The organism is Flagellimonas halotolerans, from assembly GCF_035818535.1.
In the GTDB taxonomy this organism is placed as follows: domain Bacteria; phylum Bacteroidota; class Bacteroidia; order Flavobacteriales; family Flavobacteriaceae; genus Flagellimonas; species Flagellimonas halotolerans.
On the sequence record NZ_JAYKYV010000011.1, the window covers coordinates 1 to 56433 of the forward strand.

At 41.7% G+C, this 56433-nt stretch carries 68 protein-coding genes (1 of these 68 only partly in view); 20 read left to right on the top strand and 48 right to left on the bottom strand.

What is annotated here, in order from left to right:
- Positions 1-99: 99 nt before the first annotated feature.
- The 34 genes from eno to rpsL form a co-directional block, all read right to left on the bottom strand.
- A complete protein-coding gene (gene eno / locus VM932_RS12320) occupies positions 100-1392 on the bottom strand; it encodes a phosphopyruvate hydratase (RefSeq protein WP_326279090.1) in 1293 nt (430 codons plus the stop codon).
- 268 nt (positions 1393-1660) lie between these two features.
- The gene (carA, locus tag VM932_RS12325; RefSeq protein WP_326279091.1) at positions 1661-2773 is read right to left on the bottom strand and encodes a glutamine-hydrolyzing carbamoyl-phosphate synthase small subunit; all 1113 of its coding nucleotides are present in this window, start codon (positions 2771-2773) and stop codon (positions 1661-1663) included.
- 97 nt (positions 2774-2870) lie between these two features.
- The gene (gene rplQ / locus VM932_RS12330; RefSeq protein ID WP_326279092.1) at positions 2871-3377 is read right to left on the bottom strand and encodes a 50S ribosomal protein L17; all 507 of its coding nucleotides are present in this window, start codon (positions 3375-3377) and stop codon (positions 2871-2873) included.
- Positions 3378-3437: 60 nt separating this feature from the next.
- Positions 3438-4430, bottom strand: a complete 993-nt coding sequence (locus VM932_RS12335; RefSeq protein ID WP_293168741.1) for a DNA-directed RNA polymerase subunit alpha — start codon at positions 4428-4430, stop codon at positions 3438-3440.
- Between the two features lie 21 nt (positions 4431-4451).
- Positions 4452-5057, bottom strand: a complete 606-nt coding sequence (gene rpsD, locus VM932_RS12340; RefSeq protein ID WP_163626133.1) for a 30S ribosomal protein S4 — start codon at positions 5055-5057, stop codon at positions 4452-4454.
- A 108-nt stretch (positions 5058-5165) separates the two neighbouring features.
- On the bottom strand, positions 5166-5558 hold the full coding sequence (rpsK, locus tag VM932_RS12345) for a 30S ribosomal protein S11 (protein WP_014031989.1): 393 nt from the start codon (positions 5556-5558) through the stop codon (positions 5166-5168).
- Positions 5559-5570: 12 nt separating this feature from the next.
- A complete protein-coding gene (gene rpsM, locus VM932_RS12350; RefSeq protein ID WP_014031990.1) occupies positions 5571-5945 on the bottom strand; it encodes a 30S ribosomal protein S13 in 375 nt (124 codons plus the stop codon).
- 2 nt (positions 5946-5947) lie between these two features.
- Positions 5948-6064 carry a type B 50S ribosomal protein L36 gene (gene ykgO, locus VM932_RS12355; RefSeq protein WP_010519235.1) on the bottom strand — a complete coding sequence of 39 codons (117 nt, stop codon included), beginning with the start codon at positions 6062-6064 and terminating at the stop codon, positions 5948-5950.
- Positions 6065-6068: 4 nt separating this feature from the next.
- Positions 6069-6284: a translation initiation factor IF-1 gene (gene infA, locus VM932_RS12360; protein WP_014031991.1), complete on the bottom strand. Its 216-nt coding sequence runs from the start codon at positions 6282-6284 to the stop codon at positions 6069-6071.
- A 3-nt stretch (positions 6285-6287) separates the two neighbouring features.
- Positions 6288-7631 (bottom strand): preprotein translocase subunit SecY, encoded by a 1344-nt coding sequence (gene secY, locus VM932_RS12365; RefSeq protein ID WP_326279093.1) that lies wholly within the window; start codon positions 7629-7631, stop codon positions 6288-6290.
- 10 nt (positions 7632-7641) lie between these two features.
- Entirely contained in the window at positions 7642-8094 is a 453-nt protein-coding gene (rplO, locus tag VM932_RS12370; protein WP_293168748.1) for a 50S ribosomal protein L15, read from the bottom strand.
- A gap of 13 nt (positions 8095-8107) precedes the next feature.
- Complete coding sequence (rpmD, locus tag VM932_RS12375; RefSeq protein WP_163626136.1) at positions 8108-8287, bottom strand: 50S ribosomal protein L30; 180 nt, start codon at positions 8285-8287, stop codon at positions 8108-8110.
- 12 nt (positions 8288-8299) lie between these two features.
- The gene (gene rpsE, locus VM932_RS12380) at positions 8300-8824 is read right to left on the bottom strand and encodes a 30S ribosomal protein S5 (RefSeq protein ID WP_163626137.1); all 525 of its coding nucleotides are present in this window, start codon (positions 8822-8824) and stop codon (positions 8300-8302) included.
- A gap of 6 nt (positions 8825-8830) precedes the next feature.
- The gene (gene rplR, locus VM932_RS12385) at positions 8831-9184 is read right to left on the bottom strand and encodes a 50S ribosomal protein L18 (RefSeq protein ID WP_119606788.1); all 354 of its coding nucleotides are present in this window, start codon (positions 9182-9184) and stop codon (positions 8831-8833) included.
- An 11-nt stretch (positions 9185-9195) separates the two neighbouring features.
- Entirely contained in the window at positions 9196-9738 is a 543-nt protein-coding gene (gene rplF / locus VM932_RS12390; RefSeq protein WP_163626139.1) for a 50S ribosomal protein L6, read from the bottom strand.
- A 19-nt stretch (positions 9739-9757) separates the two neighbouring features.
- Positions 9758-10156: a 30S ribosomal protein S8 gene (gene rpsH, locus VM932_RS12395; protein ID WP_163626140.1), complete on the bottom strand. Its 399-nt coding sequence runs from the start codon at positions 10154-10156 to the stop codon at positions 9758-9760.
- Between the two features lie 18 nt (positions 10157-10174).
- On the bottom strand, positions 10175-10444 hold the full coding sequence (gene rpsN, locus VM932_RS12400; protein ID WP_207096771.1) for a 30S ribosomal protein S14: 270 nt from the start codon (positions 10442-10444) through the stop codon (positions 10175-10177).
- A gap of 1 nt (position 10445) precedes the next feature.
- Complete coding sequence (gene rplE / locus VM932_RS12405; protein WP_108246819.1) at positions 10446-10997, bottom strand: 50S ribosomal protein L5; 552 nt, start codon at positions 10995-10997, stop codon at positions 10446-10448.
- 2 nt (positions 10998-10999) lie between these two features.
- Positions 11000-11311 (bottom strand): 50S ribosomal protein L24, encoded by a 312-nt coding sequence (gene rplX / locus VM932_RS12410; protein WP_326279094.1) that lies wholly within the window; start codon positions 11309-11311, stop codon positions 11000-11002.
- A gap of 16 nt (positions 11312-11327) precedes the next feature.
- On the bottom strand, positions 11328-11696 hold the full coding sequence (gene rplN, locus VM932_RS12415) for a 50S ribosomal protein L14 (protein WP_014032002.1): 369 nt from the start codon (positions 11694-11696) through the stop codon (positions 11328-11330).
- Positions 11697-11698: 2 nt separating this feature from the next.
- Entirely contained in the window at positions 11699-11956 is a 258-nt protein-coding gene (rpsQ, locus tag VM932_RS12420; protein ID WP_014032003.1) for a 30S ribosomal protein S17, read from the bottom strand.
- 13 nt (positions 11957-11969) lie between these two features.
- Positions 11970-12161: a 50S ribosomal protein L29 gene (gene rpmC / locus VM932_RS12425; RefSeq protein ID WP_014032004.1), complete on the bottom strand. Its 192-nt coding sequence runs from the start codon at positions 12159-12161 to the stop codon at positions 11970-11972.
- A gap of 19 nt (positions 12162-12180) precedes the next feature.
- Positions 12181-12600, bottom strand: a complete 420-nt coding sequence (rplP, locus tag VM932_RS12430; RefSeq protein WP_014032005.1) for a 50S ribosomal protein L16 — start codon at positions 12598-12600, stop codon at positions 12181-12183.
- Positions 12601-12619: 19 nt separating this feature from the next.
- Positions 12620-13330, bottom strand: a complete 711-nt coding sequence (gene rpsC, locus VM932_RS12435) for a 30S ribosomal protein S3 (protein WP_293168760.1) — start codon at positions 13328-13330, stop codon at positions 12620-12622.
- 9 nt (positions 13331-13339) lie between these two features.
- On the bottom strand, positions 13340-13747 hold the full coding sequence (gene rplV / locus VM932_RS12440; protein WP_293168762.1) for a 50S ribosomal protein L22: 408 nt from the start codon (positions 13745-13747) through the stop codon (positions 13340-13342).
- Between the two features lie 7 nt (positions 13748-13754).
- Positions 13755-14033 (bottom strand): 30S ribosomal protein S19, encoded by a 279-nt coding sequence (gene rpsS, locus VM932_RS12445; protein WP_014032008.1) that lies wholly within the window; start codon positions 14031-14033, stop codon positions 13755-13757.
- 11 nt (positions 14034-14044) lie between these two features.
- Positions 14045-14869 (bottom strand): 50S ribosomal protein L2, encoded by an 825-nt coding sequence (rplB, locus tag VM932_RS12450; protein ID WP_326279095.1) that lies wholly within the window; start codon positions 14867-14869, stop codon positions 14045-14047.
- A gap of 9 nt (positions 14870-14878) precedes the next feature.
- Positions 14879-15169: a 50S ribosomal protein L23 gene (gene rplW / locus VM932_RS12455; RefSeq protein WP_293168768.1), complete on the bottom strand. Its 291-nt coding sequence runs from the start codon at positions 15167-15169 to the stop codon at positions 14879-14881.
- Between the two features lie 7 nt (positions 15170-15176).
- Entirely contained in the window at positions 15177-15806 is a 630-nt protein-coding gene (gene rplD, locus VM932_RS12460) for a 50S ribosomal protein L4 (RefSeq protein ID WP_326279165.1), read from the bottom strand.
- A complete protein-coding gene (rplC, locus tag VM932_RS12465) occupies positions 15806-16429 on the bottom strand; it encodes a 50S ribosomal protein L3 (RefSeq protein WP_293168769.1) in 624 nt (207 codons plus the stop codon). The genes rplD and rplC overlap by 1 nt, the downstream gene beginning before the upstream one ends.
- Positions 16430-16593: 164 nt before the next feature.
- A complete protein-coding gene (gene rpsJ, locus VM932_RS12470) occupies positions 16594-16899 on the bottom strand; it encodes a 30S ribosomal protein S10 (protein WP_014032013.1) in 306 nt (101 codons plus the stop codon).
- Positions 16900-16911: 12 nt separating this feature from the next.
- Positions 16912-19038, bottom strand: coding sequence for an elongation factor G (gene fusA / locus VM932_RS12475; RefSeq protein ID WP_293168770.1), 2127 nt, complete (start codon positions 19036-19038; stop codon positions 16912-16914).
- A gap of 8 nt (positions 19039-19046) precedes the next feature.
- Positions 19047-19523 carry a 30S ribosomal protein S7 gene (gene rpsG, locus VM932_RS12480; RefSeq protein WP_014032015.1) on the bottom strand — a complete coding sequence of 159 codons (477 nt, stop codon included), beginning with the start codon at positions 19521-19523 and terminating at the stop codon, positions 19047-19049.
- A 19-nt stretch (positions 19524-19542) separates the two neighbouring features.
- The gene (gene rpsL, locus VM932_RS12485) at positions 19543-19917 is read right to left on the bottom strand and encodes a 30S ribosomal protein S12 (protein WP_014032016.1); all 375 of its coding nucleotides are present in this window, start codon (positions 19915-19917) and stop codon (positions 19543-19545) included.
- A 698-nt stretch (positions 19918-20615) separates the two neighbouring features.
- Between rpsL and VM932_RS12490 the strand changes: the two genes are divergently transcribed.
- From VM932_RS12490 to rlmB, 6 genes are all read left to right on the top strand, one after another.
- Positions 20616-23840: a SusC/RagA family TonB-linked outer membrane protein gene (locus tag VM932_RS12490; protein ID WP_326279096.1), complete on the top strand. Its 3225-nt coding sequence runs from the start codon at positions 20616-20618 to the stop codon at positions 23838-23840.
- Between the two features lie 21 nt (positions 23841-23861).
- Positions 23862-25541 carry a SusD/RagB family nutrient-binding outer membrane lipoprotein gene (locus tag VM932_RS12495; protein ID WP_326279097.1) on the top strand — a complete coding sequence of 560 codons (1680 nt, stop codon included), beginning with the start codon at positions 23862-23864 and terminating at the stop codon, positions 25539-25541.
- A gap of 20 nt (positions 25542-25561) precedes the next feature.
- Positions 25562-26446: a hypothetical protein gene (locus VM932_RS12500; RefSeq protein ID WP_326279098.1), complete on the top strand. Its 885-nt coding sequence runs from the start codon at positions 25562-25564 to the stop codon at positions 26444-26446.
- 134 nt (positions 26447-26580) lie between these two features.
- Complete coding sequence (locus VM932_RS12505) at positions 26581-27324, top strand: hypothetical protein (protein WP_326279099.1); 744 nt, start codon at positions 26581-26583, stop codon at positions 27322-27324.
- Positions 27325-27357: 33 nt separating this feature from the next.
- Complete coding sequence (locus VM932_RS12510; RefSeq protein WP_326279100.1) at positions 27358-28698, top strand: aryl-sulfate sulfotransferase; 1341 nt, start codon at positions 27358-27360, stop codon at positions 28696-28698.
- Between the two features lie 90 nt (positions 28699-28788).
- Complete coding sequence (gene rlmB / locus VM932_RS12515) at positions 28789-29520, top strand: 23S rRNA (guanosine(2251)-2'-O)-methyltransferase RlmB (protein ID WP_326279101.1); 732 nt, start codon at positions 28789-28791, stop codon at positions 29518-29520.
- 3 nt (positions 29521-29523) lie between these two features.
- Here rlmB and VM932_RS12520 read toward each other — a convergent pair whose 3' ends face one another.
- Positions 29524-30246 (bottom strand): rhomboid family intramembrane serine protease, encoded by a 723-nt coding sequence (locus tag VM932_RS12520; protein WP_326279102.1) that lies wholly within the window; start codon positions 30244-30246, stop codon positions 29524-29526.
- 120 nt (positions 30247-30366) lie between these two features.
- Between VM932_RS12520 and VM932_RS12525 the strand changes: the two genes are divergently transcribed.
- Complete coding sequence (locus tag VM932_RS12525) at positions 30367-31644, top strand: replication-associated recombination protein A (RefSeq protein ID WP_326279103.1); 1278 nt, start codon at positions 30367-30369, stop codon at positions 31642-31644.
- On the opposite strand, the gene VM932_RS12530 is transcribed toward VM932_RS12525, so the two are convergent.
- Genes VM932_RS12530 through radC form a run of 6 tightly spaced genes read right to left on the bottom strand, consistent with a single transcriptional unit; the run spans position 31641 to position 37245 of the window.
- Entirely contained in the window at positions 31641-32483 is an 843-nt protein-coding gene (locus VM932_RS12530) for a hypothetical protein (protein WP_326279104.1), read from the bottom strand. The genes VM932_RS12525 and VM932_RS12530 overlap by 4 nt on opposite strands.
- Positions 32484-32496: 13 nt before the next feature.
- Complete coding sequence (locus VM932_RS12535) at positions 32497-33957, bottom strand: DUF5723 family protein (RefSeq protein WP_326279105.1); 1461 nt, start codon at positions 33955-33957, stop codon at positions 32497-32499.
- Complete coding sequence (locus tag VM932_RS12540) at positions 33954-34499, bottom strand: hypothetical protein (protein ID WP_326279106.1); 546 nt, start codon at positions 34497-34499, stop codon at positions 33954-33956. Before VM932_RS12540 ends, VM932_RS12535 begins: the two co-directional genes overlap by 4 nt.
- Positions 34500-34556: 57 nt before the next feature.
- Positions 34557-35246, bottom strand: a complete 690-nt coding sequence (locus tag VM932_RS12545) for a YjjG family noncanonical pyrimidine nucleotidase (RefSeq protein ID WP_326279107.1) — start codon at positions 35244-35246, stop codon at positions 34557-34559.
- Positions 35239-36534 carry a polysaccharide deacetylase family protein gene (locus VM932_RS12550; RefSeq protein ID WP_326279108.1) on the bottom strand — a complete coding sequence of 432 codons (1296 nt, stop codon included), beginning with the start codon at positions 36532-36534 and terminating at the stop codon, positions 35239-35241. Before VM932_RS12550 ends, VM932_RS12545 begins: the two co-directional genes overlap by 8 nt.
- A 12-nt stretch (positions 36535-36546) precedes the next feature.
- Positions 36547-37245 (bottom strand): RadC family protein, encoded by a 699-nt coding sequence (gene radC / locus VM932_RS12555; RefSeq protein ID WP_326279109.1) that lies wholly within the window; start codon positions 37243-37245, stop codon positions 36547-36549.
- Positions 37246-37298: 53 nt separating this feature from the next.
- Between radC and VM932_RS12560 the strand changes: the two genes are divergently transcribed.
- Positions 37299-37751, top strand: a complete 453-nt coding sequence (locus VM932_RS12560; protein ID WP_326279110.1) for a DUF1569 domain-containing protein — start codon at positions 37299-37301, stop codon at positions 37749-37751.
- Positions 37752-37754: 3 nt separating this feature from the next.
- Here the strand turns inward: VM932_RS12560 and VM932_RS12565 are convergent, their stop codons facing one another.
- A complete protein-coding gene (locus VM932_RS12565) occupies positions 37755-38648 on the bottom strand; it encodes a Mur ligase domain-containing protein (RefSeq protein ID WP_326279111.1) in 894 nt (297 codons plus the stop codon).
- A gap of 97 nt (positions 38649-38745) precedes the next feature.
- On the opposite strand from VM932_RS12565, the gene VM932_RS12570 reads away from it, so the two are divergent.
- The 3 genes from VM932_RS12570 (at position 38746) to VM932_RS12580 (ending at position 40316) form a co-directional block, all read left to right on the top strand.
- Positions 38746-39057, top strand: coding sequence for a cupin domain-containing protein (locus tag VM932_RS12570; protein ID WP_326279112.1), 312 nt, complete (start codon positions 38746-38748; stop codon positions 39055-39057).
- A 2-nt stretch (positions 39058-39059) separates the two neighbouring features.
- A complete protein-coding gene (locus VM932_RS12575; protein ID WP_326279113.1) occupies positions 39060-39845 on the top strand; it encodes an SDR family oxidoreductase in 786 nt (261 codons plus the stop codon).
- A gap of 93 nt (positions 39846-39938) precedes the next feature.
- Positions 39939-40316 carry a DoxX family membrane protein gene (locus VM932_RS12580; protein WP_326279114.1) on the top strand — a complete coding sequence of 126 codons (378 nt, stop codon included), beginning with the start codon at positions 39939-39941 and terminating at the stop codon, positions 40314-40316.
- A 127-nt stretch (positions 40317-40443) separates the two neighbouring features.
- On the opposite strand, the gene VM932_RS12585 is transcribed toward VM932_RS12580, so the two are convergent.
- From VM932_RS12585 to VM932_RS12605, 5 genes are all read right to left on the bottom strand, one after another.
- A complete protein-coding gene (locus VM932_RS12585) occupies positions 40444-41169 on the bottom strand; it encodes a LytR/AlgR family response regulator transcription factor (RefSeq protein ID WP_326279115.1) in 726 nt (241 codons plus the stop codon).
- Complete coding sequence (locus VM932_RS12590; protein WP_326279116.1) at positions 41166-42224, bottom strand: sensor histidine kinase; 1059 nt, start codon at positions 42222-42224, stop codon at positions 41166-41168. Before VM932_RS12590 ends, VM932_RS12585 begins: the two co-directional genes overlap by 4 nt.
- 515 nt (positions 42225-42739) lie before the next feature.
- Positions 42740-43264 (bottom strand): DUF4136 domain-containing protein, encoded by a 525-nt coding sequence (locus VM932_RS12595; protein WP_326279117.1) that lies wholly within the window; start codon positions 43262-43264, stop codon positions 42740-42742.
- A gap of 65 nt (positions 43265-43329) precedes the next feature.
- Complete coding sequence (gene obgE / locus VM932_RS12600) at positions 43330-44331, bottom strand: GTPase ObgE (protein ID WP_293168818.1); 1002 nt, start codon at positions 44329-44331, stop codon at positions 43330-43332.
- A 34-nt stretch (positions 44332-44365) separates the two neighbouring features.
- Positions 44366-45472 (bottom strand): adenylate kinase, encoded by a 1107-nt coding sequence (locus VM932_RS12605; RefSeq protein WP_326279166.1) that lies wholly within the window; start codon positions 45470-45472, stop codon positions 44366-44368.
- A gap of 117 nt (positions 45473-45589) precedes the next feature.
- Between VM932_RS12605 and VM932_RS12610 the strand changes: the two genes are divergently transcribed.
- The 8 genes from VM932_RS12610 to VM932_RS12645 all read left to right on the top strand — a co-directional run bounded on the left by VM932_RS12610 (position 45590) and on the right by VM932_RS12645 (position 53114).
- Positions 45590-46744, top strand: coding sequence for a 5-(carboxyamino)imidazole ribonucleotide synthase (locus VM932_RS12610; RefSeq protein WP_326279118.1), 1155 nt, complete (start codon positions 45590-45592; stop codon positions 46742-46744).
- A 3-nt stretch (positions 46745-46747) separates the two neighbouring features.
- A complete protein-coding gene (gene purE / locus VM932_RS12615; RefSeq protein WP_326279119.1) occupies positions 46748-47242 on the top strand; it encodes a 5-(carboxyamino)imidazole ribonucleotide mutase in 495 nt (164 codons plus the stop codon).
- A 16-nt stretch (positions 47243-47258) separates the two neighbouring features.
- Positions 47259-47651 (top strand): hypothetical protein, encoded by a 393-nt coding sequence (locus tag VM932_RS12620; RefSeq protein WP_326279120.1) that lies wholly within the window; start codon positions 47259-47261, stop codon positions 47649-47651.
- Positions 47652-47656: 5 nt separating this feature from the next.
- Positions 47657-49678: a M3 family metallopeptidase gene (locus VM932_RS12625; protein ID WP_326279121.1), complete on the top strand. Its 2022-nt coding sequence runs from the start codon at positions 47657-47659 to the stop codon at positions 49676-49678.
- A gap of 153 nt (positions 49679-49831) precedes the next feature.
- A complete protein-coding gene (locus VM932_RS12630) occupies positions 49832-51691 on the top strand; it encodes a sensor histidine kinase (protein ID WP_326279122.1) in 1860 nt (619 codons plus the stop codon).
- Positions 51692-51703: 12 nt separating this feature from the next.
- Entirely contained in the window at positions 51704-52102 is a 399-nt protein-coding gene (locus VM932_RS12635; RefSeq protein WP_326279123.1) for a response regulator, read from the top strand.
- 224 nt (positions 52103-52326) lie between these two features.
- Complete coding sequence (locus tag VM932_RS12640) at positions 52327-52881, top strand: sigma-70 family RNA polymerase sigma factor (protein WP_326279124.1); 555 nt, start codon at positions 52327-52329, stop codon at positions 52879-52881.
- A 2-nt stretch (positions 52882-52883) separates the two neighbouring features.
- The gene (locus VM932_RS12645; RefSeq protein WP_326279125.1) at positions 52884-53114 is read left to right on the top strand and encodes a hypothetical protein; all 231 of its coding nucleotides are present in this window, start codon (positions 52884-52886) and stop codon (positions 53112-53114) included.
- Here the strand turns inward: VM932_RS12645 and VM932_RS12650 are convergent.
- Entirely contained in the window at positions 53111-53935 is an 825-nt protein-coding gene (locus VM932_RS12650; protein WP_326279126.1) for a UbiA prenyltransferase family protein, read from the bottom strand. The genes VM932_RS12645 and VM932_RS12650 overlap by 4 nt on opposite strands.
- Before the next feature lie 125 nt (positions 53936-54060).
- On the opposite strand from VM932_RS12650, the gene gcvP reads away from it, so the two are divergent.
- Positions 54061-56433, top strand: partial view of an aminomethyl-transferring glycine dehydrogenase gene (gene gcvP, locus VM932_RS12655; protein WP_326279167.1) — the 5' portion only. It continues 480 nt past the right edge of the window; 2373 of the gene's 2853 nt are visible here — the first part of the coding sequence; it begins with the start codon at positions 54061-54063; its stop codon lies off the right edge, out of view.

Below are 56433 nucleotides of genomic sequence, written 5' to 3' on the forward strand. Positions count from 1 at the left end.
AAAATAGGAAAATTAAGAGGTCAAAGACACCAAATTAAAAAACCGCCCCATTCTGTGAAATGAGACGGCTTCTTTTTGTATGCTAAATAATGATTATGCTTATTTTACCTTAAAAGCTTTTTCTTGAGGGTAGTAAGCAATATCGCCCAACTCTTCCTCAATTCTCAACAATTGGTTGTACTTGGCCATACGGTCACTTCTTGAAGCGGAACCTGTTTTGATTTGACCTGTGTTCAATGCCACTGCCAAATCGGCGATGGTATTGTCCTCGGTTTCACCTGACCTGTGAGACATTACAGATGTATAACCAGCATTTTTTGCCATGTTTACGGCTGCTATGGTCTCTGTTAATGTTCCGATTTGGTTCACTTTGATTAAAATGGAGTTGGCAATGCCGTTTTCAATGCCACGAGACAAACGCTCAACATTGGTTACGAACAAGTCATCCCCTACCAATTGAACTTTGTCCCCGATTTTTTCGGTCAACACTTTCCAACCGTCCCAATCGTTTTCGTCCATTCCATCCTCAATGGAAATAATTGGATATTTATCACAAAGATCGGCAAGATACTGTGCTTGCTCCTCGGAAGTTCTAACTACACCCTTACTACCTTCAAATTTTGTATAATCGTAAGCACCGTCAACATAAAACTCAGCGGCGGCACAATCCAATGCAATCATTATATCGTCGCCCAATTTGTAGCCTGCTTTTTCAACAGCTTTTGCAATGGTATCCAAAGCATCTTCAGTACCGCCTTCCAAGGTTGGTGCAAAACCACCCTCATCGCCTACGGCGGTACTTAAACCACGGTCGTGCAGTACTTTTTTAAGGTTATGGAAAATCTCCGTTCCCATTTGCATCGCGTGGCTAAAGTTTTTTGCTTTAACTGGCATTACCATAAACTCTTGGAATGCAATGGGCGCATCGGAGTGCGAACCTCCATTGATTATGTTCATCATGGGAACTGGAAGGGTGTTGGCACTAACACCACCTACGTAACGGTATAATGGCATGCCCAACTCGTTGGCCGCTGCTTTTGCTACTGCCAAGGAGACGCCCAATATGGCGTTGGCTCCCAATTTTGATTTGTTCGGAGTACCATCCAATTCGATCATAGCTTGATCGATGTAATTCTGCTCAAAAACAGAAGTTCCGATCAATTCCTCTGCAATAATGGTATTAACGTTGTTCACGGCTTTACCAACTCCTTTGCCCATAAAGGAATCGCCACCATCGCGTAACTCAACGGCTTCATGCTCTCCAGTAGAGGCTCCGGAAGGTACAGCTGCCCTTCCCATAATTCCATTTTCGGTTACTACATCTACTTCTACTGTTGGATTTCCTCTGGAATCCAATATCTGTCTTGCATGAATGTTGATAATGATGCTCATTTTAATTCAATGTTTTTAGTTGTGATTATTGGGCTAAGATACAAAAGGTAGCGTTTTTTACTCCATGATATTACGCACAAAACATACTTAATTGCTTAAAAACAAAACTATAACGTTTTAGAGCTTGTTAAGAAATTTGTCAATTGTTTTCTTATGACCCTTTTTGCGCATTTTTTCGTTACATTTTTGAACCATAACCACGGCTAGGTTTAAAAATTGTGCTTCAAACTGCATCAAAAAGGGCCTGTGAAAATTCCTGAACAAACTCTTAGTTTTTCCTAGCCTTGATCAAATCGAAGAACTGGTCGAACAGATAATCTGCATCGTGTGGACCTGGACTTGCTTCTGGGTGATATTGTACCGAGAATACATCCTTGTTCTTCATTTTGATACCTGCCACCGTTTGATCGTTCAAATGGGTGTGGGTAATCTCCAATTCAGCGTTTGCTTCGGTCTCTTCCCTATTTACAGCAAATCCATGGTTTTGAGAGGTGATTTCCCCTTTTCCTGTCATCAAGTTTAGAATTGGGTGGTTTATTCCTCTGTGCCCGTTGTGCATTTTATAGGTGGAAACGCCATTGGCCAAAGCCAATACTTGATGTCCCAAGCAAATCCCGAATAAGGGCTTGTCGGAGGCAATTATTTCTTTGGTGGCTGCCACGGCATCGGTTAAAGGTTCTGGGTCACCAGGTCCGTTGGAGATAAAGTATCCGTCCGGGTTCCATTCCTTCATTTTACTGTAAGATGTATTATATGGGAATACTTTGATATAAGCTCCACGTTTTGCCAGGTTTCTCAAGATGTTCTTTTTGATACCGATATCCAAAGCAGAAATTTTGATTTCTGCATTTTCATCTCCATAGAAATATGGTTCTTTTGTGGATACTTTGGATGAAAGCTCCAAGCCTTCCATACTTGGCACTTGTTTCAACTCTTCTTTCAACGCGTCAATATCGTCCACTTTTGTGGAGATCAATGCGTTCATGGCACCATTGTCCCTAATGTAGCAAACCAAAGCGCGGGTATCCACATCGGAAATGGCCAACAGGTTGTTCTTGTCCAAGAATTTCAAAAGACTCATTTTGGCATCTGGTCTTGAATATTCGTAACTGAAGTTTTTACAGATAAGACCTGCAATCTTTACAGAATCGGATTCCACTTCGTCTTCATGGGCACCATAGTTTCCAATGTGTGCATTGGTGGTCACCATCAATTGTCCATAGTAAGATGGGTCTGTGAAAATTTCCTGATAGCCAGTCATTCCGGTATTGAAACATACTTCCCCTACCGCGGTACCTTCTCTTCCCCCAACGGCCTTTCCATAAAAAATGGTTCCGTCCGCTAACAAAATCAACGCTTTTTTCTTTGTGTGATACTTCATTTTGTGCTCTAGTTTCAGTTAAGATAAAAAAACATAAAAAAAGGATAAGTTTTCACTTATCCTTTTTCCTAAAATATAATAGTTAATATCATTCTTCTTATTCTTCAGAATCGTCAGTTTTAGTTTCGGCTGCAGGAGCTGGTGTTTCAGCTTTTTTGGCGCCTCCGCCTCCTCTTCTACTTCTTCTGGTCGATTTCTTTTTCGGCTTACCTGCGTTGTAAAGCTCGTTGAAATCCACCAACTCTATCATTGCCATATCAGCGTTATCACCCAAACGGTTACCCAATTTAATGATTCTTGTGTAACCTCCTGGTCTGTCACCTACTTTTTCGGCAACGGTGCTGAACAATTCTGTTACAGCCTCTTTGCTTCGCAAGTTACTGAAAACAACCCTTCTGTTGTGCGTACCTTTTTCGGTAGTCTGGTTGTTCTCAATCTTTGCTTTGGTGATCAAAGGCTCTATAAACTGTTTCAACGCCTTGGCTTTTGCAACAGTGGTGTTGATTCTTTTATGCTCAATTAGGGAACTTCCCATATTGGCCAACATGGCTTTTCTGTGGGCGGCTGTTCTACCTAAATGATTAAACTTCTTTCCGTGTCTCATTGTTCTAAGTTATCATCTTGCTACCAAATCCCAAGCAATCAGGAGAGCAAAATATGATTATTAATCTTTATCTAATTTGTATTTGGAAAGGTCCATACCAAATTGCAGGCCTTTGTTGATTACCAATTCTTCCAATTCGGTCAATGATTTTTTACCGAAGTTTCTGAACTTCATCAAGTCGTTTTTGTTGAAGGAAACCAAATCTCCCAAAGTATCCACCTCGGCAGCCTTAAGACAGTTCAAAGCCCTTACGGACAAGTCCATGTCGACCAACTTGGTCTTTAACAACTGACGCATATGCAATGATTCCTCATCGTATGTCTCGGTCTGGGCAATTTCATCAGCCTCAAGGGTGATACGCTCATCGGAGAACAACATAAAGTGGTGAATCAATACTTTAGCGGCCTCGGTCAAGGCATCTTTTGGGTGAATGGAACCATCGGTGATGATTTCGAAAATCAATTTTTCGTAATCGGTCTTTTGTTCTACCCTAAAGTTCTCGATGCTGTACTTTACATTCTTTACAGGAGTGTAAACAGAATCAACCGCAATGCTACCAAGTGGTGCATTGGATTTTTTGTTTTCCTCGGCAGGAACATAACCACGACCTTTTTCGATAACGATCTCCATGTTGATGCTCACTTTGGGATCCATGTTGCAGATTACCAGATCTGGGTTCAACACTTGATATCCCGAAATAAATTTTTGGAAATCACCAGCGGTCATTTGCTCTTTTCCGCTCACGGAAATTGATACAGTTTCGCTCTCAACATCATCAATCTGTCTTTTGAACCTAACTTGTTTTAGGTTCAGAATAATTTCCGTAACGTCTTCAACAACGCCTGGTATAACAGAAAATTCATGTTCAACTCCATCTATGCGCACAGAAGTGATGGCGAAACCTTCCAAAGAGGAAAGTAAAACCCTTCTCAGCGCATTCCCAACTGTTAATCCATAACCAGGTTCCAAAGGGCGAAATTCAAATTTCCCTTCGAAATCTGTTGAATCGATCATTATAACTTTATCGGGCTTCTGAAAATTAAGTAATGCCATAATTGGATTAATGTTGAATTCTTATTTAGAGTATAATTCGACGATCAGCTGCTCCTTGATGTTCTCAGGGATCTGAAGTCTTTCTGGGACGGCAACAAATGTACCTTCTTTCTTTTCAGAGTTCCATGTAATCCATTCGTAAACGCTGCTATTGTTAGCCAACGAGTCTACAATGGATTGTACGGATTTTGATTTTTCCCTAACACCAACAACATCTCCTGCTTTTAGTGAATAGGATGGAATGTTTACTACCTCTCCGTTTACGGTAATATGACGGTGCGACACCAATTGACGTGCTCCTCTTCTTGATGGGGAAATTCCCATTCTATACACCACGTTGTCCAAACGGGATTCGCACAATTGAAGCAATATTTCACCGGTAACACCCTCTTTTCTTTTGGCTTCACCAAAAAGGTTACGGAATTGCTTCTCCAAAATACCGTAAGTGTATTTTGCCTTTTGCTTCTCCATCAACTGGATTGCATATTCAGACTTTTTACCACGACGTCTGTTGTTACCGTGTTGTCCTGGAGGGTAATTTTTCTTTTCGAATGACTTATCGTCTCCGAAAATCGCTTCTCCAAACTTTCTAGCGATCTTTGTTTTTGGTCCTGTATATCTTGCCATCTTCTTTTAGTTTGAAGGTGCGATTATGAATTAAGGCTTATCCTTCGATAATCTAACTGCACCTCCGGGTGAAGACCCTTTTTAGGGGCCGTTATCTATTAATGATTATTAAACTCTTCTTCTTTTTGGCGGTCTGCAACCGTTGTGCGGAAGTGGAGTAACATCTACAATCTCTGTTACCTCGATTCCTGAGTTGTGGATGGAACGAATAGCGGATTCCCTACCGTTACCTGGTCCTTTTACGTACACCTTTACTTTTCTCAGTCCTGCTTCGTGGGCAACTTTGGCGCAATCCTCTGCTGCAATCTGAGCTGCGTAGGGGGTGTTCTTTTTAGAGCCTCGGAATCCCATTTTTCCAGCGGAAGACCATGAAATAACATCACCTTTCTTATTGGTAAGGGAAATAATGATGTTGTTGAAAGATGCAACAACGTGCGCCTCTCCGGTAGATTCTACGACTACTTTGCGCTTTTTAGCTGTTTTAGTACTTGCCTTTGCCATACTACCTACTTATTATTTAGTTGCTTTTTTCTTGTTGGCAACTGTTTTTCTTTTTCCTTTTCTGGTCCTAGAGTTGTTCTTGGTGCGTTGACCTCTTAATGGCAATCCAGATCTGTGACGAATTCCACGGTAACAACCAATATCCATCAAACGTTTGATGTTCATTGAGGTTTCTGAGCGAAGTTCACCTTCAATTGTGTAAGCTCCAACAGCTTCCCTAATTTTACCGATTTCATCATCGGTCCAATCGGAAACCTTGGTATCTTCACTTACTTGGGCTGCTGCCAAAATTTCTTGCGCCCTACTTTTACCTATACCGAAGATGTAGGTAAGCGAAATAACGCCACGCTTTTGTTTAGGTATATCTACCCCTGCAATTCTTGCCATAATTACCCTTGTCTTTGTTTAAATCTAGGATTCTTTTTGTTGATTACGTACAATCTGCCCTTTCTGCGAACAATCTTGCAGTCGGCACTTCTCTTCTTTATTGATGCTCTTACTTTCATGTAACTAGTATCTATAAGTAATTCTTGCTTTTGTTAAATCGTATGGACTCATCTCCAACTTTACCTTATCTCCAGGAAGCAGCTTAATGTAGTGCATGCGCATTTTCCCGGAAATGTGCGCCGTTACCACGTGCCCATTTTCCAATTCTACCCTGAACATTGCATTGGACAATGCTTCAATAATAGTCCCGTCTTGTTCTATTGCTGGCTGCTTTGCCATAAATTATGCTACTTTTCTGTTTTTTCCGGTTTTCATTAAGCCATCGTAATGTCTGTTCAACAAATAAGAATTTACTTGCTGTACAGTATCTATTGCTACACCAACCATGATCAATAGTGATGTACCTCCATAAAACAATGCCCATCCGGCCTGTACATCCATCAATTTTACAACAACTGCGGGCAACACGGCCAACAGTGCCAAAAAGATGGAACCAGGTAAGGTAATCAAGGACATTATTTTGTCCAAATAATTTCCGGTTTCCTTTCCAGGACGTATACCTGGGATGAACCCGCCACTTCTCTTTAAATCATCGGCCATTTTGTTGGTGGGCACGGTAATCGCTGTATAGAAGTAGGTGAATATAATAATCAATACTGCAAATAGGATGTTGTAAGCCAATCCAAAAATATCGGCGAACTGTACTTCCATCCATTGACCTGCAGCGGTATCGTTAAATGTTCTACCAATCAAACTTGGTGCAAACATAATTGCCTGTGCAAAAATAATGGGCATTACACCAGATGCATTCAACTTAAGCGGAATGTACTGACGTGCTCCCATAACATTCTTTTCGTATCCACCAGAAGCTGTTCTTCTTGCGTACTGTACCGGAATTTGTCTAACTGCCATTGTTAGGTAAACACTGGCCAAGATTACCAAGAACCAAACTATAACCTCAATCAGCATGAACATGATTCCTCCTGTATTGTTGGTAGTTCTTGAAACAAATTCTTGCGCAAATGCCTGTGGCAATGTTGCAATGATTCCCACCATAATCAACAGGGAGATACCGTTTCCGATTCCCTTGTCGGTGATTTTCTCACCCAACCACATGGCGAATACACATCCTGTAACCAATATAATAACAGCTGGAACGATAAAATCCAAACCTTTACCCAAAACAAAAGCACTATCTGGCACACCTAAGGCACCAAGACCGTACAAGTAGGCGGGCGCTTGGACAATACAGATACCAATGGTTAACCAACGGGTTATCTGGTTGATGGTTTTTCTACCACTTTCGCCTTCTTTTTGTAGTTTTTGAAGATAAGGAATGGCTATTCCCATCAACTGTACTACAATGGAGGCGGAGATATAGGGCATAATACCCAAAGCGAAGACCGAGGCATTCGCAAAAGCACCACCCGTAAAAGCATTAAGAATTCCCAAGATACCGTTCTCGGTGTTCGAGGATAATTCCGCCAATTGGGCAGTATCAATACCAGGAAGAACAACTTGAGCTCCAAATCGGTAAACCAATAATAGTCCCAATGTAAGGATGATACGCTGTCTCAGTTCATCAATCTTCCAGATATTTGATATGGTCTCAATAAATTTCTTCATGCTATATGTCTTATAAACTTATTGCTTCACCTCCTGCTGACTCGATGGCAGCTTTTGCGGAAGCAGTAAATTTATGTACCGATACTTTAAGGGATGCCTTTAATTCGCCATCACCCAAAATCTTTACCAAGTCGTTTTTGTGGGCCAAACCGTTTTCAATAAGTGTTTCCAAGGTAACCTCTTTTTTCACGGCACCCTTGTCCACCAATTCCTGAAGTCTGCCCAAATTGATTCCTGTGTACTCTTTTCTGTTCATGTTGGTGAAACCGAACTTGGGTACACGTCTTTGCAATGGCATCTGACCCCCTTCAAAACCAATCTTTTTGGAATATCCAGATCTAGACTTGGCTCCTTTGTGTCCACGGGTAGAAGTGCCCCCTTTTCCGGAACCCTCTCCTCGTCCTACACGTTTTCCCTCTTTGTGCACAGCGCCATCCGCTGGTTTTAGATTATTCAAATCCATGTGCCTTTATATTTTAAGCTTCCTCTGTGGAAACCAAGTGTTTTACCTTATTTACCATTCCAAGGATACTAGGAGTTGCTTCGTGCTCAACTACCTGTCCGATCTTATGCAATCCAAGAGCCTCCAAAGTTCTTTTTTGGTTCTGTGGCTTTTTGATGCCGCTCTTTACTTGTTTAACTTTAATCTTTGACATGTTATCCTCTATTTATCCTTTAAAGACTTTTTCCAAAGAAACTCCTCTTTGCTTTGCAACGGTGTCAGCACTTCTCAATTGCAACAGGGCATCAAAAGTAGCTTTTACCACGTTGTGCGGGTTGGAAGATCCTTGTGATTTAGACAATACATCCTGTACCCCAACAGCTTCCAATACGGCTCTTACAGCTCCACCGGCGATTACCCCGGTACCATGCGATGCAGGCTTGATATAAACACGTGCACCACCGTATTTTCCTTTTTGCTCGTGAGGAAGTGTTCCTTTGTTCAATGGAATACGAACCAAGTTCTTTTTGGCATCCTCGATAGCTTTGGCGATAGCTGTGGCAACCTCTTTGGATTTTCCCAAACCATGTCCAACAACTCCGTTTTCATCACCAACAACAACTATGGCCGAAAAACCAAAGGCTCTACCCCCTTTTGTTACCTTGGTAACACGTTGTACTCCAACCAATCGGTCTTTCAACTCCAGTCCACCTGGCTTTACTATTTCTACGTTTTTGTATTTCTGGTACATAGTTTATTAGAATTTTAGTCCTGCTTCCCTAGCTCCTTCAGCCAATGATTTTATTCTTCCGTGATATAGGTTTCCTCCCCTATCAAAAGCTACGGCTTCAACACCAAGCTTAAGAGCTTTCTCAGCTATGGCCTTACCCACGTTGGTCGCTACCTCGGACTTGCTTCCTTTGGAGTCCACATCCTTATCTCTGGATGAAGCTGCCGCCAAAGTTACACCTTTATCGTCGTCAATCAACTGGGCATATATTTCTTTATTGCTTCTGAATACAGACAACCTTGGTCTTGCTTCAGTTCCGAAGGATACTTTTCGTATTCTTCTTCGGATGCGTAATTTTCTTTCAGTCTTAGATAATCCCATAGTCTTAATTATTAAGCTGATTTACCTGCTTTTCTTCTTAATTGCTCACCTACAAACTTCACACCTTTTCCTTTGTAAGGCTCCGGCTTACGGAAACCTCTAATTTTAGCGGCTACCTGACCCACCAATTGTTTGTCGTGAGATGTTAGTTTTACGATAGGGTTTTTCCCTTTTTCGGAGATGGTCTCGATTTTTACTTCGGGAGCGATGTCCAGAACAATGTTGTGGGAGAACCCTAGGGCCAAATCCAATTTTTGTCCTTGGTTGCTGGCTCTGTAACCAACACCTACAAGTTCCAATTCCTTTGTCCATCCATTGGTCACACCTTCTACCATATTATTGATAAGAGCGCGGTATAACCCATGCTTTGATTTGTGTTTATTGTCATCGGAAGGTCTTTCCAAAACAACGCTTCCGTCCTCGACTTTAATGTCAATCCCTGAAAACTCTTGGGTAAGTTCTCCCAATTTACCTTTTACAGTAACAACGGAATCTTTCACTTCTATAGTGACTCCATCAGGAATTTTAACTGGACTGTTACCTATTCTTGACATTTTTCTTCTCTTTTCTCAATTAATATACGTAGCACAATACCTCGCCACCTACGTTCTCTTGCTGGGCCTGCTTACTCGTCATTACCCCATGAGAAGTAGAAACGATAGCGATTCCCAAACCATTCAGTACTCTAGGCAAATCGTTAGAGTTTGAATACTTGCGCAGACCGGGCTTACTTACCCGCTGCAATTTTTTAATGATAGGCTCCTTGGTAAATTTATCGTACTTAAGGGCAATTTTGATGTTCCCTTGTACTTTGTCTTCCTCGAATTTATAACTCAAAATATATCCTTGATCGAACAATATTTTGGTAATCTGTCTTTTTAGATTGGAACCGGGGATATCTACAACCCTATGACCTGCCTTACTGGCATTTCTCAATCTGGTCAAATAATCTGAAATTGGATCTGTAAGCATTTCTTTTCTTTATCTAAATTACCAACTTGCCTTTTTAACTCCCGGAATCAAACCCTTATTGGCCATTTCCCTGAACATTACCCTGGATACTCCAAAAGTTCTCATGTACCCGCGAGGTCTACCGGTCAACTTGCAACGGTTTCTCATGCGAACAGGAGAAGCGTTCTTTGGCAACTTCTGTAAAGCCTCATAATCTCCCGCTTCTTTTAGAGCCTTTCTTTTTTCGGCGTATTTTTCTACCATTTTAGCCCTTTTTCTTTCACGGGCTTTCATTGATTCCTTGGCCATACTAGTTCTTTTTAAAGGGTACTCCCAGTTCGGTTAACAATGATTTTGCTTCTTTATCAGTTTCAGCAGAAGTAACAAACGTGATGTCCATTCCGTTGATTCTGTTGATTCTGTCTATATTGATTTCTGGAAAGATGATTTGTTCGGTTACTCCCAAATTGTAGTTTCCCCTACCATCGAAACCTGTAGCTTTTACTCCAGAGAAATCACGTACCCTGGGTAGGGCACTGGTAATCAATCTATCCAAAAATTCGTACATGCGCTCTCCTCTAAGAGTCACTTTTGCACCAATCGGCATTCCTTTTCTCAATTTGAACGTAGCAACGTCTTTCTTGGAAAGGGTAGCGACCGCTTTTTGACCTGTAATGTTGGTCAGTTCGTCAACAGCATGATCAATCAGCTTTTTGTCCGAAACAGCGGCTCCGACTCCACGGCTAACCACTATTTTTTGCAACTTAGGAACTTGCATTACGTTTTTGTAACCAAATTCTTCCGTTAGCGCTTTGATCACGCGCTCCTTATATTCTTGCTTTAATCTTGGAATGTAACTCATGACTAAATTACTTCATTGGATTTTTTGGAAAACCTTACTTTCTTTCCGTCCCTTACTTCATATCCAACACGAGTTGTCTCGCCAGACTTTGGATCGATTAAGGAAAGATTGGAAATATGTATCGGAGCTTCCTTTTTTGTTATGCCTCCTTGAGGGTTGTTCGCACTTGGCTTTTCGTGTTTGGACACCTCGTTGACGCCTTCCACAATAGCTTTGTTCTTTTCACGGTCTACTTTAAGCACTTTACCTTCGCTGCCTTTGTGGTCTCCCGCAATGACTTTTACCGTGTCCCCTGTTTTTATTTTCAACTTCATCTCTCTGATATTTCTTTTATAGCACTTCAGGCGCCAATGAAACAATCTTCATGAATTGTCTGTCCCTCAACTCTCTGGCAACAGGACCAAATACACGTGTTCCCCTCATCTCCCCGGTCGGGTTCAACAACACACATGCGTTGTCGTCGAAACGGATGTAAGAACCATCTGGTCTTCTTACTTCTTTCTTGGTCCTAACAACAACCGCTGTAGAAACAGAACCTTTCTTTACAGTACCGTTTGGAGTAGCCTCTTTTACGGTAACTACAATTTTGTCACCCAAAGATGCGTATCTTCTCTTTGTTCCTCCTAGTACGCGGATGGTCAAAACTTCTTTTGCACCGGTATTGTCCGCAACCCTTAATCTTGATTCTTGCTGTACCATAATTATTTAGCTCTTTCTAGGATTTCTACCAACCTCCAGCACTTTGTTTTGCTCAATGGTCGTGTTTCCATTATTTTAACGGTATCACCTTCGTTGCAATCGTTCTTTTCGTCGTGGGCAACATACTTCTTGGTCTTCAGAACGAATTTCCCGTACATGGGGTGCTTCACTCGTTTTACCTCAGAAACCACTATCGATTTCTCCATTTTGTTGCTGGTAACAACGCCTATTCTTTCTTTTCTTAAATTTCTGTTTTCCATAAGGCAGAACCGATTATTGTAATTCCCTTTTAGTTAATTCAGTTGCAAGTCTTGCTACCGTCCTTCTCGTCTTTCTGATCTGTAAAGGATTTTCCAAAGGAGTAACAGCGTGCGCCATTTTAAGATCAGCGTGTTGCTTTTTGAACTCGGCCAATCGCTCCTTTAGCTCTTCAATTGAAAGTTCTTTTATTTCTGATTGTCTCATCTTTCTTCTCAATTAAAAATTAGGCGGAATAATCCCTAGCCACAATAAACTTGGTTTTAACCGGTAGCTTTTGCGCTGCTAGCCTTAAAGCTTCCTTAGCAACATCCATGGGTACACCACCGACCTCGAACATGATTCTACCAGGTTTTACCACGGCTACCCAATATTCTGGAGCACCTTTACCTTTACCCATACGAACCTCAAGAGGTTTTTTGGTGATAGGCTTGTCCGGGAATATTTTGATCCACAACTGACCTTGTCTTTTCATGTATCTTGTCGCAGCGATACGTGCAGCCTCTATTTGACGGGAAGTGATGAAGTGCGAATCCATGGACTTGATACCGAACATTCCATTGGAAAGCTGGTGTCCTCTCTGGGAGTTCCCCTTCATACGCCCTTTCTGGGCCTTACGAAATTTTGTTCTTTTTGGCTGTAACATTTTACCTTACTTTATCTTATTACTTTCTACGACGGGATTTCTTGTTATCCTTGCCGCCTTTTCCTTGACTCTTGCTCAATCCTACCAATGGGGAAAGCTCTCTTTTACCGTAAACCTCTCCTTTCATGATCCACACCTTTATACCCAATCTACCATAGGTAGTGTGAGCTTCGTGCAAGGCATAGTCCACATCTGCACGGAAAGTAGACAATGGAATTCTTCCCTCTTTATAAGATTCTGAACGTGCCATCTCAGCACCGTTCAAACGTCCGGAAATCTGAATCTTGATTCCTTCGGCATTCATACGCATTGCTGCTGCAATGGCCATTTTGATGGCTCTTCTGTATGAAATCCTGCTTTCAATCTGTCTTGCGACACTTGCAGCTACCAAATTCGCGTCAAGCTCAGGTCTCTTAATCTCGTGAATATTGATCTGAACCTCTTTGTTGGTAATTTTCTTAAGCTCCTCCTTAAGCTTGTCCACCTCTTGCCCACCTTTACCGATAATGATACCAGGCCTTGACGTGGTAATGGTAATGGTGATCAATTTCAAGGTTCGCTCTATAATAACTCTAGATACGCTAGCTTTCGCCAAACGCGCATAGAGGTACTTTCTGATTTTATCGTCTTCAGCCAGTTTATCGCCGTAATCATTTCCTCCGTACCAGTTGGATTCCCATCCTCTGATAATTCCTAAGCGATTTCCTATTGGATTGGTCTTCTGTCCCATATTATTCTTCTAGCTTTGAACGTTGTTATTGGCCTCCAAAATCATAGTAACATGATTGGAACGCTTTCTGATTCTATGTGCCCTACCTTGTGGAGCTGGTCTCAATCTCTTCAACATACTTCCTCCATCTACACGGATTTCCTTGATGTAAAGATCAGCTGCCTCAATATCCGCACCCTCATTTTTAGCTTCCCAGTTAGCGATTGCAGAGAGCAAAAGCTTTTCCAGTTTTCTGGATGCTTCTTTTGGGTTGAACCTTAGGGTAGCCAATGCCATCTCAATTTGCTTACCTCTTACCAAGTCAGCGACCAAACGCATTTTTCTTGGAGAAGTCGGGCAATTGTTAAGCTTTGCAATAGCAAGTTGCTTTTTCTCTTCTTTTAACCTTTCGGCCATTTGTCTTTTACGAACTCCCATAGCTTACTTACTTTTTACCTTTGTTTTTAGCTCCCGCATGACCCCTAAAAGATCTTGTAGGTGAAAATTCCCCTAATTTGTGACCTACCATATTTTCAGTTACAAATACGGGAACAAATTGTCTACCGTTATGAACCGCGATGGTTTGCCCAACAAAGTCCGGCGTTATCATTGAGGCTCTTGACCATGTCTTGATAACTGATTTCTTACCTGATTCTATATTGGCCTGGACTTTCTTTTCCAGACTAAAATGAACGTATGGTCCTTTTTTTAACGAACGTGCCATTTACTTTTCTTTTATTTCTTTCTACGTTCTATGATATATCTATTGGTGTCCTTAGTTCTAGAACGTGTTCTAAATCCTTTTGCAGGAATACCGTTCCTAGATCTTGGATGACCTCCTGAAGCTCTACCTTCACCACCACCCATTGGGTGATCAACAGGGTTCATAGCTACTGGTCTAGTTCTTGGTCTTCTACCCAACCATCTGCTTCTACCCGCTTTACCGGATACCAACAATTGGTGGTCAGAGTTGGATACCGCCCCTATAGTGGCCAAACACGTAGCCAAAACCATTCTTGTTTCACCAGAAGGCAATTTCAAGGTCACGAACTTACCATCTTTCGCCATCAACTGGGCAAAAGTTCCAGCACTACGCGCCATAATAGCACCTTGACCGGGTCTCAATTCTATACAAGACACAACAGTACCCAATGGAATCTCACCCAATGGGAGTGCATTTCCAATTTCTGGAGCAGATCCAGTTCCAGACTTGATTGTCTGACCTACCTGCAGTCCGTTTTGGGCAACTACATACCTTTTTTCACCATCCTTGTATTCCACCAAGGCGATAAATGCAGTTCTATTGGGGTCGTACTGAATAGAAACAACAGTTGCCTCTACCCCTTGTTTATCCCTTTTGAAATCGATGATTCGATATCTTCTTTTATGGCCACCACCTTTATGGCGCATGGTCATCTTTCCTTGACTGTTCCTACCGCCCGTCTTTTTGATCGGAGCAAGCAAGCTTTTCTCCGGCTTATCAGTAGTAATCGCGTCAAATCCGTTTACTACTCTAAAACGCTGACCAGGGGTTATCGGTTTTAATTTTCTAACTGACATTTCTCGTCTTTATAGATTACTGTAAAAATCAATAATATCACCTTCAGCCACATCAACGATTGCCTTTTTGATTGCATTCGTCTTACCGTGCTGAATTCCGGTTTTTGTATAACGACTCTTACGCGATGGACCATAGTTCATGGTTCTCACCTTTTCAACAGAAACACCATAAGTAGCCTCTACCGCTTCTTTGATTTCCAACTTGTTAGCGGTTGGATTTACAAAGAATCCGTAGCGATTGAAAAGCTCGCTATCAGCGGTCATTTTTTCCGTAATGATCGGTTTTATCAACACACTCATGATACTTTTATTTCTTTAGGTTCGATTCAATTCTTTCCAAAGCGCTTTCCGTCAATACTAAACTTGTTGCGTTAACAATTTTGTAAGTATTTAATTCTGAGCCTGTTACAACCTCGGAACGCTCCAAATTACGCGACGACAAATATACGTTATTATTTGAATCGCCCAACACAATAAGGGACTTTTTATTTTCTATTCCCAAGGAAGACAAGAAATTAACGAAGTCCTTTGTTTTTGGAGCTTCAAAACTGAAGTCTTCCACAACCACTATCGATTGTTCTTTGGACTTTATGCTCAAGGCCGATTTTCTAGCCAATCGCTTCATGTTCTTGTTCAACTTTTGGGTATAATCCTTTGGTCTTGGACCAAAGATTCTACCACCACCTCTAAATATTGGTGATTTAATGCTACCGGCCCTTGCGGTACCCGTACCTTTTTGTTTTTTGATCTTTCTGGTACTACCAGCGATTTCCGCTCTTTCTTTAGCTTTATGTGTCCCTTGTCTCTGATGGGCCAAGTACTGCTTTACATCCAAATAAATAGCGTGCTCATTAGGCTCTATAGCGAAAACATCGTCGGAAAGCTCTACTTTCCTACCTGTCTCTTTTCCCTTGATATCTAAAACTGCTACCTTCATCATTTCCACCTTTGAATTGTTACGTAAGCATTTTTATGACCTGGAACACACCCTTTAACTACCAAAAGATTTTTCTCAGGAACCACTTTCAATACTTTTAAGTTTTGCACGGTAACTCTGTCACCGCCCATTCTACCGGCCATTCGCATACCTTTCACAACTTTGGAAGGGTAAGATGCAGCACCGATGGAACCAGGAGCTCTCAATCTGTTGTGCTGGCCGTGGGTCGCCTGTCCAACTCCACCAAAACCATGACGTTTTACAACACCTTGGAATCCTTTTCCTTTTGATGTACCTACCACATCAACAAATTCTCCTTCTACAAATAGATCAACACCTACGGTGTCCCCCAATTTGTATTCACCTTCAAACCCTTGGAACTCAACGACTTTCTTTTTGGGAGAAGTACCTGCTTTTTTGTAGTGACCTGTTTCGGCCTTATTAGCACGTTTTTCTGCCTTGTCATCGAAACCTAGTTGAAGGGCTCTGTACCCGTCTACCTCTTCGGTTCTGACTTGGGTAACCACGCATGGCCCAGCTTCCAATACGGTACATGGAACGTTCTTTCCATTCTCGTCGAAAATGCTGGTCATACCGATTTTCTTACCTATTAACCCAGACATATTTAATTAATTAACAATTATTTACTTTTTATAACTCTTGCCAACTTCTTGGCAAAAAAATTGGGTCAAGAAAATATTCTGTTCTGACCCAGATTTTTTTCTTTCACCGTTTTTCCCGAACCATCGTTTGGGACATGTTGCTCCCGCCTAGGGCAGAAACATTATCAGACTTTGATCTCAACCTCCACGCCACTTGGAAGTTCCAACTTCATAAGGGCATCGATGGTTTTTGATGAAGAGCTGTAAATATCCAATAATCTCTTGTAAGAGCTCAATTGGAACTGCTCTCTCGATTTTTTGTTCACGTGGGGTGAACGCAAAACCGTAAATATCTTTTTGCGTGTTGGCAATGGAATTGGTCCAGTCACCACAGCACCTGTTGTTTTTACTGTCTTAACGATCTTCTCAGCAGATTTGTCCACCAAATTGTGATCGTAAGATTTCAATTTTATTCTAATTTTTTGACTCATCTTGCTGAAAAATTAAGCGGTTACTCCTTTAGCTGCTTTGATTACTTCTTCCGCGATATTGGAAGGCGTATCTGCATAGTGTGAAAATTCCATTGTGGATGTTGCCCTACCTGAAGACAATGTCCTCAAGGAAGTAACATAACCAAACATTTCCGATAGCGGCACTTCAGCCTTGATAACCTTGGCACCTGCTCTATCCGACATACTGTTTACTTGCCCCCTTCTACGGTTCAAGTCACCAACAATGTCACCCATGTTTTCTTCTGGAGTAAGTACCTCCAACTTCATAATTGGCTCCATAATCACTGCTTTCGCTTTTTTGGCAGCAACCTTGTAACCCAATTTTGCAGCAAGTTCGAAAGAAAGCTGGTCGGAATCCACAGGGTGGAAAGAACCATCTTTAAGGGTAATTTTCATGGAATCCATTTCGAATCCGGCCAAAGGACCATTTTTCATGGCCTCTTTGAATCCTTTCTCAACAGATGGGATAAATTCCTTAGGAATATTACCACCTTTGATTACGTTAACAAACTCCAGTCCGGACTTACCTTCTTCAGCTGGCTCCATAGTAAATACGATATCGGCAAATTTACCACGACCACCGGTCTGCTTTTTGTATGTTTCTCTGTGATCGGCCGTTCCGGTAATAGCTTCTTTGTACTCTACCTGGGGTTGACCCTGGTTAACATCTACCTTAAACTCACGCTTTAAACGATCACAAATAATATCCAAGTGAAGCTCACCCATACCAGAAATAATGGTCTGACCGGATGCTTCGTCTGTTTTTACCTGGAAGGTTGGATCCTCTTCGGCCAATTTAGCCAAAGCCATACCCAATTTATCAACATCAGCTTTAGTTTTTGGCTCTACCGCGATACCGATTACCGGCTCTGGGAATTGCATACTTTCCAAAACAATTGGATGTTTTTCATCAGAAAGGGTATCCCCAGTCTTAATATCTTTAAAACCAACTGCCGCACCAATATCCCCTGCTTCGATAAAGTCAATTGCATTTTGCTTATTGGAGTGCATTTGGTAGATACGAGAAATACGCTCTTTATTACCTGAACGGTTATTCAAAATATAAGAACCTGCGTCCAAACGACCAGAATATGCCCTAAAGAATGCCAAACGACCTACGAAAGGATCGGTTGCAATCTTAAATGCTAGAGCGGCAAATGGTTCTTTTGGATCGGGTTTTCTTCTTTCTTCTTTCTCCGTATCTGGATTGATACCTACGATATCATCTTTATCCAAAGGTGATGGCAAGTAACGGCAAACTGCATCCAACAAAAATTGTACTCCTTTATTTTTAAAGGAAGAACCACAAATCATTGGAATAATAGCCCTGTCCATAACAGCAGCGCGCAAAGCGGCGTGTACCTCATCTTCAGTGATGGAATCTTCGTCTTCGAAGAATTTTTCCATCAACTCTTCATCATATTCTGCAACAGCTTCGATCAGGGCAGCTCGGTACTCCTTAACTTCAGCCTTCATCTCTTCAGGAATATCAACCACATCAAAGGTAGAACCGAAGTTATCCTCGTGCCATACAACAGCCCTGTTCTTGGCCAAGTCAACAATACCTCTAAAGTCTGCTTCGTCACCTATTGGCAATACAATTGGCACCGCATTGGAACCTAACATCTCACGAACCTGCTTACACACGTTCAAGAAGTTGGAGCCTTGACGGTCCATTTTGTTCACGAAACCGATTCTTGGCACTTTATAGTTATCGGCCAATCTCCAGTTGGTCTCGGACTGTGGCTCAACACCATCAACAGCACTGAACAAGAACACCAATCCATCCAACACACGAAGTGAACGGTTCACTTCAACCGTAAAGTCAACGTGCCCGGGAGTGTCAATAATATTAAAGTGATAATCTTTTGTGTCAGGTAACGGTTGTGCATTCTCCATTGGAAACTTCCATGTACAAGTGGTAGCCGCAGAGGTAATGGTAATACCACGCTCTTGCTCTTGCTCCATCCAGTCCATGGTTGCGGCACCATCGTGCACTTCACCAATTTTATGACTCACACCTGTATAGAAAAGAATACGTTCTGTAGTAGTTGTCTTTCCAGCATCAATGTGAGCTGCAATACCTATATTCCTTGTATATTTTAAATCTCTTCCCATTGTATTGATTAGAATCTAAAGTGCGAGAATGCTTTATTGGCCTCGGCCATTTTATGTGTATCTACTCTTTTCTTCACTGCTGCACCTTCTTCCTTGGCCGCCGCCAAAATCTCAGCAGCCAGTTTCTGTGCCATTGATTTCTCGTTACGCTTTCTTGAAAAGCTGATCAACCATTTCATGGCAGTGGAAATTTTTCTATCTGGACGAATCTGCATAGGAATCTGGAATGTTGCACCACCCACTCTTCTACTACGAACTTCTACGTGTGGCATAACATTTGAAAGGGCATCCTTCCACAGCTCCAATCCTGTTTTCTCTTCGTCAGTGTTCTTTTCATCAACAATTTCAATTGCATCATAAAAAATTTTGAATGCAACTGATTTTTTACCATCCCACATCATCATGTTCACGAAACGTGTAACAAGTTGATCGTTAAATTTTGGATCCGGTAATAACGGTCTCTTTTTTGCCTGTTTTTTTCTCATCGCTTCTTCTTAAAAATGATTAATTTTTAGGACGCTTTGCACCATACTTAGATCGTCGTTGCGTTCTTCCCGCAACACCTGCGGTATCCAATGCTCCACGAACGATATGATATCGCACACCAGGCAAATCCTTTACTCTCCCGCCCCTTACCAATACTATCGAGTGCTCTTGGAGATTGTGACCTTCACCGGGGATATATGCGTTCACCTCTTTACCATTGGTCAACCTCACCCTTGCAACTTTACGCATTGCAGAGTTTGGTTTTTTTGGCGTTGTAGTGTAAACACGTGTACAAACCCCTCTTCTTTGAGGACACGAATCCAAAGCAGCCGATTTACTCTTCTTGGTAATTGTGGCCCTTCCTTTTCGTACTAATTGTGAAATTGTTGGCATTAAATTTCTTTTAAAAACTAAATAACCCTCATTTTGAGGGCTGCAAATGTAGTAATTATTCCCAATAATTCAAATCCCCAGTAATTAAATTTCAAACAGAAGTAAAAAAATTCAAAACCAACACAGCGCAATACACCAAAAAGGACAAAAAAGGAAAAACAGAAGCATTGTATATCAAAAGACCATATATTAAGGTACCCGTTGTGTATTTTGATGAAATTTGTCATTTTGAGCAGACTTCAAGGGAGCATGAGTGAAATTTGTATCGAGAAAAAGAATTTTTATCCAAAAAGGGTTTCGATACGTTTTTTTGTTCATCAAAATTACCTGATCCAGCACCTTCAACTAAAGTTTTATGTTGAAAATGTACAATAGGTATTAACGTGTAAGGGCCAAAAGTAAAAATTCACATCTTCTTAACACAACCCCCAATCCACCAACCACCACACTAATCCCACTAAAACTTTCCAAAAAAAATGACTTATACGAACTGAACCTTTCATATAAATGGGGTATTAAAACGAATATTTACATTAAGAGCAATAACACCCCCATCAAATTATAGAGTTATCAATGAACTCTAATGATTTTGCAGTTATCTCATTTAATGGCCCCCTCTTAAAGATTTTATAAAATTAGTTTGGATTATTAACATGAAATTATGATTTTAGCGATTAGCTAATTCAAATAATTTAACAATGAGAACAAAACTTAATGGATTGTTAACGCTATTATTGGCGTTTGTTGTGCATATATCCTATGCACAAGACAAGACGATTACAGGTACAGTTACGGATGCCGATGGGCTCCCGCTGCCTGGGGTCAACATTGTCGTTGAAGGGACCACAACAGGTACCCAAACAGATTTTGATGGAAATTACGCCATCAGCGCGAGCGAGGGGCAAACATTGCTTTTCACTTACATTGGGCAAAGACCCTCGACAAAAGTTGTCGGCGCTAGCAGCGTAATCAATGTTCAAATGGTGGAAGACACCCAAGCCCTTGAAGAGGTAATTGTTACCGCGCAAGGTATTAAACGTGAAAAGAAGGCCTTGGGTTATGCGGTTTCTTCTGTTGGTGAAGAAGACTTGGAACAACGTGCCGATGGTGATGTTGCCAGGGTACTTTCCGGTAAAGCCTCTGGTGTAAACATTACCGCCGCGGGTGGTATGTCCGGTTCCGGTACCAACGTTGTAATTAGGGGTTTAAGCTCCTTTAGCGGAAGTAACCAGGCGCTTTTTGTAGTGGATGGCGTTCCTTTTAGTAGCGACACTAACGCTCAGGGTAACTTTCTGGATGGCAACACAGGTTCTTCCAGATTTTTGGATTTGGATCCGAACAACATTGCCAGCGTGGAGGTACTTAAAGGTTTGGCCGCTGCCACACTATATGGTACACAAGGTAAGAATGGTGTAATCTTGATAACAACCAAAGCTGGTTCAGGCGAAGGTGGTGCCAAAAAAACAGAGATTACGGTAAACCAATCTTATTTTGTCAATGCCATGGCCTCATTGCCTGATTACCAAGATGAGTATGGTGGTGGTTTTGACCAATCTTTTGGATGGTTCTACAGTAACTGGGGACCTAAATTCGAAAGAGGTGGTGTTGCAGGATGGGGGAACCAACCTGCTATCGACGACAACGGTACGCTTCCACACCCTTATTCGACAACTGCGATTCAAGCCACAAGGGATGCCTTCCCAGAACTCCAAAATGCACGATATGACTGGAGACCTTACGATAGTGTTGAAAACTTCTTTAGACCGGGTGGTGTAAGCAATACGTCCGTCAACATTAATGGTGGTACTCAGGATGGCTCTACATCATTCAACGTTAACCTAGGTTACTTGAACGATGAAAGTTTTGTTCCTGGCAACGAGTTACAGCGTTTCAATATCTCCGTTGGTGGTAGAACACAACTTACCAATAAATTTACCATTAGTGCCGCCATGAACTATTCCAGAACTGACTATCGCACCCCTCCAGTTGCGGCGAGTAGAGGTAATGGTAGTTTAGGTTTCTCTACGTTCGGTGCTGTATTCTTTACACCAAGAAACGTTGACTTAATGGGATTGCCTTTCGAGAACCCCATTGATAATTCCAGTGTGTACTATAGAAATGGTAACGATATCATGAATCCAAGATGGATTGTGAAAAATGCGCAAAACTCCCAGTTGACCAACAGGTTCTTCTGGAATGCTTCTGCCAACTACGCACTTTCCGACAACTTGGACCTAACCTACAGGGCAGGTATGGACTTCTATACTGAAAGAAACACTCAATATTCGAATAAAGGTGGTGTTACATTCAACAATGCCATTTTCGGTTTCTTGAACACATACGATAACAACAATACCATCTGGGACCACTACTTGGCACTTAATGGTAATTATGACCTTTCTGAAAAATTGGGTATGACTTTCACCGCTGGTGCAACAACAAGATCTACCACGTTTGACCAGCAAGGGGTTCAAAGTACGGGACAGTTGGTTTATGGAGTGGTACGTCACTTTAACTATTCCAACCAATTACCTATACAGTATACCGAAAGAAGAAACATCGCCGGTGTTTTGGGTCAGGTTACTTTGGACTATGACAACATGTTGTTCTTAACAGGTTCCACCAGAACAGACTGGGTATCTAACTTGATTACGGAAAACAACAGTAGAACATACCCCAGTGGAAGTATTTCTTTCTTGCCAACGGCTGCATTCCCAGAATTGCAGTCCCAAGGTGGTCTTAACTTCTTAAAGTTGAGAGCAGGTATCGGTTCTTCCGCTACTTTTCCAACTGCGTACCCTACTGTAGGTATTGTTGAGCAAAACACGCAAGTTTACGGTGAAGGTGGTGGAATTACCACAAACCAAGTTGCAAGTTTTAAAGCAAATCCCGACCTGAAACCCGAGCTATTGTCTGAATTTGAATTAGGTTTTGAATCCAGATTTTTCAATAGCCGAGTTTCCTTGGACTTCACATATTTTGACCGCACAACAAAGGACTTGATCGTGCGTGAACCTTTATCGCCATCTACAGGTTTTACTTTTACCCAAAGTAACGTTGGTAAAATCGAGGGTGATGGTATTGAAATCGATGCCTCTGTGGATTGGTTCAGAAGTGATTCCCCAGATGGATTCAACTGGAACACTAGAGCAAATTTCTCCACGTACAATCCAGTGGTTACAGAACAAGAGCAGGACATTATTATTTACGCTGGTAGTTCTACCCTGTTCGTAGGTGGTAACGCGGCAATTAAAGGCAAACCTCTAGGGGCCATGGTAGGAACTGCTGTGGGTAGAGATGCAGATGGGAATTTCCTAGTGAACGATGCCGGTGATTATGTTATTGTTGAGCAGGATTTGGATGGGAATGTTCCCGTAATTGGTGATCCAAACCCGGATTACATCATGAACATCATCAATAGCATGTCCTTCAAAAACTGGAACTTTGGTTTCCAATTGAGCCATACCAAAGGGGGTGACATCATGTCAAATACAATCGCCACCCTTCTTGGCCGTGGTTTGATCACCGAAACTTTGAACAGAGAGAACACTTATATTTTGCCTGGTGTTTTGCAAAGTACAGGCGAAGTGAACAACAAACAGACAAACAACGCATCTTACTACTTCGACAACGTTTTGTTCGGTCCTGCCGAATTAAAGGTTTACGATGCTTCGGTAATCAGATTGCAAGAGGTTTCTTTGGGTTATTCTTTCCCGAAAAAGTTTTTGGACAAGACTCCATTTGGGACTTTGACCATTACCGCACAAGGTTTCAACCTATGGTATGATGCCTACAACACACCAGATGGTGCCAACTTTGATCCAAACGTTCAAGGCGCGGGTATCGGAAATGCCCAAGGATTCGATTTCATCAACGGACCTAGCGCTAGAAAATACGGTTTAAGCGTCAAAGCATCGTTTTAAATAAAAAATAGCTAAAATATTATGAAAAAAATAGGTAAATATATAACCGTTGTCTTTCTACTAACAGGATTGTTAAATTCTTGTGAGACAACCGATTTGGATCTCCGAGTGAGTCCTAACGACCTTGCTGCCGATCAGGCAGACCCAGGATTGCTACTGAATTCGATTCAGCTTGCCTACGCGGACAACATGTTCGATATAAGCAAATTGGGCGGTGAGCTGACCAGGCTTGAGTACATGAGCGGAAGAAACTACTTTAACAACTACCCGGGTTCAACATTCGATGACATCTGGGCAAGAACCTACAGTAGTGATAATTCCTTCGAAGGCGTGGATCTTGGCATTTTTACAAACGTTCAAAGCCTAGAGGCCATAAATGCTGAAAGCGACGTGGATTATTCCTTCCATATTGCAGTGGGCAAAACATTACAGGCCCACATGCTAATGTTGATCACCGATTATATCGGGGAAGCTGCGTACTCCGAAGCGGGTGACCCAGACCAGTTCCCTGCTCCCTTGTTGGACGATGGGGCCTCTGTTTATACCAGTGCATTGGCTTTGTTGGACGAAGCCGAAAGTTTGTTCGCCACAAATCCCGGAACAGTGGGAGCCACAGATTTCTTTTACGATGGAGATACTTCCTTGTGGATCAAAGCAGTGAACTCTATAAGACTGAAAGCTTATGTTACCACTGGTAACACTGCCGCTTTTGATGCTGTAATTGCTGAAAACAACTATATTGATGACGTTGAGGAAGATTTCCAATGGCAATATGGATCTCGTGAACTGCAACCGGACACACGCCATCCTGATTATGCGGACGACTACCAACCCAGTGGCGCAGACCTGTACCGACCCCTTTGGTTGATGCAGTATATGCAAAATGTGGACGACCCGAGATTGCGTTATTATTTCTATCGTCAAGTTGCCGAAACTCCAGGAGCTCCCGGAGTAGACCCCAACGAGGAAACCTTGGCCTGTTCTTTAGCCGTACCACCGCTTCATTATCAAGAAAGTGAGTGGGCATACTGTAGCTTGCCCAACGGTTACTGGGGAAGACAACACGGTAACAACGAAGGGAACCCACCTGACGGTTTCACAAAAACTGCAGTCGGTGTTTACCCACAAGCTGGTAAATTTGATGACAGTGATTTTGGTGTTGTAGGTCTAGGACTTGGAGGCGGAGGAGCTGGTATTCAGCCCATCATCCTTTCATCATATGTAGATTTCTGGAAAGCCGATAACGCCATGGCCAAAGGGGAGTCCGATGCTGTAGTTGCGGAGTTGTTTAGGTCGGCATTGACCAAATCCATGGCAAAAGTAAGACCATTTGCTGCTTTGGATCCAACTGCCGATTTAAGCTTTGAGCCTTCAGAGACCGATGTGACAACATGGATAGATGGTATTATTGCCGATTTCTTGGCAGCTACCGGAGATGATCAAATGAACATCTTTGCCGACCAATATTTTGTTACCCTGTACGGTGGAGCTGTTGAAGCTTACAACTACTACAGAAAAACAGGATATCCCACAAACCTGGCCCCAAACTGGGAAGCTAATCCAGGTCCATTCCCAAGAACCTTCCTATACCCTCAAAATGAGGTTATTACGAATCCGAATTTGACACAAAAAACGGATATGACAGGACAGGTTTTCTGGGATACAAATCCGGCATCACCAGCATTCCCAGAAGCCCAATAACATAAAAAAAATTGAAAATCATGAAATTTATAAATAAATCACTTTTAGCCGCAGCTCTAGCGCTAGTCGGATTCACATTCAATTCGTGTGATGATGGTGACGCTGTGATTGACGAAGTATTTGCCAATACCACAAGTGGTATTGTGCTAAGAACAGTGAATGTGGAATCGGACGAACTGCCCATTGGGCAATCCGACTCCTACTTTGCTGTCGAATTAGAAATGCAGGACGAAGAAGACGGTGCTCTGGTGGAAAGCCTGGATGTATTCGTTTCCTTTACAGACAACACAATTGAAGAAGGAGGAACGGATTATAGTGCTGCCGAGGTTCAAGTTGGGACCGTTTCCAGCTCTGAGTTCACTATTGGGGAATATGGATTTCCAAGATACTCCTATAGCATCACCCTTCCAGAAATGTTAAGTGCTCTTTCTCTATCCGAGTCAAACGTAGATGGAGGCGATGTGTTCTCCATCCGCTTTGCAGCTAATTTGGTAGACGGTAGGACGTTCTCAAACGGTCAGAACACAGATACCTCTACAGGATCTTTCTTTGCATCTCCGTTCCAATACAATGCAACGGTTGTATGCCCTCCAACTCCTCCAACTTCTGGGGAATGGACGATAGACATGCAAGATTCCTATGGAGATGGATGGAACGGTGCTTCAGTCTTGATAACCATTGACGGTGAGGCTACCAACTATCTAATAGAGGATGGAGCTGCAGCATCTGAGTCTTTCAATGTTCCTGATGGAACTGAGGTTATCTCCATTGAATTTGTATCTGGAGATTGGGATTCTGAAATAACCTTTCAAGTCACCTCTGCGAACGGTAATGTGATTTTGGACCTAGGTCCAAGTCCTACTGCCGAAATTGAATTGTTGAACTACTGCTTGGACAACTTATAGTCCATCAAGTATTCAAACAAAAAAGCCTGGATTAAAATTAATCCAGGCTTTTTTTGTTCTAATTAGAATTATCCTACGTAATTTCTTATCTTTTTAATCACAAAGAAACACACAATACATTAAGATTCAATTACATGAAAAAATTCATCACACCATTGCTACTATTTCTAACGGGCAATCTAATGTCGGGTCAGTATGCCGGTCAAGTAGCATCGGGCAGTTCATACAACGCTGCATCCAATGCCCTGGTCTCTACTGTCATTGGCGATATGGACGATCAATATGATCGCCTATCAAAACAAACAGGAATTGACGATTTTTCAGGTTCCCCGTATATGAACGATACATTTGTGCCAACCCCTCTTTTTTATGGCGATGAGGGTATGGGCACCTACTATTATAGATACAACGCTTACAACGAAGAAATTGAAATAAAAAAAACCAATTTATTAGAAGAACAGATAGCTGCACTTACCAAGGATAAATCCATAAAAGTGATGGTAAAGGGTAAACCTATGGGCTTTGCCACCTTTATTGACAAAAAAGGAAATACCTTGAACGGCTATCTAACGACAGTTTTAGATGGCAAAACCTACGACCTCTACAAAAGGATAAATGTGAAGTTTACCGAGGGACAGAAAGCACAAAACTCCTTTGTTAAAGCTGTTCCAAACAGGTTTACACACTTTATTGAATACTACTACCAAGAAAAAGGTGTGAACAGAATAGACGAGATTCCCTTAAAAACCAACAAAGTTGCCAAACTGTTCAAAGAGCCGTTAAGATCAGAGGTGAAAAACTACATAAAGGACAATAATTTAGATGTTAAGGAGGAATCTGATTTAATTAAAGTCTTCAACTACCTGAATGAGAGATAACATATTCTTTTTCCTTAATTAATCAACCGGCACATGTTAAAATCATCAATCAAAACATCTCTGGCAATAATTTGTTGCACACTCCTTTTATGTTGTTCCAACAACGACAACTCGATCACTCCCGATGAGTCAGGAGAAGAAACCCCGGAACAAGGAGAAACACCAACAGAAGAAACTCCACAAGAAAACAACGAAGAGGTTGTGGAAAGTGATTTGGGCACGGTAACCTACTTTAACAAAGCTTTGGCAGAAGACCATTACATCCTGGTAAACGACGCCATGAACAACCATGTTTATTTAATGGACAAAAATGGTGATTTGGTGTACGAATGGCCATTGGGAGACCGTAAAATTGGAAACGATGTTGTGCTGCTTGAAGATGGAACGCTGTTGGCCGCATTACAAGCTGAAGGACCCGATATATTGTTTGGTGGTTTTGGAGGGAAAATCCAGATAATCGACAAAGAAGGCAATGCGCTGTGGGACTTTACCTATTCCAATAGCAACCACCGTTTGCACCACGATGTAGAATTATTGCCCAACGGCAACGTGTTGGGCATTGCATGGGAAAAAATGACCCAGGAAGAAGCCTTGGCCAGTGGCTCCAAGCACAATACCGACCTTTACCCGGAATCCATTCTGGAAATTAATCCAACCACGGATGAGATTGTTTGGGAATGGCATGCCAAAGACCATTTAATCCAAGATTTTGATGATACCAAATTAAATTTTGGGGAGGTTGCTGCAAACCCGCAATTAATCGACCTAAATTATGTAAATGCTGAAAACGGCAATATTATGCACATTAACGGTCTTGGTTACGATGCCATCAACGACCTAATATTTTTGAGCGTTAATTTTTACAGCGAAGTATGGATTCTCGACCACAGCACCACAACCGAAGTGGCGGCATCCCACTCGGGCGGAAATTTTGGAAGAGGCGGAGACCTGGTGTATCGCTTTGGCAACCCAAGTGCCTATGGTGACGATGATTCCGAAAGGATGTTTGTAAACAACCATTACCCAAATTTATTTGAGCCTGGAAAAATGCTCATTTTCACCAATGGAGGTGACCTTGGCCAATCCACAGTATACGAATTGGGCTTACCGAATGCACTAACTCAAGAATCCATTCCCACCCTTACCAGCCCTGAAATCCTTTGGAGCTTCACAGATACTGAACTGTATTCCCCAAAAGTTTCCGGAGCTGTTCGCCTTCCCAATGGAAACACCCTTATTACCGAAGGCGACTATGGTATTTGGGAGGTTACGACCGAAGGAGAAGTAGTTTGGAAGTTTTCAGGAGATGGTTTTTTCTGGAGATCATACCATTATGCTAAGGATCACCCTGGGATTATTGCTTTGGACTTATAGATCTTGTTTCTGCGTATCTTAAAAAATAATGCCACCATTGAAAATGGATAGGCTACTTTATTGCATCTTTGCATTTAAATTGCAATAAAAATGAACAGTCAAATCTATGGGATACGGGCCGTTATGGAAGCCATCAACGCCGGACAGCCCATCAACAAGATATTTGTCCAAAAGGGTCTCAAAGGAGAGCTTTACAAAGAATTGGAGTCCACCGTTCGTAAAAATGGCCTTAGCCTATCCTATGTTCCAGTTGAAAAACTGAACCGCCTTACCCGAAACAATCATCAAGGTGTAGTAGCGCAAATATCCCCAGTACAGTTTCATCAATTTGAAGAGTTGGTGGAACAAGTGCTATCCAAAGAACAACTTCCCTTGTTTTTGATGCTCGACGGAGTTTCAGATGTTCGGAATTTTGGTGCCATTATCCGAACCGCCGAATGTTGTGGCGTGCATGGCATTATTATTCCAAAAAATGGTGCGGCCCCCATTACGGACGACACCGTAAAAACCTCTGCCGGCGCAGCTTTTAATGTGCCCATTGCCAAAGTAGATCATCTAAAAGATGCCATTTTCTACCTGCAATCTTCAGGTATTGTAGTTACCGGAGCTACCGAAAAAGCCGATGATGAAATCTATGATGTGGACTTTAACCAGCCTACCGCCATCATCATGGGATCTGAAGAAAAAGGCATTTCCCCTTCTACCCTAAACATTATTGATCACCAAGCAAAGCTCCCGCTAATGGGCAAAATTGGTTCGTTAAATGTTTCCGTGGCCTGTGGTGTTTTTCTTTATGAAGTGGTTCGGCAAAGAAATAATTAAGAATCATTCCTCATCAGATTCCCTGTAATGGTATTTGATTTCGATTTTTTGTTCAGATTCTTCCGTAGTAGTCTCAATAAAATTACCATCTTCATCAAAATGTTTTAGGAAAGGGTCGTCCTCTTCCTTGTAATCTTCCAGTTCCCAATCGTACTTACGAACCTCGGGAATCCGAACCTTGGTGATCAGGGCAAGCGCAAGCCCCGTGGCAAATCCAGCAAGGTGCCCTTCCCACGATATGCCATCCTTTACAGGAAATATATACCAAATCATACTCCCGTAAATAAAAACCACAATCAATGACAGTGCTACCAAGCGATAATGCTTGGCAAAAATCCCCTTAAAAAAAATAAAGCTCGTCAACAAATAAATTACACCACTCGCTCCAATATGGTACGATGGTCGCGCAATTGCCCAAGTAAGAAATCCGGACACCAGTGTTCCGAACAATAATATCCGAAGCGCCGCACTTTGGTAAAAATAGAACAGAAAAGCCGTTAACACGGCCAATGGGATGGTATTGTTGTATAAGTGTGTTATGGAACCATGGATAAATGGGCTAAAGACCACTCCTTTTAATCCAGATAACCTTCTTGGGTAAACACCATAATCGTTTAGGTTGATGCCAAACTGCACCTCGACCCAAAAAACAATCCAAATAGAAAGTACGGCTACCAATGGCGCCAATACTACTGAATTTGAAAATTTAAATGTATCTGAACCCATATACTCACAAAATCAAACATCCCGCCACAATCTTAAATGTATACAAATTGTCAGGTCGACAACAAAAATCCTTTCCAAATTAAGAACAATGGACCATCAAATTTATTTTATTTTTACTCCATGAACGAACCTTTGGCAGAACGCATACGGCCTAAAACTTTAGAGGATTACATCAGTCAGCAACATTTGGTGGGAAAACAAGGCGCTTTAACCACCCAAATCAAAAACGGTGTTATCCCCTCCTTGATTTTTTGGGGTCCCCCAGGAACGGGAAAAACCACCTTGGCCAACATTATTGCTTCTGAAAGTCAACGGCCCTTTTACACTTTGAGCGCCATTAGCAGTGGTGTAAAGGATGTTCGAGAGGTGATTGACAAAGCAAAGCAAAGTGGAGGATTGTTCACTTCCAAAAACCCTATCCTTTTTATTGATGAGATTCATCGTTTTAGTAAATCCCAACAGGATTCATTGCTTGGTGCGGTGGAAAAAGGTTGGGTGACACTTATTGGAGCAACAACGGAGAATCCCAGTTTTGAAGTGATACCTGCACTTTTATCAAGATGTCAAGTATACACCCTTAACCCATTTGGAAAGGATGACCTAATTGCGCTGTTGGAACGGGCCATAAAAACGGATGTCCATCTTTCCAAAAAACAAATTGAGTTGAAGGAAACGGAAGCCCTGTTACGCCTATCGGGGGGAGATGGACGAAAATTACTCAACATTTTCGAGTTGCTGATCAATTCAGAGGGTAACGACAAAATTACCATCACCAACGATTTAGTGCTCAACAAGGTTCAGAAAAACACGGTGCTGTACGACAAAACCGGGGAACAGCATTATGATATTATTTCAGCCTTTATAAAAAGTATTCGGGGAAGCGACCCGAATGCGGCTGTATATTGGTTGGCCCGTATGATCGAGGGCGGTGAGGATGTAAAATTTATTGCAAGGCGAATGATTATCTTGGCATCCGAAGATATTGGAAATGCGAATCCCACGGCCCTTGTATTGGCCAACACCACTTTCCAGTCCGTTACCACTATTGGATACCCTGAAGCTAGGATAATCTTGAGTCAATGTGCCACCTATTTGGCAAGTTCGCCAAAAAGTAATGCCAGTTACATGGCCATTAACGAAGCCCAACAAAAAGTACGTCAAACTGGAGATCTTTCAGTGCCTATACCACTCCGGAATGCCCCTAACAAATTGATGAAGGATTTGGGGTATGGAAAAGGATATGACTATGCCCATAACCACGAAAATAATTTTGTGGATTTTGAATTTCTTCCCGATGAAATTTCTGGAACTACATTTTACAGACCAGGGAACAACCCAAGGGAAAATTCCATGAAGGACTTTTTAAAGAAAAGATGGAAAAACAAGTATGATTTTTAAAACTTGATATTCAGCTCTTTCTGTACTTTTTTACCGTTCTCGGAATACTCCAGCAGCCATTTGCCGTCTTTTTGAAAGACCACTGCATTATTGCCCTGGAAATCGGTCATAAAAACATTTTCCATCGAAGTAGCTTCCAGTCTTAACACAACTTTCGGTGTACTGTCCACCAATTGGTAACCATTTTCGATAGATTGGGCATATAAAAGGCTTGTGGGAACCGTGGTCGTTTTATCCGTATCGGAATCCCTTATAATTGTAGAAGGCTTTGGCGTTACACTTTTATAAACCTGTTCTTCCGTAGTGGCCTTTTGTTCCACAACGTGCTCTTTGGACGCTTCTTCAACCGATTTTACATCATCCTTAAAACTAACCGTTACTGATGCTTCCCTATTTACTTCCTCTTTTTTTGGCTCATAGGCATAATCCATACCGGCATAAGAAACAAATGCTTTCTGAATGGCATTCTTATAGGCTTCATCATATTCCTTGATCTTAGTTTTCCCTTCAACGGACCTAAATACTTCAACATTATTACAATCCTTGAGAGCGATGGTGATTTTTGTAGAAAAAAGTGAGGAATCATCAACCAAGTCGGCCATAAGTCCCAGACATCTATTGCCTGCCAAATCTACTGGCAAGGCATCATCATAAACAACATTAAAACCGTTTTGTTCAAAAAAATATTTTACCAAAGTGCTGGTCTGATACTCGTTTACTGATTTGAAAGCGTCAAACTTTTTTGGGACAATTATATATTTATAGTTGTTCAGTTGAGCGTTTACGGCACCGCCCAATCCCATTGTCAAAAGCAATATGTACAATACTTTATATTTCATATAGTAAAAGTAATCAATTACTGTTCCAAGATATGATATTAAATCCGAACTGTAAAGAGGCGTAATGGCTATCGGCCACATTGCTATAGCTTAAAAGGTTGTCTGCCAATACATAAAGATTAACAGGCCCAAATTGAAGATTTGCACCCAATCCAATATTTGTAAAAGAATATTTATCAACGGTATACGTGGCTTTTAAGGAAGCGGTCCTTCCAAACCTTCTTTGGTAAAAACCGGTCAATGCGGCCTGAACGCCCCGGGGTCTTTTCATCATAAACAATTGGCCTCCCACACTATTCCTGTAATAATCGCGATTGTTCCCACCTCCCCCGTTAACAGCACATCCGCAATTTTCGAACAAGGGACTTCCTCCTCCTTCACCAAAATCGTGTCTAACGGAGCCATAAACCTTAATTGGCCTTAATGAAATATAACTGGATTGGTTTTCACCATGGGGCAGCGCCCCATCAATCTCATCAATGAGCTCTTGCCATAAATCGTTGTCCACATTGTTGATGTCCTCCGGAAGAAAAACAGAAATCCCGTCGGTAGTTGTGCTACCGCTAAAGGTGTAGTTCCACACATCCTTTGAGTTATTGATAAACCCAATATCCAAAACACTTCCTGTTATTGTAGTCTGCGGGCTGAGGTTATAGCTAAAGCCAAAATCAAAACCAAGTCCAAGGTTTCCGCCCAACAATACGCGCTGGGTAAAAACACTTGCCAAATCCTTTTGTGTGGTTCCCGTATCTTCCTCAATAATATCGTAAAACTCCCTAACACCCGCTGTTTGGAGTTGTATATCGGCATTAATGGTACTCTCGTAAACATTGTTTTGCCCTTGTCGTGTAGTAAAGGAACCTGAGTTGTTTATGGACTGGAATTGAAAAATACTGGAATATATTTTAGCCCTTGCCCCCAAGGTAAGTGCTGTGCTTGCCTTTCTGTTGATTCCAAAATGAAACACATTGACCATCTCTCCACGAAGATTTAAGTCCCCTAGATCAAAACTCCGCCCAATGTTGCTGCCTCCATTACCTTCAAATGCCAAAATAGCCAAATCCTTGGGCCAATATGAGATGATGTCCATTTCACCATACATTCCAAAGGAGTAGTAGTCATCCGGCCTATTTTTACCTCTAAAACCCACGGTAATTCCCTCTATCTGACTTGTAGTGCTGAAATCGTCCTTATCCCCCATTACATCCAACAACCGCTCTTGGACTTTTGTGGTAAAATCAACACCGTCGTTGGCAAAGAGATCGTTCACGGTAACACCACTGGTTGCACCTTGTACAGATAGTCCAGAAATCACAGGAAGGCCAGCATGCCATTTTTGCGATGTTTTTACTCCCGGATTTACCATCAAAGATTGTGGGATTTCATAAAAATCGTATAACAACTCCTTGTTTTGGGCAAAAACAGTGGCACCACAAAATAAGACGATCAATATAAGTTTTGGGGCTATTCTCATTGCAATTGAAATAGGAATTCTCCTCCAGACCGTAATATAAGTTTAGGATCTTCGGCTGACGAAACACTTGTGTCGTCACTCAAATTATTGGCTGTAATTCGAAGGCTGGATGTGTTTACCAGTATATCGATGCTCTTGCCACCTGCCCCATAGAACACGGGGTTTGTAAAGATGGAATTAGGATCAATTGGGAACGCCTCTGTATCCAGTAATTGGCCAGCTTCATCCAAAAACTCAATGGTTATTTCCAGTTGTTTATTTGTTGTGTTCTCTATTTCATAAGTAATTGTACCCTCTAAAAGACGCTCTGCCACATATTGCTCATTGAATGCCTCAAAATTGATCTCTTGGGAGTAAAAAGAGTTTAATGCTCCTACCGAGTTTATAGTCTCTTCATCGGATTCAAAATAAAAAAGACCCGAGGCCAAAGTGGGGGTTACCCTTAAATCATCAATCTGATTAAAATCTTGTTCTTCGGTACATGAAGCAATGAAAAATAAAAGGCTAGCCGCCAAGAAGACTGAATGGAATAATCTTTTCATAGCCAAAAACATTTTCTAGTGTCCAAATAATGAGGGTATACCACTCCTAATATAACTCTATAAAATGTTTTTTATTTCAATAAGGTCGTCAATCATTGTACATTCACCATGATTGGAATCCTTATGGAAATTGTAATGAAGCACCTGCATTCCCATTGCTTTGGCACCCAAAATATCCGCCTCTAGGTTATCCCCGACCATCAATGAATTTTGTGGTTCTACCTGTGCCATATCCAGTGCAAGCTCAAAAATATAGCGGTTTGGTTTCTTGACCCCCGCCATTTCAGAATCAATAATTTTCTGAAAATAATGATCGATCCCACTCCCTTTCAGTTTTTTTGATTGCACTTCTTGAAATCCGTTTGTAATAATGTGCAGTTTGTATCGTGGAAAAAGGTATTCCAAAATCTCCACGGTATTGGGCAACAAATGGGTAAAAGATGATAGGTGAGCGATATAATCGTTGGCCAACACATTGATTACCTCATCGGAAACATGCACGCGGAGCGCATCAAAAGTTCGTTTTAAGCGCTGGTAACGCAGTTCGGATTGACTAATTCCGTTCTCTCGGTACAATGCCCACATTTGCATATTGATAGGCGCATAGACCTCCAAAAAACCATCTAAATCCACCTTCACTTTATGGTCCGCCAATATCTTGGCAAACGTAAGGGCCGAGTTTTTCTCAAAGTCCCAAAGGGTGTGGTCCAAATCAAAAAAGATATCGGTTACTTCGTAATCAAACATAATAGCGTTTTAAAATAGATTGATAGAGTTCCATCCAATCCAAGTGTTGCTTCCCCCCCAAGAGTTCATTGGAAAAAACCAGAACAAAGTCACCCCTAACTTGTTTTACCAATCGGTACACTTTATCCATTTTATCAAAAACCTCGTCCTTTTTCTTATACTTGACCAGGGCATAGTCGTGCATGGCAAAGGGATGTATTTTTATCGGTTGCCTTACCTCGGTGTTAATATCATAAAAATAAAAAGGTGTACAGGTACCTGCCCTAAACCCGATTTCGTGCGTGTATCCCATAGAAAAATCATCCGTGAACTCGGTCTCTACCAAGTTCCTGTATGTAGCTGGAACATTCACTTTGTTATATCGAAGCCTGGCATAACTTATGGGTCTGTTGATCAGGTTTCCCAATTGCTTTTTTTCTTCCCGAAGTACATTTTTGTCCGATGTGGATACAAATGATGTGCTCAGTGAAACAATGCTATAATCTGCCACGGACTTGATCAAATAACGAAACTTGTTGTTGTTGGTGGATACATTTTTATCGTGGGCCGAATGCTTGGCAAACTGAAAAAAGAACATGGTCTTTATCGGGAATTTTTTATGGATGTCCACCAACTCAAAGAAATTATCGTAAGGGTCTTTTTTTAGCCTCAACAGGACAGAGAATCGCTCCCAAACATCCCTGAACCTAAAATTACCCAGATCCAACAAAAAGCCACCGAGAGTACGTGAAATTCCGCGCATGGCATAGGCGTGCGACGTAGTGACGTTAATAATAGAAGTGAAGCCGTAACTCTTTTCCTTGGTCTCCAAATCCGGGAAACGTTCTTTTAAAGCCTCTAATAGTTTGTAGGCCCAGAGATCAACCACAGGTAGTTCCAAAAAGTTATTTTGATAAGCTATGCTTTCCTTCACCGGAAACCGGCCCACACTATCCTTGACATGGGGCAAATATTCCTCATACCTGCTCAAAAGGAAAAAACTGGCCGAAAAAATATCATAGGGAATGGTACTCTTCTCTCCTGAATAAAAAAAACAGGGAATACCGTCCCAATCCGAAACCTTTATCTCCAAATCATTGATTCCCTGTTCGAACAAAAGGTCATTGCTCCTCACAAAAAACTCGTTCTGCAAGGGCTGTTTGGAATAAGTCATCTTGGGCCCATTATGCTTTATAAAGTCTTCGACCTTTGTGGTAAACCCCATCTCCACCCCCAAGATTTTTTCAAAAATTTGCTTGGCGGTATACGTTAATCGGTTGGTCACCTTATGGGTAAAAATCAATAACATAGGCAAAATGGGCTATAGAATTCCTTTGTCCGCAAAACTTACATATTGATTTCTGGCCAAAATCAAATGATCCAATATTTTTATATCCAAAATTTCGGAGGCTGTTTTCAGTTTTTTGGTTATCTGCTTATCGGCTATGCTTGGCTTCAAAGTTCCTGATGGATGGTTGTGGGCGAGAATAATCGCCACAGCTCCAAGTTCCAATGCCTGTCTCAAAACCAATCTAACATCCACCAGGGTTCCCGTGATGCCCCCTTTGCTCAACTGGGCTTTGTGCACAACCTTGTTGGAGTTGTTTAAATACACAATCCAAAACTCCTCGTGCGGAAGCTCCCCAATTAAAGGGTAAAGCAGTTCATAAGCGTCATGACTACTCTGTATTTTAATTATTTTGGAAGTATTCTCTAAGCGTCTTCTCCTACCCACTTCCAATGCAGCTGCAATGCTCACGGCTTTGGCCTCTCCAATCCCTTTGAATCGCATCAATTGGTTTACCGAGAGTTTGCCCAATTCATTCAAATTATGGTCCACGGAGGCCAAAATCCTTTTGGAAAGCTCCACGGCACTTTCGTTCCTGTTACCTGAACCGATCAAAATGGCAATTAGCTCGGCATCAGACAGTACAAAACTGCCTTTTTGCACCAGTTTTTCCCTTGGCTTGTCATCGTCTGCCCAATTTTTAATGGAAAAGGAAGCTAGTTTTTCTTGCATGGCCTAAAGATAGGAGAATAATTTTATGTAATTTCCATGATAAATCCTTCATCATGAAATCCCTTTTCAATACCGAGGCACATACCGAAATCTTGGCACGGGTCGACAAACTTTCAGATTCCTCCGAAGGTTTATGGGGCAAAATGAAGGTTGGTCAAATGCTACACCATTGCCAATATCCTTTAAAAATTTCTTTGGAACGGTATAATCCTCAAAACAAACCCAACCCCATACTGAAGCTTATGGGGAAGTTGTTCAAAAAAAGCCTTTACAACGATAAGCCTTGGCGACAGAATCTGCCAACCGCAAAAGGATTAATAGTGGTGGGGGACAAAAATTTTGACGAAGAAAAAAAGGTATTAGTTGGTTTGATCAACGATTTTCATCAGGAGAAAAATAGGAAAAAATGGGATCCCCACCCCGTTTTTGGTTCCTTTACCCATGAACAGTGGGGCCAGATGCAATACAAACATTTGGACCATCACTTGAGGCAATTTGGGGTTTAAGGATTATTGATAAGTAGCTATAGCTTCGTAGAACTCCACTTCGTCAACACCCATTTGTTGGCATATCCACTTGGCCCCTGCCAAATTGCTCAACTTTGTTGCACTTGAGGTTTCCAATAGCAGTTCTCCGTCGGGCGTATCCAAAAGGACTTCCCCATTCACTTCTTGATAATCCGGGGTTACATACGGCAGTTTTCTGATCGGGTTTTCCGATGCTTCTACGAGTTTCTTAACCACGACATCCTCATCATTATAAGTAATGCTTCCGCCCTTGACAATACTATCCACAAAAATGCGGTACTGCTCGGTGTAGTTTTCAAAATCCCCATAAGGCCCTTTACCATCCCATTCAATATCACTTAACAAAGCAATATTGGGTCGGTACAAGTGAAATTGAGGAGCATTATCCATTGCAGACAACGGAATATCACCCCCCTCGACCACAATAAAATCGTTTTGCTCGGTTAGGCGAATCCCATTCAAGGCCGACAATGCGTAGTCCACTTCAACATTATTATACTCCAATACATTTAAGATTATTGAGGCTACACCGGTTTTTCTCTGACTTCCAGCAATGACCACCCGCGTCTTGTATTTGGTCAGCTCGTACAGAAACTCGGCATAGGAATAAATTTTTAGACCCAATTCTTGGGCCTTTTCCAGTTCTGGATTATTGTTTTTTGCATTTGACCCCAGTACAACGGCTTCCAATTGTGGATGAATGTTACCGGGAAACCACCCCATATCATCTGGTAACAGTCCTTGCTCCTTCAACTTGGGCCTGAGCGATACTTCTATCGCTTCATCGCTACCAGTTACAACTTCTCCTTTTTTATGCAGAGCATGGGCCAAATTGAACATATTGACTTCGCCCAAACCTATAAAATGTACTCCCATTGATTTTAATTATCTGTCAAAAATAGCCAAAGCGGATACCATTCCAAACAAAGATGCTTCATATTAATTTCTATCTTGGCACTAAAATTTAAGTACAATGAACCTATCAGAGATCGAACCTAAGGAAATAATGCCCGGCTACCACGGAAAATTGGTGCACGGCGAACGCATGAGCTGGGTATTTTGGGATGTGGAAAAAGATGCAGAAGTACCCGAACACCAACACGATCACGAACAGATCATGCACGTGGTAGAAGGTGCTTTTGAGTTTACCTTGAATGGCGAAAAAGATACGTATGGACCGGGCGATGTAGTGATTATTCCATCCAACGCCCCGCATAGCGGAAAAGCATTGACAGCTTGTAAATTAATGGACATTTTTAGTCCCGTTCGAGAAGAATATAGGTAGCCATGAACATTTCACTCAAAGGAAAAAATGCCCTTGTGGGCGGAAGCAGCAAAGGTATCGGGGAAGCCATTGCAAGGCAATTGGCCAAAAGTGGAGCCAGTGTGACCCTAATGGCCCGTAGTGAAGAACTTATGCAGGCCATTGTGGGAGAAATGGATACAAGTCAAGGGCAAAAACACCAATATTTAGCAGTCGATTTTTCCAATTTTGAAACGTACAAATCCACTATTTCCACTTTTTTTGAACACAACACCATCGATATTTTGGTGAACAACACCCAAGGTCCCGAAGGTGGTGGGGCATTGGAAAAAAACGTTGAGGATTATCAGAAAGCTTTTGATCTTTTATTTAAATCAATAGTTTTTACCACAGAACTGGCCTTAAAGCACATGCAAAAAAACCAATGGGGCAGGATCATCAACATTGCCTCCATTTCTGTCAGAGAACCGTTAAATTATTTGGCATTGTCCAATACCATTCGAGCTGCTGTGGTTACATGGGCAAAAAGTCTGGCTTACGATGTGGCCAAAGATGGTATTACGGTAAACAGTACCTTAACTGGTTACTTCGACACGGACCGAATTGCCCAATTGAACGCCAAAAAAGCTGAAAAATTAGGAATTTCCCCAGATGAGGTGCGTGCCAACATGGAGGAACAGGTTCCTGTAAAACGGATAGGCAATCCTAAGGAGTATGGTTATTTAGTGGCATTTTTGGCTTCGGAACAAGCCGCTTTCATTACCGGAACCAATATTCCTATTGATGGAGGACTACTAAAATCTCTTTAAAAAACTGATTTATAATAAATTAAACCCCACAAAAACGATCAGATGTTCATTTTTTGAATACTTTTATTGAGTAACCAATAAAAATTCAACTCTATGAATTCAAAAGTTTTTTTGGTAGTCCGTATACTTTTGGGACTTTTTGTCCTAGTGTTCGGACTTAACAAGTTTTTAAACTTTCTACCTGCGGGTGGCGAAATGCCCGAAGCGGTCATGAACTATTTTGGTGCCCTGTCCTCCACTTACACCCTAAAATTAGTGGCCGTGGTCGAGGTATTGACCGGGCTTGCCCTGATCTTTAACAAGTATGGCGCCCTCATGGCGTTAATCTTGATGAGCGTTGCCGTAAACGCTTTTTTATTCCACATTACGCTCTCGCCAGATGGCCTTCCCCCTGCTCTTGCCCTCCTAATATTGAACATTGCTGTTCTGTATGGGTACAAGGATAGGTATAAGGAACTATTAAGGGCCTAAAACAAAAGACAGCTTTCTGTCAATTCGAGCGCAGTCGATAACCCATTGAACTCTGATAATCAATAGGTTTCGACTGCGTTCAACCTAACAAGACCCAAGTCCCAATACTTTTTAAACCATTTTCTTTTCATAAACTCATCCGCTCTTTAAAAATGTAGGATTGTCTGCGGGACACCTCCACTTCTTCTCCATTTTTTAGGGTAAGCTTTAATTTACCATTGAACCATGAAACTACATTTTCAATATAATTAGTGTTGACGATTTGCTGTCGATTGGCCCTAAAAAAAGAATCTTTGGGTAGCTTTTCTTCCACTTGATTGAGTGATTTGTACAGCATGGGTTTCTTGTTCTCAAAGTATACACGGGTGTAATTGCCCACAATTTCGAACAGGGATATATCTCCAATCTTTACCAGCCAACAGGATTCGCCATCCTTTATAAAAATTTGACTGTTCTCCGTCAGTTTATTATTCGTGGGTGTGTTTTCTTGCTTGGACACCATCTTGGCGCGAACCTTTTCCAAAGCCATATCAAAGCGTTTATTGCTCACGGGCTTTAGCAAATAATCCAAGGCATTGTACTCAAAGGATTTTATGGCATACTCATCGTAGGCCGTGGTAAAAACGGTAATTGGAACATCGTCCAGCATCTCCAAAAGGTCAAAACCATCCTTCTCGGGCATATTGATATCGAGGAACAAAAGGTCTGGGATTTCCGTTTCGATGAGTTCTGCTCCATCATCCACATTTCCAGCTTCACCTACCAGCTCCAAATCATCATGTAGTTTGATCAGCTCTTTTAATTCGTTACGTGCCAATCGGGAGTCTTCTACTATTACCGCTCTGATCTTCATACCAAGGGAATTTTGATTTGTGCCACTACCTCATCGGATATCTCCTCCAATTTAAAGGATGCGCGATCAGCATACAACAATTTCAATCGTTGTTCAATATTTTTCAACCCTAGCTGTGTGGAATCCTTGGAAATCTCCAATTTACCCGTATTTCTAACTTCAATGCGCAATTCGCCATCTTTCTTGGTAATTGCCAAAAATATCCTACCTCCATTTTTAAGGTTGGAAATACCATGCTTTACCGCATTTTCTATCAGCAATTGAATGATCATGGGGGGAATTCGTACATCGATCGTATCATCCTCCACCTGCTTTACAAACTCCAAGCGATCCTCAAACTGAATCTTGGATAGGTCTATATAGTTATCCACCACCTCCAATTCTTCACGAACGGGAATGTCGTTGATGTTGTTTTTGGTGAGTGAATATCGAATTATTTCGGAAAGTTTAGTCAGCATTTCCCTGGATTTATCCACATCTTCCAACATTAACCCACGAATATTGTTGAGGCTGTTGAACATAAAGTGTGGATTGATCTGCCCTTTTAACGTATTGAGTTGGGCTTGCTTCAAGCTTGTGTTCAACTCTAAACGCTCAATCCTATTTTGATTGAGCTTTAAGAGCAATTTGATGACCAAATAGGTGATTACCCAAGCTCCGACCAAGAAAACAGAGTTCAGTACCTGAACCATAATTTTGTCGTATCCCTCGAACATATGCAATTCGTTCTCGGTAAGGTCAGGGCCAAATTTTATGTAGATATATCCAAAAAATACATTCAACAAACCAAATAGCAAAGCTGCCAATAGGGTGGATATAATTATTTTGATGACTTCCTTGACACCAAAAGAATCGAAATGGACATTTCTTTTAAGGTACCATCTTAAAATAGAGGTTGAAAATACTCCAATAAAGATTCCGGCAACGATCGAGAATATGGTCATCTCAAAACTAATGCCCTGAGGAATCAAAATGGCTATGGAGTTAATAAAACCCCAACCAAGAAATTGAAGAACCCAAAATACAATATTCCTCTTTCGCGCGCTTAACTCCATTCCATCGAATCTGAACTGCCCAAATTTATATTAATCTCATGTTGTTAGACCTGATTTGCCTTATGCACCTAAGAGCTTTGGGTCTCTTTTCTTTTAAACGGATTGTAACACGGCTTTCTGTTGGGCAAAAAAGCAATCCACATCATAGTTAATCCCGAATAGAAAAAGGGAAAGTACTCCATATATTCCCATGTATTGAATTTTCCAAAAATTCCTATGGAAACGCCAAGAATACCCATGACGAAGACTACTTTTTGTTTAGTGTTCAGTTTTCTCATATTGATGAATTATGTAATCGCATTAGCGAGTTATAAAATAATGCTTACTAAAAGAGAGATAATCAACTTGGCTAGTGCTATCATGACTGTTAGGTTTTAGATTTTATTTCTGAAGCTAAAGTAATTGAAAGTTCTCATCTGTTGAATTGATGTATGACAAGTGGTAATTTTGATGCACCGAACGGCAAATCCAATTTATTTGCGCATAGAAACAACGCAACAACCTGATTATGAGTCTTATTTTATTTTTGGAGGGAATTTGGAAAACACTTTTTTCACTAGCTTCCTAAGTTTGTCTTCCCTAACACTAGGAGAAGCATTTTCCCGGAATCCGCTCTCGGCCACAGCCTGCCAAACAAGGGCATCCCTTTGCGCGTCTACCAAATCAAACTGAATGCTGCGCTGCATGTTGAAACTGCCCAAGGGCAATCCAACGGATATACCCCCACCTACATTTCTGCTACAGCCACCAATTCCTACACCTACATTATTATTTGGAGCACTCCTGTATTCATCGCTCATAATGTTGATCAAGAGTTCTGGTTCCTCGGCCAATCGGTAACCCCTTGTTTTTAAGGTTGAATCCATAGCACGTAGTAGCCGTTTTTCATCCAATTGGCTCAGCCCAGATTCCATGTCAGAATAATAATTGTATGTGGAGTAATTTGAAAAATCTACCGCCCTATCGTAGTCATAATTCACCTTAACGGAACCACAGGACATTAGTACCGAAACCAATATTATGGAAAGCAAATACCGCATGATGAGACTTTTGGGTTCTCCTAAATTTAATCAATATAATGATTGTAAAGGCAGAAGAAAATACTTTATTCGTTCAATAGCTTCCAAAGTCTATCCTTAAGCTGTTGTATTCCCAATCCGCTTACTGATGATATGAACATATATGGAACATCCTTAAAATCCTCTTTCATGTCCTCATCCATTTCATCAATAAGTTCCTGGTCCAGCATATCGCATTTGGAAATGGCCACCAATCTTTCCTTGTCCAACAATTCCGGATTGTACCTTCTAAGCTCATCCAAAAGTATGTTGTACTCCTGACTGATGTCCTTGCTATCCGCCGGAATTAAAAACAATAGCGTAGCATTACGTTCAATATGTCGCAAGAAGTAATGTCCCAGTCCCTTGCCTTCGGCAGCACCTTCAATAATCCCTGGAATATCGGCCATTACAAAACTTTGAAAGTCTCGATATTCCACAATGCCCAAGTTGGGTTTTAAGGTAGTAAACTCGTAATTGGCAATTTTAGGCTTTGCCGAAGTCATTACGGAGAGTAGGGTGGATTTTCCCGCATTGGGAAAGCCTACAAGACCAACATCGGCCAAAACCTTAAGCTCCAAGGTAAGATGTCCCTCTTGCCCCTTAATGCCGGGCTGGGCATACCTCGGGGTCTGATTGGTGGCACTTTTAAAATGCCAGTTCCCCAAACCGCCCATACCGCCTTCCAGTACAATTTTTTCTTCGCCGTCCTCGGTAATCTCAAAAAGTATCTCGTTGGTCTCGGTATCCCTTACCACGGTGCCCAAAGGCACTTCCAAATAAACATCCTCGCCATCGGCCCCAGTGCTACGGCTTTTGCTTCCGTGCTCGCCGTGGCCTGCTTTAAAATGCTTTTTAAACTTGAAATGGACCAGCGTCCACAGGTTTTTGTTCCCTTTGACTATAACATGACCTCCGCGACCACCATCACCACCATCGGGACCTCCTTTGGCCACATACTTTTCGCGACGTAAATGCGCAGACCCCTTACCTCCGTTTCCGGAAGAAATGTGCACCTTTACATAATCGACAAAATTTCCTTCGGTCATATTTTAATATAAAAAAGTCTTTGTTAGGAATCAATTACAAGGAGTCGATCACTTTGCTCAAACGCTCGGTAATCTCATCGATATCCCCAATCCCGTTTACAGAGTGGAATTTACCCTGCTTTTCGTAATATGCTTTTAAGGGAGCCGTTTTCTCATTGTATTCATCAAAACGGTTACGGATCTTGCTCTCGTCCTGATCATCGGAACGGCCGCTACTTTTGCCGCGCTCCAACAAGCGGGCTACCAAAACATCATCCTCAGCCTCAAGGGCGATGGTTGCATTTATTTTCATGTCCTTGGATTCCAAGAAATTGTCCAATGCTTCTGCCTGGGCAGCGGTTCGCGGAAATCCATCAAAAATAAAACCTGCCGCCTCTGGACTTTTCTCCACTTCGTCTTTTAGCATATCTATGGTTACTTCATCTGGCACCAAATCACCTTTATCAATATAAGATTTGGCCAAATTTCCAAGCTCGGTTCCGTTTTTAATGTTGTAACGGAACACATCTCCAGTAGAAATATGTTTCAAATTATACTTTTCCTTTAGGAACCCTGCTTGGGTACCTTTTCCTGCTCCTGGCTTTCCAAAAAGCACTAGGTTGATCATATCTGTTTGATTTAATTGGTAAACTTCTCTTAGATTTCGGCCCAGCTCGTTATAATCCAGCCCATACCCCACAATAAAATGGTCGGGGATCTCCAGACCCACATAATCTATGGCATATTCACCATTGTATACATCCGACTTATAAAATAGTGTGCCGATTTTAAACTCTTTCACATTGGTATTGGAGAATAGATGGACCAACTCTTTCAAGGTTCGGCCTGTATCCACAACATCTTCCAAAATAATGACGCTCTTTCCTTCAATTTCATCAGGAACATCCAAAAGGGTCTCTACAATACCTGTTGACGTTAAACCCTGATAAGAACTCAACCTTACAAAAGAAACCTCGCAGGGATACTGGTAAGCTTTAAGAAAATCTGCCACAAACATAAAGGCCCCATTGAGCACCCCTACGAACAAGGGTGTTTCATCCTTGTAATCGGCGGCAATTTCCTTGGCCATTTTAGCTATGGCCGCAAGGATTTCCTCTTCTTTTATATAGGGCTTAAAAAACTTATCGTGGAGCTTAATCAATGTTCTCAAGTTATGGTCAGGTTGGCAAAGATAATATTTTTAAAGCTGCTAAGCCCTCACATCTTTTATAGCCTCGTGGATTTCATGTATTTTTGCTGACATTCAATTTACAAATCAATGCAATTTTTCTCTTCCGACTTTAAATTAGGGGTTTTAGGTGGTGGACAATTGGGCAAAATGATGCTCTACGAAACCCGAAAATGGGACATACAAACCAAGGTGATGGATGCTTCGGCCGAAGCTCCTTGCAAAATAGCCTGCAACGAGTTTGTTCAAGGTAGTTTGATGGATTTTAATACCGTCTACAATTTTGGGAAGGATGTGAATGTCCTCACCATAGAGATTGAAAACGTAAATGTGGACGCCCTTGAAAAGTTGGAACACGAGGGAATCAAAGTCTATCCACCAACAAAAACCTTGAGGACCATTCAAAATAAAGCGGTCCAGAAATTGTTTTATACCGATCACGGTATCCCAACAGCTCCTTTTACACGGTTTGCCTATACCTCTGAAATTGAAGACAGCATTAGCAACGGAGGGCTTTCACTTCCTTTTGTTTGGAAGAGTGCCCAATTTGGGTACGACGGACAGGGTGTAAAGGTGGTCCGCAAGATGGAGGATCTTAAGGACCTGCCCAATGTGGAATGCATTGCCGAAAAAATGATCGATTTTAAAAATGAATTGGCCGTAGTGGTAGCCAGAAACACCAAAGGTGAGGTAAAAACCTATCCGGTGGTGGAGATGGAGTTTCACCCAGAGGCCAATCAAGTGGAATACGTAATCTGCCCTGCACGAATTGATGATGCCGTGGCCAAAAAGGCCCAAGAAGTTGCCTTAAAAGTTTCGGAGCATATAAAACACGTGGGATTGTTGGCCGTGGAAATGTTTCAGACCAAGGATGACCAAATTCTGGTGAACGAATCCGCCCCAAGACCACACAATAGCGGACATTACAGTATTGAAGCAGCATACACCAACCAGTTTGAGCAACATATCCGTGCCATTTTAGGGTTGCCACTTGGGAAAACGGACAGCAAAGTGGCCGGAATTATGGTTAATTTGGTAGGAGCCGAAGGCCATACTGGTGATGTGGTTTACGAGAACATCGAAGAAATATTGGGGATGGATGGGGTTACACCGCACATTTATGGTAAAAAACAAACCCGTCCATTTCGTAAAATGGGTCATGTAACCATTGTGGACGAGAATATGGCCAGAGCTCGGGAAGTAGCCCAACAGGTAAAAGAAACGATTAAAGTGATAAGCAAATAAGATATGAGCAAAGTAGCTGTAATTATGGGAAGCACAAGTGACCTTCCCGTTATGCAAGACGCCATCGATATATTGAAGGAATTGGGTGTTGCCGTGGATGTGGACATTGTGTCCGCCCACAGGACCCCAGAAAAACTCTTCAGCTTTAGTAAAAGTGCCCACACCAATGGCTATTCCGTAATTATTGCCGGGGCCGGTGGAGCAGCACATTTACCGGGAATGGTAGCATCGTTATCGCCCCTTCCTGTTATCGGAGTTCCGGTAAAAAGTAGCAATTCCATTGATGGTTGGGATTCCGTCCTGTCCATTTTACAAATGCCCGGTGGGGTTCCCGTGGCCACCGTAGCTTTAAACGGAGCAAAAAATGCCGGAATTCTTGCGGCACAGATTATCGGAAGCTCCAATAGTGATATTATGGACAACATTATTTCCTATAAAGAGGGACTTAAGGAAAAAGTAATCAAAGGTGCCGAAGAGGTAAAGAAAACATTCCAGTAGCAAACCTTGGTTGATTATGAACTATAATCAAATTGGCATATTATTGGGGATTTGTGCTATTGCTTTTCTGGGCATAACCCTAAAAAAAGTGAACAATCCCTATATAAGAGGTATTTGGAAAAGTGGTCTTTTGGTTTTCGTCCTATATGCAGCTCTTTTAATTTATGTTGAAATACGTTGGCAATTCATTTCAGATTATGTCAGCAAATATGATGTCAACGGAAATGGCTTCGTGGACCTGAACGAGTATTCTGATCAAGCCATTGGCGCCATGAATAAAATGACCAGTAGCGCCAAAGAAAAAAGCTATGCCGCCTTAACCATGGCTGCATTTTCCTCCATTATCGGTTTTGCCTATTTAGTGAGTGATTGGGCAGTAACCCATTTTAAAAACAAAGAACAGAAGTAACACATATGAACAATCCATTATTTGAAGTTTTTGACAAGGCTCCTTTTTCAAAAATAAAGAACGAACATTTTAAACCCGCTTTTCTTCAGGCCATCGAGGATACCAAAAAGGAAATCGACACTATTGTGAATAATCCAAAGCCGCCCACTTTTGAAAATACTTTGGAAGCCTTGGATTTTTCAGGTCAGCAATTGGACCGTATTTCCAGTATCTTTTTCAATTTGAATGCTGCGGAAACCAACGAGGAAATTCAGGAAATAGCTCAGGAAGTATCTCCCCTTTTGTCAGAGTTCAGCAATGACATCACTCTAAATGAAGGGCTTTTTGAGCGTATCAAAACTGTTTACGAGCAACGAGATTCGTTGGACCTCACCCAAGAGCAACAAACGCTTCTGGAAAAGAAATACAAGAATTTTAGTAGAAATGGTGCCAATCTTAAGGAAGAGAACAAAAAACGCCTTCGAGAAATAGATACAGAACTCTCCAAATTAAAACTCACATTTGGCGAGAATGTGTTGGCCGAGACTAACAAATATGAAATGTTGCTTACAGATGAAAAAGATGTGGAAGGGCTTCCCGATGGCACCAAAGAAGCAGCGGCCCAACTAGCTGAATCCAAAGAAAAGCAGGGCTGGTTGATTACCTTGGACTACCCTAGCTATATCCCGTTTATGAAATACGCCAAGAACCGGGAGTTGCGCAAGGAACTGTCCATGGCCTTTGGCAGCAAAGGATTTCATAATGATGAATTGGACAACCAAGAAAACGTAAAGCGCATTGCAAATCTTCGTCACGAAAGGGCAAATTTATTAGGCTATAAAACCCATGCACATTTTGTGCTAGAAGAACGTATGGCCGAGACCCCAGAAAAAGTGATGGCTTTTTTGAACGAACTTTTAGAGAAATCCAAACCAGCCGCCGAAAGGGAATTTGCCGAACTGGAAGCTTTTGCCAAGGAACTGGACAACATTGACCGTTTGGAAAAATGGGACAGTGCCTATTATTCCGAAAAATTGAAGCAAAAACTGTTCAATTTGGACGATGAAAAGCTGAAACCCTACTTTAAGCTGGAAAATGTAATCAACGGGGTGTTCCAAGTTGCGGAAAAACTTTTCGGGCTTACGTTCAAAGAAGTGGACAATGTGGACAAATACCACGAAGATGTAAAAACCTTTGAGGTTTACGAAAACGACAAATTCATCTCCTTGTTTTATGCCGACTTCCACCCCAGACCCGGAAAACGTGGTGGTGCATGGATGACCTCTTACAAACCACAATATACCTTGGGCGGAAAAAATAGTAGGCCGCATATTTCCAATGTCTGCAATTTCACCAAACCTACAAGTTCCAAACCATCCTTGCTCACCTTCAACGAAGTGACAACGCTTTTTCATGAATTTGGGCATGCCCTGCACGGCATGTTGGCCAATACCACCTACCCTAGCCTATCCGGAACTTCCGTATACTGGGACTTTGTGGAACTACCCAGCCAAGTAATGGAAAATTGGTGCTACGAAAAAGAAGCCTTGGAACTTTTTGCGCATCATTACGAAACAGGCGAATTGATTCCGATGGGGTTGGTAGAAAAAATAAAGGAGTCCGCCACCTTTCAAGAGGGTATGGCAACGGTTCGCCAGTTAAGCTTTGGACTGTTGGATATGGCTTGGCATGGTAAGGACCCATCAAGCATCAAAGATGTAAAAGCTTACGAAACGCAAGCCTTTGAAAGCACCAACTTGTTCCCAGAAACACCGGAAACCTGCATGAGCACATCTTTCGCTCACATTTTCCAAGGTGGCTATTCTTCTGGCTACTATAGTTATAAATGGGCCGAGGTATTGGATGCAGATGCCTTTGCCTTTTTCAAGGAAAATGGGATTTTCAGTAGAATGGTTGCCGACAAATTCAAAGAACATGTCCTATCCAAAGGTGGCACGGAAAACCCGATGGAACTATATAAGCGTTTTAGGGGAGCAGAACCTAATATTGACGCCTTGTTGAGGCGGGCAGGACTGGTAACTAAATAACAAGGGTTTTTTATACCAATTTGGAACCGCAACAAGAAAAGTGGTGGAAATTCACTATCTTTTTGAGTAAATTGTATTACCTGACCCATAAAGCTTGAGAGTTCCCATAATAAATAATGAAGGCTTGTTGTGTTACAACCAACCCCGAAGTATATGAAAAATTGGGACATTGAGGATTTTGGACCAGATAGTTTGTTTACGGAAACCATCAAACTAGCCAAAGTAGGCATCTATGAACTTAACATAGCTACCAACGAAATCTATTGGAGCGATGTTACCCGCGAAATCACCGAAGTTCCTGATGATTTTGAGCCATCTTTGGACAATCTTGCTTCCTTTTTTAATGAAGGACACTACAGGGATATGGCACGTGATGCCATGCAAAATGCCATCTCAAAAGGCAAACCTTATGATTTGGACATGGAGGTTGTCACAGCGAAAGGCAACATTAAGTGTGTTCGTAATGTGGGGAATCCAAAAATGGAAAATGGGGTTTGTGTAAAATTATTCGGTTTCCTCCAAGACATTACCGAAAGGAAACAGACACAAGTTGAGCTTACCAAAAAAATCCAACAACTCAATCTTGCCGAACAATTATCCCAAATTGGCTATTGGGAATGGGATATTTTGGCCGACAATATTATTTGGTCGGACAACCTATATCGCATATTTGGCCTGGAAGTGGGCACTCCCATCCATTTTGAACGCGTTGTCGAAGCGATACATCCCGATGACCGAAAAACTTTTCGTGAGAATGCCCAAGAGTTTATCGACGAGAAACGGTTTCGAAAATTTATGCACCGCATAATTCACGAAGATGGTAGTGTCCATACAGTTGAGTTGATTGGGGAGCTCATCATGAATCAACATGGCGATGTGGTAAAAATGATCGGAACCACACAGGATATTACCGAACACCGAATGTCCGAAATCAAGTTTAGAGGTTTATTGGATTCCGCACCGGATACCATGGTCATTGTTGATCGAAAAGGTATCATCCAATTGATCAATAAGCAGGCAGAGAAAATGTTTGGCTATAAATCATCGGAACTTATAGACGAACATGTGACCGTTCTCGTCCCAAAACGACTTTGGGACACTATGGAATATTATGCTGAGACATTTTTTAAAGCCCCAAAACATACCGGGCTTCCTGCGGACCTTGATTTTTTTGTACAAAACAAATCAGGTTTCCAAATACCCGTCCAAGTTACCCTAAGCCCCCTGGAAACCTCCGAAGGCCTTCTGGTATCGATTGCCGTCAGGGATATTACGGTTCAAAAACAGGCAGCGCATCGAATTATGGAGACCAACAAAAGTTTAAAGGAATCGGCCAAGCGACTCAAGGCCCAAAATCGCCAATTGGAAGAGTTCAACCAAATCACATCGCACAATTTGAGATCCCCGGTAAGCAATCTCAATGCCCTATTGGATATTTACAAAACAGAAAACAATTCCAAAACCAAGGAAATGATCATCGGTAAAATTGAGTCAGTTACAAAACATCTTACATGGACCTTGGACACCCTTGTGGAATCCTTGCTCATTAAAAAAAGTGCTCAACAATCTTTAGAAAAAAGCTATTTCGACAAAACATTGGAAAGAACAAAAGAGATGCTCGCGGCCGAGATTTTAAAGACCAATGCAGTCATTACCTCTGATTTTTCCGAAGCTCCCACCGTGATGTACAATAAAATCTATTTGGAAAGTATTTTCATTAATCTGATCAGCAATTCCTTAAAATACAAGGCGAAAGACAGGGCTCCCGAAATTTTTGTCAAATCGAGGATAAACGATGGAAAGGTACAGCTGGAATTTAAGGACAATGGTTTGGGAATCAATCTTAAAAAGAACGGGCACAAACTCTTCGGGTTCAGCAAAGTTTTTCATAGAAACGATGACGCCAAAGGTGTTGGGTTATTTATAACAAAGGCCCAGGTTGATGCCATGGGCGGAAAAATTTGGGCCAAGAGCGAAGAAGGCAAAGGCACTTCTTTTTTTATAAATTTATAACTGATGATGATTATGAAACCAGTTAATGTCTTTGTGGTCGATGATGATGACATCTATCAATTTACAATCGGAGTAACACTTAAAAACATTCCAGCAGTGCGTTCTACCCGCACCTTTTCCGATGGTGCAGAAGCGCTGGAATATATAGTAATGCACCAGAATAACGATGATGAATTACCAGACATCATCTTTTTGGATATTAACATGCCCGTATTGGATGGGTTCCAATTTATGGAAGAGTTTATCGAACTGCGCCCTAAATTGAACAAAAGCATCAAAGTATATATGGTTTCCTCTTCGATGGACCCCAAGGATATCAAAAAGGCGGACAGAATTGAAGAAATATCCGATTATTTGATAAAACCTTTAGACTCAAAACATATCAGGGAAATCCTGTCGGAAATATCATAATACAGGAATATGTGTTCAACAGTTTTATCAACTTGCCTTTTAAGCATTAAAATGATATAGATCAAAACTCCCATTCTATGAGAACCTTTTTTGCGTAAGAATTGAACTATCTGGACTGAACCTTTGCGCTTTGTCAGGCTATTGCGTTTTATGCGTCCAATCCATTTTTAGACCATATTAAATATATACCCAAAAACCATTACATTTGGTAATTCGATAAGAATATGGCCAAGCACAAACTTCAACCGGACAATTGGGTAAATCAATATGCCGATTACCTGTTCAACTATGCAGTTTCTCGTGTAAGCGATGCTGAAATTGCAAAGGATTTGGTACAGGAAACCTTTTTTGCGGGCCTCAACTCGGCCAAAAACTATAAAGGTGATGCCGCCGAACGCACTTGGCTGGTGTCCATTTTAAAAAGAAAGGTCATTGACCATTACCGAAAAATAAATTCAAAAAAAGGGAAAGCAGAGGTGCGTATCAACTATAGCTCCGATTCAGATGGGGAAGGGGATTGGCTAGAGCAGCATGTGGCCGACCCTTACAGCCGTGATGGCGGCAATAAACTTGAAAATGAGGAGTTGGGCGCTGCCATTCAGGACTGCATTTCAAAATTGCCCCAAAAACAGGCATTGGTCTTTAAATTAAAGACCATTCAAGGAATGAGCACTGAAGATGTTTGTAATGAACTTGATATAAACCCGTCCAACCTTTGGGTGATGGTCCATAGGGCACGAACGGCGCTCATGGGTTGTTTAAATGAAAATTGGTTTTAGGTATGAAGATTTCATGTAAAGAAGCATCATGCATCTGTGATAAATCCCAGTATAAGGAAGCGACTTTATGGGATATCATAAAACTGCGCTTACACCTTTTATACTGTAAAGTTTGCAGAGGATACTCCAAAAAGAACGGAAAACTGACCTCGCTATGCGACCGAGCCGGACTTACCATGCTATCGGAAGACGAAAAAAAGCAAATGAAAAAAGAACTCGAAGAAAAACGCTAAAAGTAATTTTCTGTTGCCCAAAATAAACAGAACCAAAAAATGGGGATGGCCTCTACCCAAAACATTACAAAGTATTTGGATTTTATCTGTTTGTCCGATACAAGTACAAGGATAAGCAAAACAGACAATACTAAACGCAACACAACCTCCAGTTGATGTACCTCATCCTTCAAAAAAGTCAACAGAAAAAAAGTTAGGGTCAATCCCATTCCCAATCGCTTTGTGTTTTTAGTGCCCAAGACCTGCGGCAAAGTTCGGAGACTTCTATGATCCCATTGCATATCCCTAATTTCAAACGGCAGTATCAAGACCAAAACCAAGAACATTCTTTGAATAAAGGTTACCACAAAGTCCCAGTCCAAGGTCATTTTCGCATCCAAAACAGGCAACAAAACCGTAAAGCCTGCCCAAACAAAGGCCACAATATAAATTTTAAGTCCCGCCAAATTCCTTAGGTTTTTGGCCCGCGGCAATAACGGAACTGCATATAAAGCGGATAACACGCCCAAAACTATGGTCGCCACCCAAATTTCCTTATCCAATTGGATCAAAAAATAGATAGCGAACACAAAAGAAATAAAGCTAAAAACCTGAATGATTTTATGATAGGCATTGGACACAATCAAATATTTGTAGGCCTCTACCCCATATTTGATGAAATTGTAGCAAACAATCACACTAAAAAAAATAAAGCCCAAAAGATTGAGACCCGACGAACTCCCCAAAAGGTGAAAGGTAACACCAGCCATGGAAATAACAGCAACAGCCACATGGATGCTAGCATCCAAGTAAAAATCAAAAATAGCTTTTAGGGTTCGCATGAGTTAAAATCCAATCTCTTTTACCAAAGGTTAACTTGTAGTTAACAACTTTGGTTCAGAGTCTTTCAAAATTGACCATTTTCATCGAATTAATCCCTAATTTTGTGCACTTTATTGGATTGAACATGAACACAGAGGTTTTTGCCGCCAGACACATTGGCATCACAGAAAGAGACTTGCCCCACATGCTCAAAACCATTGGGGTGGAAAGCATGGAACAGCTCATTTACGAGACCATTCCCGATGACATCAAATTAAAGAAACCATTGGATCTTCCGAAGGGTATCAGCGAACACGAGTTCCTGAGCCACCTAAACGAACTGGCCAAGAAAAACAAGGTTTTTAAAACCTATATCGGCTTAGGGTACCACGAGACCCTGACACCATCGGTCATCAAAAGGAATATTCTGGAAAATCCCGGATGGTACACGGCCTACACACCCTACCAAGCCGAGATTGCCCAAGGTAGGTTAGAAGCACTTTTGAATTTCCAGACGATGGTTGCCGACCTTACTGGCATGGAAATCGCCAATGCTTCGCTTTTGGATGAAAGTACCGCTGCCGCTGAAGCCATGAGCATGTTGTTCGAGCTTCGCAGTCGACAACAAAAAAAGGACGGTGCCGTAAAGTTTTTCGTTTCTGAAGAAATACTGCCACAAACCTTGAGCTTACTGGAAACACGAGCCATACCCTTAGGCATAGAATTGGTTGTAGGAAATCATGAAGGTTTTGATTTTTCAGATGAATACTATGGTACCTTGCTGCAATACCCGGGGAAACATGGTCAAGTAAACGATTATGCCTCCTTTGTGAAAAAAGCCAAGGCAAACGAAATAAAGGTGGCGGTTGCAGCCGATATTTTGAGTTTGGTAATGCTTACCCCTCCTGGTGAATGGGGCGTGGATGCCGTAGTGGGAACCACCCAACGTTTTGGGATTCCATTAGGTTATGGCGGCCCACATGCCGCTTTTTTTGCCACCAAAGAAGCTTATAAAAGAAATATTCCCGGAAGAATTATCGGAATCACTAAAGATACCGATGGCAACCCAGCCCTACGAATGGCACTTCAAACTAGGGAACAACACATAAAAAGGGATAAAGCAACTTCCAATATCTGTACCGCACAAGTACTTTTGGCAGTTATGGCCGGAATGTATGCGGTTTATCACGGTCCGGAAGGCTTAAAATATATTGCCGGAAAAGTTCATCATCAAACCAAAAAATTGGCCAATACCTTGGAAAATTATGGGTTTGAGCAATTGAACACCGCTTATTTTGATACCATTCAAGTAAAAGTTAAAAACACAGAGCGACTTAGGGAAATAGCAGAGAGCAAAAGCATCAACCTTTATTATATTGATGATGCAACGGTTTCCGTTTCTTTGAACGAAGCTGTTTCCGATACGGATGTAAATGTATTGGTATCTTGTTTCTTGGAATCTCAAGAACTAAAGGAAAAAACCTCGGCAAACATTGAATTGGAAGAGATCATTCCTGCCCATTTGCAAAGGCAAGCTCCGTTTATGGAGCACGAAGTATTCAACTCCTACCATTCTGAAACGGAGTTGATGCGATATATCAAAAAATTGGAACGGAAGGATTTGGCATTGAACCACTCCATGATCTCTTTGGGAAGTTGCACTATGAAGCTGAACGCTGCTTCGGAAATGCTGCCTTTAAGCTGGCCAGAATGGGGTAACATACACCCTTTTGTACCCGTAAACCAAGCGCTAGGCTACCAAGAGGTGCTAAAATCGCTTGAAGAACAATTAAATATAATTACCGGGTTTTCGGCCACTTCCCTTCAGCCCAACTCGGGTGCCCAGGGGGAATACGCTGGTTTGATGGTCATCCGTGCCTATCACGAATCACAGGGAGAAGGGCACCGGAACATTTGTCTAATTCCTGCTTCGGCACACGGAACCAACCCTGCTTCGGCAGTAATGGCCGGCATGAAAGTGGTAGTGACCAAAACCGATGAAAAAGGTAATATCGACATTGTTGATTTGGAGGAAAAGGCAGAGAAACATGCAGAGAACCTTGCTGCATTGATGGTCACCTACCCTTCCACCCACGGTGTATTTGAATCATCCATAAAACAAATCACAAAACTTATCCACAATAACGGTGGGCAGGTGTATATGGATGGTGCCAACATGAATGCCCAAGTAGGATTGACCAATCCTGCAACGATCGGAGCCGATGTTTGTCACCTGAATCTACACAAGACCTTTGCCATCCCTCATGGTGGTGGTGGCCCTGGAGTAGGGCCCATTTGTGTTGCCGAGCATTTAAAACCATTCTTGCCAACAAACCCTGTTATTGAAACGGGGGGTGAAAACGCAATAACCGCTATTTCCGCTGCACCATGGGGAAGTTCGTTGGTTTGCTTGATTTCTTACGGATACATTAAAATGTTAGGGACTGGAGGACTTACCAAAGCCACCGAAGCGGCAATCCTTAATGCCAATTACATTAAAGGTCGCTTAAAAGATAAG

Coding starts and splice junctions, on each gene's coding strand:
- eno (WP_326279090.1), bottom strand. CDS start 1,392: ATGAGCATCATTATCAACATTCATGCAAGACAGATATTGGATTCCAGA.
- carA (WP_326279091.1), bottom strand. CDS start 2,773: ATGAAGTATCACACAAAGAAAAAAGCGTTGATTTTGTTAGCGGACGGA.
- rplQ (WP_326279092.1), bottom strand. CDS start 3,377: ATGAGACACGGAAAGAAGTTTAATCATTTAGGTAGAACAGCCGCCCAC.
- VM932_RS12335 (WP_293168741.1), bottom strand. CDS start 4,430: ATGGCATTACTTAATTTTCAGAAGCCCGATAAAGTTATAATGATCGAT.
- rpsD (WP_163626133.1), bottom strand. CDS start 5,057: ATGGCAAGATATACAGGACCAAAAACAAAGATCGCTAGAAAGTTTGGA.
- rpsK (WP_014031989.1), bottom strand. CDS start 5,558: ATGGCAAAGGCAAGTACTAAAACAGCTAAAAAGCGCAAAGTAGTCGTA.
- rpsM (WP_014031990.1), bottom strand. CDS start 5,945: ATGGCAAGAATTGCAGGGGTAGATATACCTAAACAAAAGCGTGGCGTT.
- ykgO (WP_010519235.1), bottom strand. CDS start 6,064: ATGAAAGTAAGAGCATCAATAAAGAAGAGAAGTGCCGACTGCAAGATT.
- infA (WP_014031991.1), bottom strand. CDS start 6,284: ATGGCAAAGCAGCCAGCAATAGAACAAGACGGGACTATTATTGAAGCA.
- secY (WP_326279093.1), bottom strand. CDS start 7,631: ATGAAGAAATTTATTGAGACCATATCAAATATCTGGAAGATTGATGAA.
- rplO (WP_293168748.1), bottom strand. CDS start 8,094: ATGGATTTGAATAATCTAAAACCAGCGGATGGCGCTGTGCACAAAGAG.
- rpmD (WP_163626136.1), bottom strand. CDS start 8,287: ATGTCAAAGATTAAAGTTAAACAAGTAAAGAGCGGCATCAAAAAGCCA.
- rpsE (WP_163626137.1), bottom strand. CDS start 8,824: ATGTACCAGAAATACAAAAACGTAGAAATAGTAAAGCCAGGTGGACTG.
- rplR (WP_119606788.1), bottom strand. CDS start 9,184: ATGGGATTATCTAAGACTGAAAGAAAATTACGCATCCGAAGAAGAATA.
- rplF (WP_163626139.1), bottom strand. CDS start 9,738: ATGTCAAGAATAGGTAACAGTCCAGTTAAAATTCCTGATGGAGTCACT.
- rpsH (WP_163626140.1), bottom strand. CDS start 10,156: ATGCTTACAGATCCAATTTCAGATTATTTGACCAGATTGAGAAATGCC.
- rpsN (WP_207096771.1), bottom strand. CDS start 10,444: ATGGCCAAGGAATCAATGAAAGCCCGTGAAAGAAAAAGGGCTAAAATG.
- rplE (WP_108246819.1), bottom strand. CDS start 10,997: ATGAGTTACATTCCAAGATTAAAGCAAGAATATAAGGAGCGCGTGATC.
- rplX (WP_326279094.1), bottom strand. CDS start 11,311: ATGAAGTTGAAAATAAAAACAGGGGACACGGTAAAAGTCATTGCGGGA.
- rplN (WP_014032002.1), bottom strand. CDS start 11,696: ATGGTACAGCAAGAATCAAGATTAAGGGTTGCGGACAATACCGGTGCA.
- rpsQ (WP_014032003.1), bottom strand. CDS start 11,956: ATGGAAAACAGAAATTTAAGAAAAGAAAGAATAGGCGTTGTTACCAGC.
- rpmC (WP_014032004.1), bottom strand. CDS start 12,161: ATGAGACAATCAGAAATAAAAGAACTTTCAATTGAAGAGCTAAAGGAG.
- rplP (WP_014032005.1), bottom strand. CDS start 12,600: ATGTTACAGCCAAAAAGAACAAAATTTCGTAAGGCCCAGAAAGGGCGT.
- rpsC (WP_293168760.1), bottom strand. CDS start 13,330: ATGGGACAGAAGACCAATCCAATAGGAAATCGCTTAGGAATTATCAGA.
- rplV (WP_293168762.1), bottom strand. CDS start 13,747: ATGGGAGTTCGTAAAAGACAAATGGCCGAAAGGTTAAAAGAAGAGAAA.
- rpsS (WP_014032008.1), bottom strand. CDS start 14,033: ATGGCACGTTCGTTAAAAAAAGGACCATACGTTCATTTTAGTCTGGAA.
- rplB (WP_326279095.1), bottom strand. CDS start 14,869: ATGTCAGTTAGAAAATTAAAACCGATAACCCCTGGTCAGCGTTTTAGA.
- rplW (WP_293168768.1), bottom strand. CDS start 15,169: ATGAGTGTGTTGATAAAACCGATCATTACGGAAAAAATGACCGCTGAT.
- rplD (WP_326279165.1), bottom strand. CDS start 15,806: ATGAAGGTAGCAGTTTTAGATATCAAGGGAAAAGAGACAGGTAGGAAA.
- rplC (WP_293168769.1), bottom strand. CDS start 16,429: ATGTCTGGGTTAATAGGTAAGAAAATCGGTATGACCAGCATTTTCGAC.
- rpsJ (WP_014032013.1), bottom strand. CDS start 16,899: ATGAGTCAAAAAATTAGAATAAAATTGAAATCTTACGATCACAATTTG.
- fusA (WP_293168770.1), bottom strand. CDS start 19,038: ATGGGAAGAGATTTAAAATATACAAGGAATATAGGTATTGCAGCTCAC.
- rpsG (WP_014032015.1), bottom strand. CDS start 19,523: ATGAGAAAAAAACAGGCAAAAAAGAGACCGTTATTACCGGATCCAAAA.
- rpsL (WP_014032016.1), bottom strand. CDS start 19,917: ATGCCAACAATTTCACAATTAGTACGAAAAGGAAGGGCCACAATTACC.
- VM932_RS12490 (WP_326279096.1), top strand. CDS start 20,616: ATGAGAACAAAACTTAATGGATTGTTAACGCTATTATTGGCGTTTGTT.
- VM932_RS12495 (WP_326279097.1), top strand. CDS start 23,862: ATGAAAAAAATAGGTAAATATATAACCGTTGTCTTTCTACTAACAGGA.
- VM932_RS12500 (WP_326279098.1), top strand. CDS start 25,562: ATGAAATTTATAAATAAATCACTTTTAGCCGCAGCTCTAGCGCTAGTC.
- VM932_RS12505 (WP_326279099.1), top strand. CDS start 26,581: ATGAAAAAATTCATCACACCATTGCTACTATTTCTAACGGGCAATCTA.
- VM932_RS12510 (WP_326279100.1), top strand. CDS start 27,358: ATGTTAAAATCATCAATCAAAACATCTCTGGCAATAATTTGTTGCACA.
- rlmB (WP_326279101.1), top strand. CDS start 28,789: ATGAACAGTCAAATCTATGGGATACGGGCCGTTATGGAAGCCATCAAC.
- VM932_RS12520 (WP_326279102.1), bottom strand. CDS start 30,246: ATGGGTTCAGATACATTTAAATTTTCAAATTCAGTAGTATTGGCGCCA.
- VM932_RS12525 (WP_326279103.1), top strand. CDS start 30,367: ATGAACGAACCTTTGGCAGAACGCATACGGCCTAAAACTTTAGAGGAT.
- VM932_RS12530 (WP_326279104.1), bottom strand. CDS start 32,483: ATGAAATATAAAGTATTGTACATATTGCTTTTGACAATGGGATTGGGC.
- VM932_RS12535 (WP_326279105.1), bottom strand. CDS start 33,957: ATGAGAATAGCCCCAAAACTTATATTGATCGTCTTATTTTGTGGTGCC.
- VM932_RS12540 (WP_326279106.1), bottom strand. CDS start 34,499: ATGAAAAGATTATTCCATTCAGTCTTCTTGGCGGCTAGCCTTTTATTT.
- VM932_RS12545 (WP_326279107.1), bottom strand. CDS start 35,246: ATGTTTGATTACGAAGTAACCGATATCTTTTTTGATTTGGACCACACC.
- VM932_RS12550 (WP_326279108.1), bottom strand. CDS start 36,534: ATGTTATTGATTTTTACCCATAAGGTGACCAACCGATTAACGTATACC.
- radC (WP_326279109.1), bottom strand. CDS start 37,245: ATGCAAGAAAAACTAGCTTCCTTTTCCATTAAAAATTGGGCAGACGAT.
- VM932_RS12560 (WP_326279110.1), top strand. CDS start 37,299: ATGAAATCCCTTTTCAATACCGAGGCACATACCGAAATCTTGGCACGG.
- VM932_RS12565 (WP_326279111.1), bottom strand. CDS start 38,648: ATGGGAGTACATTTTATAGGTTTGGGCGAAGTCAATATGTTCAATTTG.
- VM932_RS12570 (WP_326279112.1), top strand. CDS start 38,746: ATGAACCTATCAGAGATCGAACCTAAGGAAATAATGCCCGGCTACCAC.
- VM932_RS12575 (WP_326279113.1), top strand. CDS start 39,060: ATGAACATTTCACTCAAAGGAAAAAATGCCCTTGTGGGCGGAAGCAGC.
- VM932_RS12580 (WP_326279114.1), top strand. CDS start 39,939: ATGAATTCAAAAGTTTTTTTGGTAGTCCGTATACTTTTGGGACTTTTT.
- VM932_RS12585 (WP_326279115.1), bottom strand. CDS start 41,169: ATGAAGATCAGAGCGGTAATAGTAGAAGACTCCCGATTGGCACGTAAC.
- VM932_RS12590 (WP_326279116.1), bottom strand. CDS start 42,224: ATGGAGTTAAGCGCGCGAAAGAGGAATATTGTATTTTGGGTTCTTCAA.
- VM932_RS12595 (WP_326279117.1), bottom strand. CDS start 43,264: ATGCGGTATTTGCTTTCCATAATATTGGTTTCGGTACTAATGTCCTGT.
- obgE (WP_293168818.1), bottom strand. CDS start 44,331: ATGACCGAAGGAAATTTTGTCGATTATGTAAAGGTGCACATTTCTTCC.
- VM932_RS12610 (WP_326279118.1), top strand. CDS start 45,590: ATGCAATTTTTCTCTTCCGACTTTAAATTAGGGGTTTTAGGTGGTGGA.
- purE (WP_326279119.1), top strand. CDS start 46,748: ATGAGCAAAGTAGCTGTAATTATGGGAAGCACAAGTGACCTTCCCGTT.
- VM932_RS12620 (WP_326279120.1), top strand. CDS start 47,259: ATGAACTATAATCAAATTGGCATATTATTGGGGATTTGTGCTATTGCT.
- VM932_RS12625 (WP_326279121.1), top strand. CDS start 47,657: ATGAACAATCCATTATTTGAAGTTTTTGACAAGGCTCCTTTTTCAAAA.
- VM932_RS12630 (WP_326279122.1), top strand. CDS start 49,832: ATGAAAAATTGGGACATTGAGGATTTTGGACCAGATAGTTTGTTTACG.
- VM932_RS12635 (WP_326279123.1), top strand. CDS start 51,704: ATGAAACCAGTTAATGTCTTTGTGGTCGATGATGATGACATCTATCAA.
- VM932_RS12640 (WP_326279124.1), top strand. CDS start 52,327: ATGGCCAAGCACAAACTTCAACCGGACAATTGGGTAAATCAATATGCC.
- VM932_RS12645 (WP_326279125.1), top strand. CDS start 52,884: ATGAAGATTTCATGTAAAGAAGCATCATGCATCTGTGATAAATCCCAG.
- VM932_RS12650 (WP_326279126.1), bottom strand. CDS start 53,935: ATGCGAACCCTAAAAGCTATTTTTGATTTTTACTTGGATGCTAGCATC.